Origin of the sequence: Spirillospora sp. NPDC049024, assembly GCF_040649235.1 — a bacterium.
GTDB lineage: Bacteria > Actinomycetota > Actinomycetes > Streptosporangiales > Streptosporangiaceae > Spirillospora.
Window position 1 is genome coordinate 115,344 of the sequence record NZ_JBEZFD010000010.1, and the last position, 57,671, is coordinate 173,014.

Here is a 57,671-nt window from a genome sequence, read left to right on the forward strand (position 1 = left end):
TCGGACGCCCGCGACCGTAGCCGCCCCCGGGGGCCGCTGTCGACTCGATCTCTCCCGGTTCGGCGGCGGCGCCCCGGGTCAGGTGCGGCTCTCCCGGCTCAGAAACCGGTCTCCTCGTTCAGCGTGGACTCTCCCTCGTTCAACGCGAGGTGGTGGACGGGGCGGGGGTCGCGCCGGCCTTCGCCTTGGCGGCCTTGCGGCGGGCGATCTCCGGCGGCAGAGCGGGGGAGGGCGTGGTGGAAGGGGAGCCGCCGTCCCGCCCGCCGGGCTTCGGGTCACCGGGGTTCGGCCCGGACCGGTTCTGCTTCGCCGGGTCGGCGTCGACCCAGTTCGCGGCCACGCCGGAGAACGCGGGCTCGGGGAACGGCAGGGCCGGCAGGTCGCGGGCGGCCTTGTCCATGAAGGACCGCCAGATCGTCGCCGGCAGGTTCTCCCCGGCGACCGTCCCGGCGAAGCCGGGCAGATCCCGCAGCGGGGCGGCCTTGGCGTTGCCGATCACCACGGCCGTCGAGACCTGGGGGACGAAGCCGACGAACCAGGCGGCGCGGTTGTGCTCGGTGGTGCCCGTCTTCCCGGCGGCCTCACGATCCGGCAGCGCCGCGCGCGTACCCGTCCCGCTCCTGACGGTGGCCCGCAGCGCGTAGGTGGCCTGCGCCGCCTGCTCGGAGTCCAGCACCCGGCGCCCCGGCCGGTCCCAGGGCAGCGGGACCCGCCGGCCGTGCGCGTCGACGACCCTGGTGACGAGGTGGGGCACGACGGCCGTCCCGCCGTTGGCGAACGCCGCGTACCCGGCGGCCTGGGTGACGGCCGCGACGTCGGGGGTGCCGAGCGCGACCCCGGCCTGCCCCTTGAACGGTGCGAGCGCCGAGGAGGGCACCCCGAGCAGCCGCGCGGTCTCCAGGACGTCCGGGATGCCCGTCTTCAGCGCGGCCTTCACGTATCCGGTGTTGACCGACAGGGCCGTCGCCTTGACCAGGTCCATCGCGCCGAGCGAGCCGATCTCCTCGTCGTTCTCGACCTTGTAGCCCGGCGCGGTCATCGGCGTGACGTCGCCGTTCGGCGCGAACTTCTGCGGGGAGCGGCCGCTCACCCTCGTCCGGACGCTGAGCCCCTTGCGCAGCGCGGCGGCCAGCACGTACGGCTTGAACGTGGAGCCCGCCTGCGCGACCGGCGCGAACACCGAGTCGATCTGGCTGCGCTTCGGGTCGCCGCCGTAGAGCGCCCTGACCGCGCCGGTCCGGGAGTCGACGGCGACGAGGCCGGCGTGCACGGTCCCGGGCCACCGCGGCTCGTCCGCCGCGCGCATGGCCTGCTCGGCGTGCCGCATCCAGCGCTGGTCGAGCCCGGTGTAGATCTTCAGGCGGCCGTTGACGACGCTGTCCATCGGGATGCCGACGCTCGCGAGCTCCTCCTCGACCCGGTGCCGGACGAGGAGGTCCTGGCCGGACAGGCCGACGCCGGTCCACTCGTCCTGCGTCCGCGGGAAGCGCTGCCGGTCGGCCTCGGCCCGGCTGAGCCTGCCCATCGAGACCATCCCGTCCAGGACGTACTTCCAGCGGGCGCGCAGCGCGCGGGCCGCGGGGCCGTCGCCCTGCGTCCGGAAGTACGCCGGCCGCTGGATCATCGCGCCGAGCAGGGCGCACTCGGCGGTGTCGAGCTGCCAGACGTCCTTGTCGAAGTAGGCGCGGGCCGCCGCCTGCACCCCGGACGTCTGCCGGCCGAAGTAGATCGTGTTGAGGTAGAGGTCGAGGATCTCGTCCTTGCCGCGGTTCCGGTCGAGCTTCATCGCGATGAAGATCTCCTTGACCTTGCGGTGCATCGTCCGGTCGCGGCTGAGCCCCTTGAAGTAGTTGCGGGCGAGCTGCTGGGTGATGGTCGAGCCGCCCTGCGTGTCGCCGCCGGACGCGTTGTTCCACAGGGCGCGGAACGTCCCAGTGGGGGAGACGCCGTGGCCGCCGTAGAAGCCGCGGTCCTCGGCGGAGAGCACCGCCCAGCGCAGCCGGTCGGGGATCTGGTCGTGCCGGACGTTCTCCCGGTTGGCGCCGAGGCGGAACAGCGGCGTGCGGCCGTCGGCGTAGTAGACCGCGGAGCCCTCGTCGGTGACGCCGTCCTGCGGCTGCGTCGGCACCGGCGTCCGGATGTAGGCGACGACGACGGTGGCGGCGGCCAGGACCACCGTTGTGATGATCATCACGATCAGCGTGCGGCCCGGCCGCAGCCGGGTGCGGACGGCGCGGGGCAGGCGGGTGAGGGCGGGCCGGAGACGGCGCGCCCTGGGCAGGGAGTGCATGGGACCTCGTTCGACGTGGAGTACGGAGTCGGCCGTCGTCCGGGCCAGGGAGCACAGGGGCGGGCATGCGTGGGCATGCGCCCAGGCAGGGGGCGCATGCGGGTCGTGGAGCATCCCGCGCGGACGACGCTGCTGAGTTGTTGCAGCCGAATCTGTAGAGCCACGTCTGTGGCCGGTGGTCCCGCGGGACACGGCCCCATCGGGACCGCTCCCACGGCTCTGTCACCACCGTGGTAACAGCTTAATCACGATGGACCCCTGGATCGCAGGTGTTTGCGGATCTTCAGCGGGGTCCATCGCGACGAACCTGGCGGCCGGGCCGGATCGGGACGGCCGGGCCGGAGGCGGGCGGGCCCTCCGCCGCGGCGGCGGGGACGGCTCAGCCGGGCAGCGGGTGGCCGAGGCGGCGCAGCGCCATCCCGGCCGCGCCGACGGCCCCGTCGCCGGCGCTGCGCGGCGGCTCGGCGAAGCGGGCGCGCAGTCCGGAGCGGACGGCCTCGGCGACGGGGCCTTCACGGAGCACCGAGCCGTGCATGACGACCGGTGCGCGGGGATCGGACAGGGCCGGGCGCACCGCGTCGACGTCGGCCAGCAGCCACTGCGCGGCCTCGTCGGTGATGCGCCTGGCCACGGGATCGCCGGCGGCCGCGGCGGCGGCCACCACCGGGCCGAGCCGGCCCAGCGCCGCCGGCGGGCGGCCGTAGACCTCCTTGATGATCGCTTGGGCGAGCCGGGGATTGGGCGGGGTCCCGGGCGTCTCCGGATGGCAGGGCGCCCCGCCTCCCGGGGCGGTATAGCGGGCGGACGGCGGATAGGCGGACTCGGGCGACAGGACGGCGGTGCCCGAGGCGCGCCCGCCGGAGGAGCCTCCTCCGGCGGAGAGCGCCGCGGCCTGCGGCACCACGGAGCCCGGTGACGGCGAAGGGGCGCCGGCCATGGCCAGCGCCCTTGGGTGGCGGGGTCTTCGCCGTTCCGAGTCGATCTCCGCGACCACGGTGGCGCCGAGCAGCGCCCGGGGGACCGAGTCGGTGAGCAGCGTCGGGGAGCCGCGGCCGTCGTAGGCGGCGAGCGCGGCCCGGACGGCCTCCTTCCCGAGCCACACCGCCGAACCCTCGTCCCCGACGAGCCAGCCGTAGCCGTCCGCGCGCTGCACGATCGCGCCGTCGTTGATGACCGCCGCGCCGGCGCCCGTGCCGGAGAACACCACGATGCCCTTGGGCTCGCTGGTTCCGGCGGCGAACGCCACCGCGATGTCGGTCACCACCGCGGGCGAGCCGCGCAGCCCGACGGACTGCCAGGCCCGCCGGGCCGCCGCGACGGCGGCGGGCCGGCCGGCCGAGCCGGCGCCGGCGATGCCGAACACGCCGGTGAGGATGTGGGTACGGTCGAGGTCTCCGAGCGCCTCCCGCAGGGCGGTGGTCAGCGCCCCCGCGGTGTCGCCTCCTGAGTTGGGGTTGGCCCCTGGGCCGGTGCCGGAACCGGCCAGGGCTCCCCCGAGCGTCAGCACGACGCAGCGGGTCTTCGTGCCACCCGCGTCGATACCGACCACGTAAGGACCGGCCAAATGGGTCAACACATGGCGACCGTAGCCTTTCCTAACGTTGACGTGACATCCTGCGCGTAAGAAAATTTCCTCCATGAGGAAACCCATCGGCCCCGGTCGGGGCCCCGAGCGGGGGATCACGGGGGAGCCCGCTGCGCCACGGGACGACGCGGCGGGCAAGGACAAGGACGCCACGCCGCTGAGCACCGTGGTGCGGGTCCGTTCGCTGCTTCCCTCGCTGCCCCCCGCCGAGCGAAGAGTCGCTCAACGCGTCATCGACGACCCCGAAGGGGTCGCCAACTCGACCATCACCGAGCTCGCCCAGAACTGCGGCACCTCCGAGACGACCGTCATCAGGTTCTGCAGGGCGATCGGGTTCCATGGTTACCCAGAGCTGCGGCTGACCCTCGCCACCGAGGCGGGACGGGCCCAGAGCGCCACCGGCGGCCGGGTCATCGGCAGCGACATCAGCCCCGACGACTCGCTAGAGCAGATCGTGGAGAAGGTCACCTTCGCCGACGCGCGGGCCGTCGAGGAGACCGCCGCCCAGCTCGACATCAAGATGCTGGAGCAGGTCGTGGACGCGGTCGTCGCCGCCGACCGGGTCGACGTCTACGGCGTCGGCGCGAGCGCGTTCGTCGCGGCCGACTTCCAGCAGAAACTGCACCGCATCGGCCGGGTCTGCTCCGCCTGGGCGGACGCCCACATCATGCTGACCAGCGCCGCCGTGCTGAACGCCGGCGACGTGGCGATCGGCATCTCGCACACAGGCGCCACCGTGGAGACCATCGACGCGCTGGAGGTCGCCAAGACCAGGGGCGCCAAGACCGTCGCGCTCACCAACTTCCCGAAATCCCCCATCGCGGAGGTCGCGGACCTGATCCTGACGACCGCCGCGCGGGAGACGACGTTCCGCTCGGGCGCCACCGCCAGCCGGCTGGCGCAGCTCACGGTGGTGGACTGTCTCTTCGTCGGAGTTGCGCAGCGCACCTACGGGTCTACCCGCAAGGCCCTCGAAGCCACGTACGAGGCGGTCCGCGGACGGACCGTGCGACCCGACCGGAGGCGTCGGTGATCGATTGCGAGCTCCCCACGGAGGGACGGAACCCCCGGACCCTCGACGTCGACACGCTGCCGACCATGGAGGTGCTACGCCTGATCAACTCTGAGGACGCGACCGTGCCGAGGGTCGTCGCCTCCGTCCTGCCCGAGGTCGCCCGGCTGGTCGACCTCGCCGTGGAGTCGCTGCGCGCGGGCGGCCGCGTGCACTACTTCGGCGCCGGCACGTCCGGCCGGCTCGCGGTGCTCGACGCCGCCGAACTCCCCCCGACGTTCGGCATCTGGGGCCGGGTCGTGGCGCACCACGCCGGCGGCCCCGGCGCGCTGTCGCAGGCCGTCTCCGACGTGGAGGACGACGTCGAGCTCGGCCGCCGGGACGCCCGCGACGTCGCGCCGGGCGACGTCGCGATCGGCATCGCGGCGAGCGGCCGCACCCCGTACGTGGTGGGGGCGCTGCGCGCCGCCGCCGCGGTCGGGGCGCGCACCGCGCTGATCAGCTGCAACCCGCACACGCCGTACGGGGCCGAGGTGGAGGTGCACATCGGGCTCGCCACCGGACCCGAGGTGATCAGCGGGTCCACCCGGATGAAGGCGGGCACCGCGACCAAGCTGGTGCTCAACTCCTTCTCCACCACCCTGATGATCAGGATGGGGCGCACCTACTCCAACCTGATGGTCAGCGTGAACGCGCTGAACGCCAAGCTGCGGGCCCGGCTGGTGCGCATCCTCACCGAGGCGACCGGGATGGACGCCCGCACCTGCGAGAACGCGCTGTCCGAAGCGGGCGGCAACACCCGCGTCGCGCTGGTCTCCCTGCTCGGCGAGGTCCCCGCGTCCCGCGCCACGATGGTCCTGGAGGAAACAGACGGAGGCGTCAGAGAAGCCCTTCAACGCCTGAGATCTGCCTGAAGGAGGTGGGGGCTGCTGGGTCAGGGCTCGTAGCGGCGTAGTTCCTGGCGGGCCACGGTGCGGACGTGGACCTCGTCGGGGCCGTCGAAGATGCGCATGGCGCGGACCCAGGAGTACATCGAGGCCAGCGGGGTGTCGTCGGAGACGCCGGCGGCGCCGTGCACCTGGATCGCCCGGTCGAGCACCTCGTGCGTGATGCGGGGCACGACCACCTTGATCGCGGCGATCTCCGTCCGGGCGCCCTTGGCGCCGTGCCTGTCGATCAGCCAGGCGGTCTTGAGGGTCAGCAGCCGGGCCTGCTCGATCGCCATCCGCGACTCGGCGATCTGCTCCCGGACGACGCCCTGCCTGGCCAGCGGCCCGCCGAACGCCTCGCGGGAGAGGGCGCGGCGGCACATGAGCTCCAGCGCCCGCTCCGCCATGCCGAGCGCCCGCATGCAGTGGTGGATGCGGCCGGGCCCGAGCCGGGCCTGCGCGATCATGAATCCGTCGCCCTCGGCCGCGAGGATGTTGGACGCCGGCACCCGGACGTCCTCGAAGAGGATCTCCGAGTGGCCGTGCTGGTCCTGGTAGCCGAACACGGGCAGGTGCCGGACGACCGTCACGCCCGGGGTGTCGCGCGGCACGAGCACCTGCGACTGCCGCCGGTGCGCCGGCCCGTCCGGATCGGTCTTGCCCATCACGATGAAGATCTTGCAGCGCTCGTCGGCGGCGCCGGTGATGAACCACTTGCGGCCGTTGACCACGTACTCGTCGCCGTCCCGGACGATCGAGGTGGTGATGTTGGTGGCGTCGGAGGAGGCGACCTCCGGCTCGGTCATCGCGAACGCGCTGCGGATCTCCCCGTCCAGCAGCGGCCTGAGCCAGCGCTCCTTCTGCTCGTCCGTCCCGAACATGTGCAGGACTTCCATGTTCCCCGTGTCGGGCGCCGCGCAGTTGACCGCCTCCGGGGCGAGGTCCGGCGAGCGCCCGGTCAGCTCGGCGAGCGTCGCGTACTCCAGGTTCGACAGCCCGGACACGTCCGGCAGGAACAGGTTCCACAGGCCGCGCCGGCGCGCCTCGGCCTTCAGCTCCTCGACGACCGGCGGCAGCGCGTGCGGGTCGTTCTCCGCCCGCCAGGCGGCGTAGACGGGCTCGGCCGGGTACACGTGCGCGTCCATGAACTCCTGGAGGCGGTCCCGGTAGTCGCGTGCCTTCGGGCTGAGTTCGAAGTCCATGGGCGGCATTCTGACAGAACGTGATTCGGTCGATTCGCCGAGGATCGCCTACCATCGGCGCGTGAGCGTCAAAGCTGTGATCACCGACTGGGGCGGCGTCCTCACCTCCCCCCTGGCCGACGCCATCCAGGTCTGGCTCGCCGCCGACCGCATCGACGTCGAGCGCTACAAGACCGTGATGCGCGCCTGGGTGAAGCAGGCCTACGACGGCGCCGGGACGAACCCCGTCCACGGCCTGGAGGACGGCTCGCTGCCCACCGCCGAGTTCGAGCGGCTCCTCGCGGCCGAGCTGCTCACCGTCGACGGCGACCCCGTGGAGGCCGCCGGGCTCATCACCCGCATGTTCGGCGCGTTCGCCCCGGTCGAGCCGATGTACGACGCGCTGCGCGAGGTCCGCGCCACCGGCGCCCGCACCGCCCTGCTGTCGAACTCCTGGGGCAACGAGTACCCCCGCGACCTGTTCGCCGAGCTCTTCGACGCGGTCGTCATCTCCTGCGAGGTCGGGATGCGCAAGCCCGACGAGCGGATCTTCCGGCACGCCCTGGACCTGCTCGGCCTGGCCGCCGCCGAGTGCGTCTTCATCGACGACATCGAGCACAACGTCCGCGCCGCCGAGTCGCTCGGCATCCGCGGCATCCTGCACACCGCCCCCGACACCACGATCGCCGAACTGCGCGGAATGGACCTGCTGCCCTGACCGTCTGGCAGACTTGCTGACCGTCATGCGCGTCTACCTGCCGTCCACGCTCACGCTGCTCGCCGGCGTCCACACCGCCCGGGAGATCGGCCCCGCGCCGCTCGCCGCCCACGCGGTCACGCCCGCGCTGCGGGAGTGGTACGCCGACGGCGACCTTGAGGAGCTGGAGTACGCGGCGATGTCCGCCGCCGCCCGCGCCTCGCTGCGCCTGCTCGCCGCCCACCCGTCCGCCCCGCGCCGCCGCGTCGTGCTCGCCGCGGAGGTCCCGGACGACCAGGTCGCCTGGGCGCGCGGCGACGCGGCCCTCGGCAACGGGGAGCGGGCCCTCGTCGAGCTCGCCGCCCCCGTCCCGTGGAAGCGGATCGCCTCCGGCCACGTGGACGACCCGGACGCCGTCCCCGACATCGCCGCCGCCGTGCAGGCCCTCGCGGCCGCCGACGCAGGCGACGACGACGCCCGCTTCACCGTGGACGGCGCCGAGGGCCACGAGCTCCTCTGGTACGCCACCCAGGAACTCGCCCACCTCCTCGACTAGCGGCCCTGGCGCGGGGTAGGTCCCCCGGCACGTCGGACTATGCCGTGACCATGCCGCCGGATCGCAGGGAGACGTCAGATGGACGCCGTCACCACCGTGCCGGTTCCGATGAACGAACCGGTCAGGACGTACGCGCCGGGAAGCCCCGAGCGGGCCGCGCTGGAAGCCAGGATCAAGGAACTGGGCGGCGCGCAGACCGAGCTGACCATGGCGATCGGGGACGAGCGGCGGATGGGGGCGGGCACCCCCGTCGACGTCGTGGAGCCGCACGACCACGGGCACGTCCTCGGCCGGATGGGCGAGGCCACCGAGGCGGACGTGACCGAGGCCATCGCCGCCGCGCGGGAGGCGGCGCCCGCCTGGCGGGCCATGTCCTTCGACGACCGCGCCGCGATCTTCCTGCGCGCCGCCGAGCTGCTCGCCGGGCCGTGGCGGGCCACGCTGAACGCCGCGACGATCCTCGGCCAGTCCAAGTCGGTGCAGCAGGCCGAGATCGACGCCGCCTGCGAGCTGATCGACTTCTGGCGGTTCAACGTCCGGTACGCCCAGCAGATCCACGAGCAGCAGCCGCTGTCGTCGCCGGGGGTGTGGAACAGGCTGGAGTACCGGCCGCTGGAGGGCTTCGTCCTCGCGATCACCCCGTTCAACTTCACGGCGATCGCCGGGAACCTGCCGACCGCGCCCGCCATCATGGGCAACGTCGTGGTGTGGAAGCCGTCCCCGACGCAGCAGCTCGCCGCCCACCACACGATGCGCCTGCTGGAGGCCGCCGGCCTCCCGCCCGGCGTGATCAACATGGTCACCGGGAACGGCCGCGCCGTCTCCGCGGTGGCGCTGCGCCATCCCGAGCTCGCCGGCCTGCACTTCACCGGCTCGGTCGCCACCTTCCAGCAGCTGTGGCGGACGATCGGCGAGAACATCGCCGGCTACCGCGGCTACCCCCGGATCGTCGGCGAGACCGGCGGCAAGGACTTCGTCGTCGCGCACCCGTCCGCCGACCCCGCCGTGCTGAAGACGGCGCTCGTCCGCGGCGCCTTCGAGTACCAGGGCCAGAAGTGCTCCGCCGCGTCCCGCGCCTACATCCCGCGCTCCATCTGGGACGGCATGCGCGACGACTTCTGCGCCGAGGTCGACGCCCTCACCATGGGCGACGTCGCCGACGACCTGTCCGCCTTCATGGGCGCCGTGATCGACGACCGCGCCTTCGCCAAGCTCCGCCGCGCCATCGAGCGCGCCCGCGGGATCGACAGCGCAACAGTGCTCGCCGGCGGCGAGATGGACGACTCGCGCGGCTACTTCGTGCGCCCCACCGTCCTGGAGTCGTCCGACCCCACCGACGAGATCTTCACCACCGAGTACTTCGGCCCGATCCTCGGCGTCCACGTCTACGACGACGTCGACTACGACAGCGTCCTCACCCAGATGGAGGGCGTCTCGGACTACGCCCTGACCGGCGCCGTCATCGCCGACGACCGCGCCGCCGTCGCCGAGGCCACCGAGCGCCTCCGCTTCGCCGCCGGGAACTTCTACGTCAACGACAAGCCGACCGGCTCGATCGTCGGGCAGCAGCCGTTCGGCGGCGCCCGCGCGTCCGGCACCAACGACAAGGCCGGGTCGATCTTCAACCTCACCCGCTGGACGAGCGCCCGCTCCATCAAGGAGACCTTCGTCCCGCCCACCGACCACCGCTACCCCCACATGGGCTGAGCTCCCCGCCCCCTTCACGACCGGTCGAAGCGGTGAGAGGCTTGACGATAGGCTCGCCTCGCCGTCCGAGGGGCGGCGTCTGTGCACACCCCCTGGAGCCGTCATGGGAACGGGATGTCGACGCTGAACCGTCTCGTGCTGTGGAACATCGACCACACCCTGGTCGACGTCGGACGGATCACCCGGGACGCCTATGCCGAGGCGTTCCAGCGGATCATCGGGCGGCCGCTGCTGCGCCTGGCGCCCACGCCGGGCCGCACCGAATCCGAGATCATCTTCGAGACCCTCGCGTTCAACGACGTCGTCACCACCGACGACCACCTCCCCGCCTTCTTCGACGCGCTGGCCGAGGCGTTCGCGAGCCGCCGCGCCGACCTGCGCGCCCACGGCCGCGTCCTCGCCGGCGCCCGCGAGGCCGTCGAGGCGCTCGCGCACGTGCCCGGCGTCGTCCAGTCGGTGCTGACCGGATCGCTCCAGCCGAACGCCGTGCTCAAGGTGACCGAGCTGGGCCTCGCAGGCCGCCTCGACCTCGAGGCCGGCGGCTACGAGAACGGCGTCTACAGCAAGGCCGCCCTCCTGGAGCTCGCCCGCACCCGCGCCGGGGAGCGGCACGGCGCCCGCTACCCCGAGTCCGCGACCGTCTACATCGCCGACTCGCCGCGCGACGTCCAGGCCGCGCACATCGCCCGCTCGCCGGTCATCGCCGTCGCCACCGGCAGCGCCACCGAGGCCGAGCTGCGCTCCGCCGGCGCGGACCGGGTCCTGGCGACGCTCGCCGACACGAACGCGGTGGTGAGCGCGGTCGCCGAGCTGACCCGGATGTGAGGCGCCGCGAGAAGACCCCCGGACGGGACGAAGATGTCACCTCGGGAGGGCAGCACGACGGGCGCGCCGTCGATAACTTCGGGTAATCACTTGACAACGAGGAGTGATTATCGTGACATGTCGTGCGCTCGCCGTGTCCACCGTCCTCGCCGCGGTCCTCGGCGCCTCCGCGCTCATCCTGACCACGCCCCCGGCCGACCCCGTCCGGGCCGGCGCCGAACGCGCCGGAGAGATCTCCGTGTGCGAGCAGGTGGAGCCGCGGATCCCCCAGGTCCAGGGACGGAACTGCGACCCCGGCCAGTGGGGTCCGGTCTCGGACGTCACCATCGTCGACCGCCGCAACAACGACACCTACCGCTGCCCGACCGGCGCGGCCGAGGGGGCCCTGTGGGTCAGCGGCGAGAACTGCCGCTTCCTGCGGGGCTGATCCCCTCCCTGTGAATGGGCACTGCGAGGGCGTCCATCCCGCGGTCCTACATATCGCCGTGCACGGCGGTGTGCACCGTTCGACCTGCCGGTTCTCGGGGTGTGTGGGAGCGGAGGATGTGCGGGGCGTTTTCTGTGTGGGAGCGCGGGGTTGCCCGAAGATGCGTTTTGACCTGCGATAGGAGGGGTTGCCGGGCTTGACGGCGGGCACGGCGGGCAAGTTGCACGGTGTGCCGGGCGGGGCCGATATTGGGACGGTCGCGCAGCGTGGCGCGGCGGGGAGGGAGAGGTATGGCCCGGGAGGTATCCGAGGGTTCGGCGCTGTGGGAGCCGTCGGAGGAGGTGGTCGCGAACGCGCGGGTGACGCGGTTCGCCCACTGGCTGGGGGACCGGGGCGTCCTCGCGGAGTCCTACGACGAGCTCTGGCGCTGGTCGGTCACGGAGGTCGACGCGTTCTGGGACGCGATCTGGTCGTACTTCCAGGTCGTCGGCGAGCGCGGCGACGGCCCCGTCCGCACGGGCGGCCCCATGCCGGTCGACGGGCTGAAGTGGTTTCCCGGCGCGACCCTCAACTACGCGGCGAACGCCCTGCGCCGGGCCGAGGGTTCTCCCGACGAGACGGCGGTCGTCTTCCGCTCGGAGGCGGGCGGGCACCGGGTGCTGTCGTACCGCGAGCTGGCGCTGCACGTCGCGGAGGTGCGCGCGGGCCTGGCCGGGCTGGGCGTGGGCAAGGGCGACCGGGTCGCCGCCTACATCCCGAACATCCCCGAGGCGCTGATCTGCTTCCTGGCCACGGCGTCGCTCGGGGCGGTCTGGTCGTCGTGCTCGCCCGACTTCGGGTCCTCCTCGGTGATCGACCGGTTCGCGCAGATCGAGCCCAAGGTCCTGATCGCCGTGGACGGCTACGCCTACAACGGCAAGCGGTTCGACCGGCGGGAGGTCGTCGGCGAGATCGAGGCCGCGCTGCCGAGCCTGGCCGCCACCGTCCTCGTCCCGTACCTGGACCCGGCCGCCACCCCCGAGGGCCTGCGCGTGGGCATGCACTACGGCGACCTGCCCCGGGCGGGCCACGACACCCTGGAGTTCGAGGACGTCCCGTTCGACCATCCGCTGTGGGTCGTCTACTCCTCCGGGACGACCGGGCTGCCGAAGCCGATCGTCCACGGCCACGGCGGCGTGGTCCTGGAGCACCTCAAGGCGCTGTCCTTCCACCAGGACCTCGGCCCCGAGGACGTGTTCTTCTGGTACACCACCACCGGCTGGATGATGTGGAACTACCTCATCGGCGGCCTGCTGGTGGGGTCCACCGTCGTCATGTACGACGGCGCCCCCCTCGACCTCTGGACGCTCGCCGCGGACACCGGCGTCACCTACATGGGGGTCGGCGCGCCCTACATCACGGCGTCGGCGAAGGAGGGCCGCCGCCCCGGCGAGGAGCTCGACCTGTCCCGGCTGCGCGGCATCGGCTCCACCGGGTCGCCGCTCCCGCCCGAGGGCTTCGCCTGGGTGTACGAGGCGGTCGGCAGCGACCTGCTGCTCGGTTCCTTCTCCGGCGGAACCGACCTGTGCACCGGCTTCGTCGGCCCGTCGCCGCTCCTGCCGCTGCGCGCCGGCGTCATCCAGTGCCGCGGCCTCGGCGCGAAGGTGGAGGCCTACACCGAGGACGGCAAGCCGGTGGTCGACGAGGTGGGCGAGCTGGTCATCACCGAGCCCATGCCGTCCATGCCCGTCTTCTTCTGGAACGACGAGGACGGCGAGCGCTACCGCGGCTCCTACTTCGACATGTTCCCGGGCGTGTGGCGGCACGGCGACTGGATCAAGGTCCTGCCGGACGGCGGCTGCGTGATCTACGGGCGGTCCGACTCCACGCTCAACCGCGGCGGCGTCCGCATGGGCACGTCCGACTTCTACCGCGTCGTCGAGGCGTTCGACGAGATCACCGACAGCCTCGTGATCGACACCGGGCGCCTCGGCCAGGAGGGCCGGCTGCTGCTGTACGTCCAGCTCGCGGAGGGCGCCTCGCTCACCGACGAGCTGGTGGCGGAGCTGCGCAAGCGGATCAGGTCCGCGCTGTCGCCCCGGCACGTCCCGGACGAGATCACCGCCGTGCCCGGCATCCCGCGCACGCTGTCCGGCAAGAAGCTGGAGGTCCCCGTCCGCAAGATCCTCCAGGGGACCCCGGTCGACAAGGCCGCCAACCGCGACTCCATGGCGAACCCCGAGGTCCTGACCCACTTCACCCCGTAGCCCGGCTTCACCCCGCAGCCCGGCTTTACCCCGCAGCCCGGCTTCACCCCTGGCTCGGCTTCACCCCTTGGCCGCGGCGTAGGCGAGGACGTCGCGCCGCCGGTAGAGCCGGCGGACGCGGCCCCCTCCCAGCGGCTCCACTCTGGCGGGCTCCGGCCAGCCGGCGGGCGGGCGCCTGGCGTAGACGGTGACGCTCGTCTGCGCCAGGCCGAGGATGCGGGCGGCCTCGGCCAAGGTGACGAGGTCGTCGGGCCCCTCCTCGGCCGGGCGCTCGGCGAGGGCGCGGTACCAGGCGGTCCAGGCGGCCTCGTCCCAGTACAGGGCCTTGCCGGCGCGGTGCGCCGGTTCGGGGTGGCCGTTGGACGCGCGGTCCGCCCAGAGCTGCTTGAGGCGGTGGCGGCTGAGGCCGTGGCGCGCCGCCAGCTCGTCGCGGGTGGCGAGGCCGGCCGGGACGTCCCGGGAGCGGTGCGCCTCGTACCAGCGGGCCCACTCGTCGGCGTCCCAAGCGAGCTGGGAGCCGACCGTCCCCACCGCCTCGGGGTGGCCGTTTGAGGCGCGCTCGCGGTACCACTTCTCCAGGGTGCTGCGGCCGAGCCCGTGCTCGTCCATGAATTCGGCGCGCGTGCGGACGCGGCGGCCGTCGAGTGTCGCCATGTGCCCAGTGTCCCGCGCGTGGCGCCGTTTACGCCGTGCGCCTCCGCCGCCGGTGCGACACTGCTCTGTAACGACACCGCTCCGGAGTGACACTTCCTTCAGGAGAGACGCTGCTATCGATAGTGACGCTGCTTTCTGTAGTGGCACGAGCTTCCGCAGTGACACGACGTCTGTAGTCCCCCGGCTACCCATGGTGAATCGGGCTTCCGGAGTGACATCTGGCGCGTCCTGGGCACAGGTGGATGTGACGCCATTAGGGTGGTAGCCGACCCAAAGCTGGCCACCGGGGGCGATGGACCAGTTCGCTCCGAATGGTCGCGGGATCGGGTGAACTTGCCTCGTGTCTCGCGCGTCACACAGTCGGAGGGGTGATCCGGGTCGGGGCTCGCTCGATCCGTCGATCAAGGAGAGGGACGGTTCCACGCATGGAGGTTGGGGCGCTGCGGTCCGGAGACCCGGACCGGCTGGGGACGTACGCCCTGATCGGCCGAGTGGGCGAGGGCGGCCAGGGCACGGTGTTCCTCGGCGTGGCCGAGGACGGCCGGCAGGTCGCGATCAAACTGCTGCACGCCGAACTGACGTCCGACGACAAGGCGCTCGCCCGGTTCCTGCGCGAGCTGGAGGTCGCCAAGCAGGTGGCGCCGTTCTGCACGGCGCAGGTGATCGACGCCGACGCGACCGGTGACCGCCCCTACATCGTCAGCGAGTACGTGCCGGGCCCGTCGCTGAACCAGCAGGTCCTGGCGGACGGCCCGCTCCACGGCGCCGCGCTCGACCGGCTCGCCGTCGGCACCGCGACCGCACTCGCCGCGATCCACCAGGCGAACATCGTCCACCGCGACTTCAAGCCGCACAACGTGCTGATCGGCCCGGACGGCCCGCGCGTCATCGACTTCGGCGTCGCCCGCGCGCTCAGTGGCGGCACCACCCTCACCAGCCGGGTGATCGGCACCCCGTCCTACATGGCGCCCGAGCAGATCAGCGGCGACGAGGTCGGGACGCCCGCGGACGTGTTCTGCTGGGCGGCCACGCTGGCCTTCGCCGCCACCGGGGCGCCGCCGTTCGGCCAGGACACCATCCCCGCCGTGATCAACCGGATCCTGCACGAGGAGCCCGAGCTCGGCGGCCTGGACGGGCCGCTGCGCGACCTGGTGCTCGACTGCCTGGAGAAGGACCCGTCCCGGCGCCCGGGCGCCCGGCAGGTGCTGATGCGGCTGCTCGGGCACGAGGAGGCGGCGCGTCCCGCCGCCCGCCCCTCCGGCGACACCGACGAGACCGCGATGCTGGCCGCCGGGTCCGTCCTGGCGGCGGAGGGCGGCGACGAGGACGAGGTGTTCGAGCCCGACCCCGTGTTCGCCGACACCCCGGTGTTCGACGACGACCCGGTGTTCGACCGGACCCCGGACTTCGACGACTCCTTCGACGACGCTTTCGACGCGCCGGCCTCCGACCGCGACGCGGCGCGGGAGGCCGAGCCGCTGCTCGCGCCGGCCGCGTGGGCCGCCGACGAGACAATGCCCGGCGACGCCGCCGGCGGGGAGGGCGGCGGGCTGCGGCGCTCGCTCACCGGTTCGGGGCGCTCCGCGGCGCTCGCCGGGGCCGCCGCGCTGCTCGTCGCGGTCATCGTCATCTCCTCCGTCCTGCTGCTCGGCTCCGACGGCGGCGGCAAGGCGGGCCGCAAGGTCAGCGACCCGAGCGGGCCGCCCACGTCGAGCGACGTCGTGCCGACCACCGAGGCGCCCACCAGCCGGCAGCCCGTGCGGGAGGGGCCGCCGACGTCCTACGACCCGACCCCCACCGGCGACCCCACCCCGACCGGCAGCCCGACCCAGAGCGGCACCCCGACCCCGTCCGACTCGCCGACCACGACGCCGCCGAGCGACACGCCCACCGACCCGACCGACCCGTCCACCGGCCCCACCGACACGCCGACCGACACCCCCACCGACCCCGGAGGCGGCGGCACCGACCCCGGGGGCGGCGGCACCGGCACCGGCAGCGGCGCGGGCACCACCGGCCAGGCCGCGGGCTGACGCTCCCTCCGGCACCGAATCACATGATCGGCCCGAGTCGCTTCGGGCACCCTGACAGGGTGGGATAGGCCACGTCGGCCATGCACGGGACCAGGTCGGCTTTGCGGCGATTCCTGGCTACGCTCGTGCAGTGAGCGGCGCCACAACGAGGTGGCGATGGGTCTCAAGGGGAGATTGTCGATGAGCGGCATGCTCGATCAAGCGAAGGACGACCTGCTCCGGCGGGCCGCCGAGACGTGCGCGAGGCGTCCGGAGGCGCGCGGGGACGTGGAGGAGGCCTTCGCCTTCCTCCGCCTCTACTACCGCCAGGTCGCCCGCGAGGACCTGCTGGAGCGGGATCCGGCCGACATCTGCGGGCCCGCGATGGCGCACCGCGCGCTCGGCGAGGAGCGGCCGCAGGGGCGCGCGAAGGTGCGCGTCTTCACGCCGACCCTCCAGGAGGACGGCTGGGACCCGGGCCGCACCGTCGTCCAGGTCGTCACCGACGACATGCCGTTCCTCGTCGACTCGGTCACGATGGAGCTGACCCGCCACCACCTGGCGACCTACATGATCGTCCACCCGCTGCTGGGCGTGGACCGCGACGTCGCGGGCCACCTCAGGGCCTTCCGCGGCAACCACGACAGCGACGCCGACGTCGACGAGTCGTGGATGCACATCGAGGTCGACCGCACCACCGACCAGGTCGTCCTGGACACCCTGGAGAAGGACCTGATCCGCGTCCTGCAGGACGTCCGGGTCGCCGTCGAGGACGAGCCCAAGATGCGCGCCCGCGCCCACGAGATCGCGACCGCGGTCCAGGAGGTGCCGCCGCCGCTGCCGGCCAAGGAGCTCGCCGAAGGCGTCGAGCTGCTCGACTGGCTGGCCGACGGCCACTTCACGTTCCTCGGGTACCGCGACTACACGCTCACCGGCGACGGGACGGCGCTGCGCCCCGAGCCGGGCACCGGCCTCGGGATCCTGCGCAACGACAAGCGCGAGTCCGACAGCTTCGCCGCGCTGCCGCCGGAGGTCCGCGAGAAGGCGACGGAGAAGCGCCTGCTCGTCCTCACCAAGGCGAACTCCCGCTCCACCGTCCACCGCCCCCTGTACCTGGACTACATCGGGGTGAAGAAGTTCGACGAGTCCGGCGAGGTGATCGGGGAGCGCCGGTTCCTCGGGCTGTTCAGCCACGTCGCCTACAGCGAGTCGATCGCGCACGTCCCGGTGCTGCGGCCCAAGCTCGACGAGGTGCTGGAGCGCGCCGGGTTCGCCCCCGACAGCTACGACGGCCAGGACCTCATCGAGATACTGGAGAGCTACCCGCGCGACGAGCTCTTCCAGATCTCGGTCGACGACCTGCTGAAGATCTCCCTCGGCGTGCTGCGGCTGCGCGAGCGCCGCCAGCTGAAGCTGTTCCTGCGCAAGGACCTGTACGGCCGCTTCATGTCCTGCATGGTCTACCTGCCGCGCGACCGCTACACCACCAAGATCCGGCTGCGCATCCAGGACCTGCTCAGGGAGGCGTTCGACGGCGTCAGCGTCGACTACAGCGCGAACGTCACCGAGTCGATCCTGGCCCGGCTGCACGTCGTGGTCCGCGGCGAGCGCGGCCGCCCGCTGCCGGACGTCGACGTCTCGGAGCTGGAGGAGCGGCTCGCCCAGGCCACCCGCTCGTGGGAGGACGACCTCGCCGACGCGATCGCCGAGCAGTCCGGAGAGGAACGTTCCGGAACGCTCGGCCGCACCTTCGGCGAGGCGTTCCCCGAGGGCTACAAGGCCGACTTCCCGGCCCGCACCGCCGTCGCCGACCTGCGCCGCCTCGCCGCGCTCGACGAGAGCACCGACACCTCGATCGACCTGTACGCGCCGGACGGCGCCGGGCCCGGCGAGCGGCGGCTGAAGATCTACCGGCTGGGCGAGCCCATCTCGCTGTCGCGGGTGCTGCCGCTGCTGCAGAACATGGGCGTCGAGGTGATCGACGAGCGGCCGTACGAGATCAACCCCTCCGACGGCCGCCGGTTCTGGATCTACGACCTCGGGCTGCGGTACGTGCCGCCCGCGGACGTCCCGGCGGAGGCCGTCAAGGACCTGTTCCAGGACGCCTTCACGATGCTGTGGCGCGGCGGCATCGAGAACGACGGCTTCAACGCGCTCGTCCTGCACGTCGGGCTGACCTGGTGGCAGGCGATGATCCTGCGCGCCTACGCCCTGTACCTGCGGCAGGCGGGCACGACGTTCTCCAAGCGCTACATCGAGCAGGTGCTGCTGCGCAACGCCTCGATCACCCGGCTGATCATCCGGCTGTGGGAGAGCCGGCTCGACCCCTCGCTGCGGGGCGGCGAGGAGGAGCGCAGCGCCGGCATCACCGAGGAGATCCGCGGCAAGCTGGACGACGTCGCGAGCCTCGACGAGGACCGGATCCTGCGCGCCTACCTGGCGCTCGTCCAGGCGACCCTGCGCACGAACCACTACCAGAACAAGCCGTACCTGGCGATGAAGTTCGACCCGGAGGGCATCCCGGACCTGCCGCAGCCCCGCCCCATGTACGAGATCTTCGTGTACTCGCCGAAGGTCGAGGGCGTGCACCTGCGGTTCGGGTCGGTCGCCCGCGGCGGGCTGCGCTGGTCGGACCGGCGCGAGGACTTCCGCACCGAGATCCTCGGCCTGGCCAAGGCGCAGGCGGTGAAGAACACCGTCATCGTCCCGGCGGGCGCCAAGGGCGGCTTCGTCGGCAAGCAGCTGCCCGACCCGTCCGTCGACCGGGAGGCGTGGCAGAAGGCCGGCATCGCCTGCTACAAGGACTTCATCTCCGGCCTGCTCGACCTGACCGACAACCTCGTGGACGGCAAGGTCGTGCCGCCGCCGAACGTCGTCCGCCACGACGGCGACGACACCTACATGGTCGTCGCCGCCGACAAGGGCACCGCGACGTTCTCCGACATCGCCAACGGCGTCGCCGCCGAGTACGGCTACTGGCTCGGCGACGCGTTCGCTTCCGGCGGCTCGGTCGGCTACGACCACAAGGGCATGGGCATCACCGCCCGCGGCGCCTGGGAGTCGGTGAAGTACCACTTCCGGGCCCTCGGCAAGGACATCCAGAGCGAGGACTTCACCGTCGTCGGCATCGGCGACATGTCCGGGGACGTGTTCGGCAACGGGATGCTGCTGTCGGAGCACATCCGGCTCGTCGCCGCGTTCGACCACCGGCACATCTTCCTCGACCCCGCCCCGGACGCCGCCGCCTCGTTCGCCGAGCGCCGCCGGCTGTTCGAGCTGCCGCGCAGCAGCTGGGGCGACTACGACACCTCGCTGATCTCCAAGGGCGGCGGGGTGTACCCCCGCAGCGTGAAGTCGATCCAGATCACCCCGCAGGTGCGGGCGGCGCTCGGGCTCGGCGACGGGGTGAAGACCCTGCCGCCCTTCGAGCTGATCCGGGCCATCCTGCGGGCGCCGGTCGACCTGCTGTGGAACGGCGGCATCGGCACCTACGTCAAGTCGTCGCTGGAGAGCAACGCCGACGTCGGCGACAAGGCCAACGACCCCGTCCGCGTGGACGGCGCCGAGCTGCACTGCAAGGTCGTCGGCGAGGGCGGCAACCTCGGCGTCACGCAGCTCGGCCGGATCGAGTTCGCCCGCGGCGGCGGCCTGATCAACACCGACTTCATCGACAACTCCGCGGGCGTCGACACCTCCGACCACGAGGTCAACATCAAGATCCTGCTCGACCAGGCGGTGCGGGACGGGGAGCTGGAAGGCAAGCAGCGCGACGGCCTGCTTTACGAGATGACCGACGAGGTGGGGCGGCTCGTCCTGCGCGACAACTACGCGCAGAACGTGGTGCTCGCCGCGTCCCGCGCGCAGGCGTCGGCGATGCTGCACGTCCACGCCCGGTACATGCGCAAGCTGGAGCGCGACGGCCGCCTCAAACGGCGCCTGGAGGCTCTGCCCGACGACAAGGCCCTCGCCGAGCGGCGCCATTCCGGGCACGGCCTGACCAGCCCCGAGTTCTCGGTGCTGGTCGCCTACGCCAAGCTCGCGCTGGACGCCGACCTCGTCGCCTCCGACCTCGCCGACGACCCCTACCTGGAGTCGTGGCTGGTCGACTACTTCCCGACGCCGCTGCGCGAGCGGTTCCGGCCCTTCATGGACCGGCACCCGCTGCGCCGCGAGATCATCACCACCGCCGTGGTGAACGACGTGGTCAACGCGAGCGGCTCCACGTTCGTCTTCCGGATGAACGAGGAGACGGGCGCGTCCTCCTCCGACATCGCCCGCGCCTACCTCGTCGCCCGCGACGTGTTCCAGATGCCGCGCTTCTGGAAGTCGGTGGAGAACCTGTCGCACCAGGTCGAGGAGTCGACGCAGATCGCGATGCTGCTGGAGGCGCGCAAGCTGACCGAGCGCGGCGCCCGCTGGCTGCTGCACAACCGGCGGCCCCCGTTCGACATCCAGGAGACGATCGACTTCTTCACCGGCGGCGCGGCCACCCTGAGCGCGCACCTGTCGAAGCTCCTGGTCGGGCTGGACCTCGCCGCGTTCGAGCAGCGCCGCGACGGCTTCGCCGAGCTGGGCGTCCCGGACGAGCTGGCCGAGCAGTGCGCCACGTTCGTCCCCGCCTACTCCACCTTCGACGTGGTCGGCATCGCGCACGACACGGGACGTCCGGTGGAGGAGGTCGCCGAGATCTACTTCGACCTCGCGGACCGGCTCCAGCTGTCCCGCCTGCGCGAGCGCATCATCGCCCTGCCGCGCGACGACAAGTGGCGCTCGATGGCCCGCTCCGCCCTCCGCGACGACCTGTACGCCGCGCACTCCGCCCTCACCCGGGACGTCCTCATCACCAGCGAGCCGGGCGGCAACCCCGAGGAGCGGATGATCCACTGGGCGGAGAAGAACAGGCCCGCCGTCCAGCGCGCCCAGCAGACCCTCAGCGAGATCTGGGAGAGCGACAGCTTCGACCTGGCCACCCTCTCAGTGGCCCTAGGCGCCATCCGCACCTTGGTCACCTCCAGCTCCCTCCCTGCTGAATAGCTTTTTCTCCTCCTTCGGGCCTGGCGGCCCTCCATCGTCGAAAAAGCGGGCGATCGCTGGCATCGCTCCGTCTCGCCTTGGCGGCTCGCTGCGCGATCAGGTTCTTGCTTCGCTCGAACCTGCCTTCGGACGCGATCGCAACCATGGAGGTTGTCGCGTGGTTGCGGTACGGGCTGGGGTCGCCGCGATGGGGTTTCCTCCCCAGAGCGTTAGTTCCCGAAGGAGGAGATGAAAGCAATAAGTACCGTCGAGTGCCGACCGGGGCCCGCCGCAGCGGTCAGGAGGGGCGGGACCGGCCGGCACCCGACGGAGTTCAGGAGCCCTGGGCGGTGATGGCCTTGCGGTACATGCCGCTGATCGTGGCGCGGCCCTTGGGCGGAACGCTGGCCAGGTACTGCACGAGGACGATCGTGTCCAGGCGCGTCCGGGCGCTGGCGGGCGGGGCGAGGCCGACGAGGTCTCCGCTGACGGTCATGCGGCCCCGCCGGGCCGCCGAGTACGCCTCGTTCTGCTTCAGGACGTACCAGACGACGGCCCCGCGGTCCTTGGTGCGCAGCCCGTAGACCTTGTACTGCGAGGGGGAGAAGCGGGACGAGAGCGTGACCCCGCGTGCGGCGAGGCTCTTCTCGCCCTCCTTGAGCGCCTTGTAGGTCTCGGTGGTCCTGGCCCCTTCCGCGAGGAGGGCCGCCCCGGGGGCGCCGGGCCCGTCCGTGAGGAGCGCGGCGTGCGCCTGGGCGAGTTTCGCGGGCTGGACGGCGAGGTCCTTGACGTCCGGGGCCACCGGGGTGGCGTAGCCCTGCGGGTCGAGCGCGACGTGGCCGAGGGCGAGTTCGGACGGGTAGGGGTCGGCGGTCAGCAGCCACGGCGCGCCCTGCCCGGCCTGCGTGAACAGCAGCGCGTGGCGCAGCGCCCGCTTGCCCTGCCCGGTGACGGCGTCGGCCGCGAACCAGTGCGGGTAGCCGGTCAGCCGCGGGATGTAGAACGTCGGGTGGGCGAAGGCCACCTTCGGCGGACGCTGCCGGACGGCGCGCCGGAGCTTGAGCGCGGCGACGTCCATGGAGAGCTGCGGGTCGGCCTCGACCGTGCGCAGCGTCCGGCCGCTGAACCTGTGCCCCGCCCTGTTCATCCCGGCGGTGAAGGACGCGAGGACCTGCTGCGCCTGCTCCTTGGTGAGCGCGGGCGCCCCCTGCGGCTTCCCCGGGGCCGCGGAGGAGGAGGTGCTGCCGGAGCAGCCGGTGCTCACGGCGGCGGCCAGCAGGCCGGGTATGAGCATGGAGACGAAAGTGCGTGCGGCCATGAGGCCCCCCCGAATGGCGACATTGATCGAACCACCCGGCATCCTCGCAGAGTGACCGCACAGTCACTCTATGAACACGAAAGTCGGCCGAAAAAGGTGCCGCCGCTCGCGGGGCGGGCCTGGGGTCAGGCGATCTCCTGCTGGCGCAGCCAGCGGATCTCGGCCTCGATGAACTCGTCGATGTCGCCGTCCAGGACCGCGGTGGGGTTGCCGACCTCGACGCCGGTGCGCAGGTCCTTCACGATCTGGTACGGGTGCAGGACGTAGTTGCGGATCTGCGTGCCCCAGCTCGTGGTGCCCTCGCCGCGCAGCTCGGAGAGCTTCTCCGCCTCCTCGTGGCGCTTGCGCTCCAGCAGCTTGGCCTGCAGGACGTTCATGGCCGTGGCCTTGTTCTGCAGCTGGCTTCGCTCGTTCTGGCAGGAGACGACGATGCCGGTCGGGATGTGGGTGATCCGCACGGCCGAGTCGGTGGTGTTGACGCCCTGGCCGCCGGGCCCCGACGACCGGTACACGTCGATCCGCAGCTCGGTCTCGTCGATGTCGACGTGGTCGCTCTGCTCCACCACGGGGACGACGTCCAGGCCCGCGAACGACGTCTGCCGCCGGCCCTGGTTGTCGAAGGGGGAGATCCGGACGAGCCGGTGGGTGCCGTGCTCGCCGCGCAGCGTCCCGTAGGCGTAGGGGGCCTTCACGGTGAACGTGGTCGACTTGATCCCGGCCTCTTCGGCGTAGGACGTCTCGTAGACCTCCGTCGGGTAGCCGTGCCGCTCGGCCCAGCGCAGGTACATCCGCTGGAGCTGCTCGGCCCAGTCGGCCGCGTCCACCCCGCCGGCCTGCGCGTTGATGGTGACCAGCGCCTCGCGGGCGTCGTACTCGCCCGACATGAGGGTGCGCACTTCGAGCTGCTGGACGGCCTTGTTCAGGGCGGCCAGCTCCTCGTCGGCCTCCGTGCGCGTGTCGGCGTCGTCCATCTCCCGGGCCATCTCGTACAGCGTGGCGGTGTCGTCGAGCCGCTGCCTCAGGCCCTCGACGCGGTTCAGCTCGCTCTCCAGGTACGACAGGCGGCGCGTCACCGACTGGGCGCGCTCCTGGTCGCTCCACAGGTCGGGGTCGGCCGACTGCTCGCGCAGCTCCGCGATGTCGCGGCGCATGCCGTCGAGGTCCAGCACCTGCTCGATGCTGGACAGGGTCGAGCCGAGCTCCTTGAGCTGCTCTTCGGGTTCGATGCCTGCCACGGTCCGAGCTTATCGCCGTCCCGGCATGCTTATCGCCCCATGGCGGACGACCGGAGGTCCCTCCAATATCATGCGGATGGCAGAATCACGGGCCGAGGAGGTCGGCCGAGGGCGGCCGGCCCTGGAATCTCGGTCCGGGGGACGGGTCTTTGCACAGCTTCCTGCGGGTGGTCGCGGCCGGGGTGCTGCTCGCCCTGCTCACCGCCGCGGGCTGCGCCGAGGGCAAGACGGAGGCGCGGCCCACCGTCACCATGCCGAAGACGTCCCCGCCCGCGCCGGTGGCGCTGACCCCGCAGGTCGCGGAGCAGGCGTTCCGGTCCTACGTCACCGACGAGGACGTGGCCAGGGCCGCCGGCGATGAGCGCCTCGCCCTGACGTGGACGTCGGACGGCCAGTCCCAGCTCACCGCGGCCGAGTTCCGCAAGGCCGCCTACGACGGCGACCCGGTGCCGCGCTTCGGCTACGGCAAGCCCAGGCTGTACGTGCCGAAGCTGAAGGACGCCGCCTACCCGCAGTGGTTCGTGGTGTCGGTCGACCGCTCCGTCATGGACCGGCCCAAGAGCAAGCGCAGGGTGCTGATGGGCTTCATCCTGCGCGGGCCGTCCGACCACTGGAAGCTCACGGTCGCGACCGTCCTGCAGGAGAAGGCCAAGGAGCCGAAGGTGGCGATCGACGCCGCCGGCTACGCGACGGCCCTCAGCGCGGGCGACGCGTCCCTGCTGATCCGCCCCCGCGACGTCGGCGGGATCCAGGCGACGATCGCCGCCGAGGGGCCGCGCAGCGTCGCCGCGAAGGTGATGAAGTCCAACCCCGTCACCACCGGCTTCTACCAGGACGCCAAGCGCGCCAGGAAGAAGGCCAAGAAGGACGACATCACCTACACGGTCGTCTACACGGCGACGCCGTTCCCCTACTTCGGGCTGCGGACCGAGCACGGCGGCGGGCTGGTCATCTACTCGCTGTTCCGCAACACCTCGCTGGTCGCCAAGGACCCGCGCACACCGAAGCCGGAGATCCCGCAGGAGGCCGAGCACCTCCTCGACGGGGCGGTCGAGGGCAACGAGGTCGACACCACGGCGACGCTGCACTTCGCCGCGTTCGATCCGCCGAAGGCCAAGAAGCGCGCCGCACAGGTGAAGGCGCACATGCTCGCCGACGACGGCGCGGTGACCAAGGCGGCCACGCCGCCGATCAAGAAGCCCTAGGCCGATCAAGAAGCCCTAGGGCCGGTCAAGAAGCCGTAGGGCGCCGCGTCAGCCGTAGACGCGCTGGAGGACGAGCGCCGCGAACAGCAGCGCGACGAGGATCGCCAGGACCACGGCGGGCGGCACGGACGGGCCGTGGTCGTGCAGCTCCGAGCGGGCCTCCCGGCAGGTGGGGCAGCGGCCCTCCACCACCGGGTTCGAGCACCGAGCACAGATGAGATGTTCGCAGCTCATGTCGTGGGCCCCAATCTCCGACAACGGCACGTGGTCCGTGCGGGAAGCGTCGGCCTGTCTGGTCGTTCGTCCATCTATTAGGTATCTTTCGCCATCATCCAGCGTAGCCGGACTGTATGGTCGTTCCGGCAAGTCCGGGGGCAAAGCCGGTATGAAACGACCGGACGTCGGGAGACGGTTCACATGGCACTGATCGGACGTCACGCACAGATCGGACGCGGTGCCGGCCCTGGGCGCCCGTACCGCTCCGAGTGGGACGAGGCGGTCGCCTCTCCCCTCTACACTGCTCGAAGGCTCCGCGTCCCACCTGGCCGTGAAGCCGGGCGGCGCAGGCAAGGGGTCACGGACTCTTCCGTGGCCGCGGGCCGGCCCGCTCCCCAACCCCTACAGCGAACCGCCGTGATGCAGCCGTGATCCACTTCGACAACGTCACCAAGGTCTACCCGAGCCAGAACCGGCCCGCCCTCCAGCATGTGAACGTCGCCATCGAGAAGGGCGAGTTCCTGTTCCTGGTGGGTCCGTCCGGCTCCGGGAAGTCGACCTTCCTGCGCCTCATCCTGAAGGAGGAGCGTCCTTCCCAGGGTCACGTGCACGTGGCGGGCAAGGACCTGAGCAGGCTGAGCAACTGGAAGGTGCCGCACCTGCGCCGCAGGATCGGCTGCGTCTTCCAGGACTTCCGCCTCCTGCCCAACAAGAACGTCTTCGAGAACGTCGCGTTCGCCCTCGAGGTGATCGGCAAGCCGCGGCGGTTCATCGGCAAGGTCGTCCCCGAGGTCATCGACCTGGTCGGCCTGGAGGGCAAGGCCCACCGGATGCCGGACGAGCTGTCCGGCGGCGAGCAGCAGCGCGTCGCCATCGCGCGCGCGTTCGTCAACCGCCCGATGATCCTGCTGGCCGACGAGCCGACCGGGAACATCGACCCCGCCACCTCGATCGGCATCATGAAGGTGCTGGACCGCATCAACCGGACCGGCACCACCGTCGTCATGGCCACCCACGACGCCGCCATCGTCGACGCGTTCCGCAAGCGCGTCGTCGAGCTGGAGGACGGCCGCGTCGTCCGCGACCAGTCGCGCGGCGTGTACGGGCAGGCGTACTGACACATGCGCGCCGGAACGGGCGCAGCGAAATCTGAACCATCGATTCCCGCCGGGTCGTAGGACACCCTGAGGGTGCCCGAGAGGCGGCCGCCGGCGCCGCGTCCCGCGGCCGCCCCGGCTCCCGGCCCGGCAACGGCGATCAAGGACAGCGAGGCATGCGCGTACAGTTCGTTCTCCAGGAGATCTGGATCGGTCTCCGCAGGAACATGACGATGACGATCTCCCTCGTCATCACCGTCGCCATCGCCATGGCGCTCTTCGGCACCGGGCTGCTCCTGCGGCAGCAGGTCTCCGCGTCCAAGAGCTACTGGTACGACAAGATCGAGGTGTCGATCTTCCTGTGCGCGAAGACGAGCTCGAACCCGGTCTGCCAGAAGCAGGACGTCACCGACCAGCAGCGGCAGACGCTCAAGGCGCAGCTCGAGAAGATGCCGCAGGTCTCGCAGGTCCAGTACGAGAACAAGCAGCAGGCCTACGCCCGCTTCAAGGACCGCTTCGCGGGCTCGCCCGGCTTCGTGGAGAGCACCCGCGAGGGCGACATCCCCGACTCGTTCCGGGTGAAGCTGAAGAACCCGGAGGAGTACAAGGCGGTCGCGCAGGCGATGCTCAACCAGCCCGGCGTCGACTCGGTGATCAACGAGCAGGAGATCCTGAAACGGTTCTTCCGCATCCTGAACGGCCTGCAGGTCGCGGCGCTGACGATCGCGCTGATCCAGGTGATCGCCGCGGTGATGCTGGTGGGCAACACCGTGCGGCTGTCGGCGTTCAACCGGCGCCGGGAGACCGGCATCATGCGGCTGGTCGGCGCGTCGAACACCTATATCCAGATGCCCTTCATCCTGGAGGGCGCGATAGCCGGGCTGATCGGCGGTTTGTTCGCCTCCGTACTGCTGATCTTCAGTAAGAAACTCCTGGTCGACAGACTCGCGGGGGACGTCCAGCTCGTCAGCCAGCTCGGCTGGAGCGTGGTGATCCTCGTCATCATCGTGTCGATCTGCTTCGGCGTCCTGCTGTGCGCCGTCTCCTCGTTCCTGACCCTGCGCAGATACCTGAAGATCTGACGCCGCGACCGGATCCGGCGCAACCGCCGGATCCGGGCCGCGGTGCCGCCCTACACTTGGCCGCATGACCCCCTCCGCGCCCCCGTCGAGCCCGTGTCCCCGCTGAACAGGCGGCCGGGCGGCGTGCTGCGCGGAGCCGCGATGGCGGCGGCGCTCGTCTGCGCCTACGGCGCCGGGGTCGTGAGCGGCTCGGGTTCCGAGCGGCACGCGGCCGTCGCCGGGGGCGGCTCCGTCCTTGACGACGCGGCGACGAAGATCGGCGGCCGGGCCGCGCGGCCCGTCGACCGCGGCGAACTCGACCGCGCCGCCATCGAGGGCATGCTGCGCGGGCTCGGCGACAAGTGGGCGCACTACTACTCGGCCCGCGAGTACGACGACGTCGAAGGGCGCCTCACCGGCCGCTACAGCGGCGTCGGGCTGTGGCTCGGCAGCGAGGACGGCGACGACCGCGTGCTGGTGGCGAGCGTCCAGCCCGGCACCCCCGCCGCCCGCGCCGGCGTCCGGGCGGGCGACGTCGTCACCCGCGTCGGGCAGGCCTCCGTGGCCGGCTGGGACATCTCGCGCGTGGCCGAGGCGCTGCGCGGACGTCCGGACGAGACGGTCGAACTCACCGTGGAGCGCGAGCGTCGAACCAGGAGGTTCCACCTCGCCCGCACGAAGGTCTCCGGAGGGGACGTCACCGTGACCGAACTCCCCGAGCACGCGCGGATGATCCGCGTCGGCGCCTTCACCCGCGGCACGGGCGGGCAGGTCCGGGCCGCCGTGACCGGGCGGTCACCGGCGGGCCGGCCGGGCGGCGGCGTCCTGCTCGACCTGCGCGGCAACCCCGGCGGGCTGGTGGACGAGGCGGTCGAGACGGCGTCGGCCTTCCTGCCCGGCGGCCCGGTCGTGACCTACGAGCCGCGCGGCAGGCCCGTCCAGCGGCGCACCGTCACGACCCCGGGCGACGCGCGGACACCGCTCGTGGTGCTCGTCGACGCGGGCACCGCCAGCGCCGCGGAGATCGTCGCGGGCTCCCTGCGCGACCGCGACCGCGCGGTGATCGTAGGATCGCGTACGTACGGGAAGGGCTCGGTGCAGGAACCCCTCCGGCTCGCCGACGGGTCGGTCATCGAGCTGACCGTCGGTCGCTACCGCACGCCGAGCGGCCGTAACCTCGACGGGGTCGGCATCGAACCCGACGTGGAGGTCTCCGCCGACCGCCCCGCGAAGGCGGCCGAGCGGCGCGCCCGGACGGTGCTGCGCGGCCTCGACGCGGCGATGCCCGGGTAGAGGCCACAAGCTGACAAGACGACGATGCCTGACAAGACGACGATGCCGGACTGAGACGACGAACGCCGGACAAGGACTGAGGACGTGGCACGGGACACCGGGCGCAAGAAGGACACCGGGCACAAGCTCATCGCCCAGAACAAGCGGGCCCGCTACGACTACCACATCGACGACACGTGGGAAGCGGGCATGGTGCTCATGGGCACCGAGGTGAAGGCCCTGCGCGCCGGCCGCGCCTCCCTCGCCGACGGCTTCGCGCACGTGCGGGACGGCGAGGTGTGGCTGGAGAACGTCCACATCCCCGAGTACACCCAGGGGACCTGGACCAACCACGCCCCGCGCCGGCGCCGCAAGCTGCTGCTGCACCGCCGCGAGATCCAGAAGATCATCGCGAGGTCGGAGGAGCCGGGCTGGACGCTGATCCCGCTCTCGCTGTACTTCAAGGACGGGAAGGCCAAGGTCGAGATCGGCCTGGCCCGTGGTAAGAAGACCTACGACAAGCGCCAGGCCATCGCCAAGCGGGAAGCCGAGCGGGAGATGCAGAAGGCGGCGGCGGCCCGGTTCAGGAGACGGTGAAGGGTGTCGATGACGAACCGAGGCCGGAGGCGGGCCGGGGCCCGGACGCCGCTCCTTTCGCCGCTGCGGCGCCGTTCGGTCGCGCTGGCGGCCTGCGGCGCCCTGGTCGGGACGATGACGACCGGATGCTGGGCCGAGCCCTCCGCGATGCCCGCCGTCCGCGACTTCCTCATCGCCTGGCAGGTCGGCAACTACGAGGCCGCGGCCGGGCGGACGGTCGGCGCCGACCGCAGGCAGGTCGAGGACGCCCTCGGCCGCGTCCGGCAGCAGCTCGACGCCGCGTCCCTGCGGCTGTCCCTCGGCACCGAGGTGGAGGGCTCCGACGTCGACCAGATCGTCAAGAAGGGCGACGAGGCCGACGCCCGCTTCACCGTGAAGATCGACCTGGGTGAGAACGGGCAGCCCTGGCAGTACCCCGGCCTCATGCACCTGCGCCGCGTCGGCGGCAAGTGGAAGGTCGTCTGGGACCCGTCCATCATCAACACCAAGCTGAAGCCGGGGCAGCGCCTCGCCGTGGTGACGGAGGTCCCGAAGCGCGCCCCCATCACCGACGCCCAGGGCCGCTCCGCGCTGCGCGAGACCGGCGCCTACCAGTTCGGGGTGTTCCCGGGGCAGCTCGCCGACCCGCAGAAGACCATCGACCAGCTCGTCAAGGAGACCAAGATCGACGGCGGTCGGCGGCTGGACGGCGAGCGCCTCCTCGGCCGCGTCCGGTCCGCGCCGCCGCAGACGTTCCTGCCGCTGCTGACCCTGCAGGCCCCCGACCACAACGCGGTGAGCCAGCGGCTCGCCCAGATTCCGGGGGTGCGGTTCCAGGGCGTCCACGCGCCGATCGCGCCCGCGTACGCGCCCGAGCTGATCGGCAACCTCGGCCCCGCCACCGCCGACCGGCTCCAGCAGGTCGGCGCCCCCTACCAGCCGGGCGACACGATCGGCGTCAGCGGCATCCAGCTGCTCCAGCAGCGCCGCCTCGCCGGGACGCCGACCGTCAGCGTCGTCGCGCAGGACGAGACCGGCAAGACCACCGAGCGGCTGCGCTCCTGGCCCGGCCTGGAGCCGCAGGCGGTCCAGACGACCCTCGACCCCGGGTACCAGCAGCACGCCGACGACGCGCTGGCCGGCCTGCCGTACCAGGCCTCCATGACGGTCGTGCGGCCGAGCACCGGCGAGGTGCTCGCCGTGGCCAACCACGGCACGGGCGGCAGGAACCTGGCGTTCGAGGGCCAGTACCCGCCCGGCCTGACGTTCGGGATCGTGTCCGCGCTGGCGCTGTTCTCCCAGGCCGGCATGAAGCATTCCACCGAGACCACCTGCCCCGGCACCGTCACCGTCGGCGGCAAGACGTTCACCAACAAGGCCCGCCCCGACAGCACCTTCGCCAACCACTTCGCCGCGTCCTGCAAGACGACCCTCGCGCAGCTCAGCACCAAGGTGGACGCCCAGACCCTCCTCCGCGAGGCGTCCCAGCTCGGAATCGGCAAGAACTGGGGCCTCGGCGTCCCCGCCTTCACCGGCTCCGTCCCGGCGCCTGCGAACGACGGCGAAAAGGCCGCGACCATGGTCGGCGAAGGCGCCGTCCAGGTCAGCCCCTTGGCGATGGCCCTGGTGGCCGCCGCCGCCTACACCGGCACCTGGAAGCCGCCCTACGTCTTCAAGGACCCGTCCACGACGGCCCAGGCACCGCAGGCCCAGAGTCCGCCGTCCGAATCCATCTCGAACCTCAAGAGGGTCCTGAACCGCACCGCGTCCCGGGGCAACGCCCGCGGCGCCCGCGTCTCCGGCGACGTCGTCGGCGTCGCCGCCCTCGCCACCTACAACGAGGGTGGTCGGCCCAAGACCGTCTCCTGGTTCATCGGCTCCAGCGGGGACCGCGCCTTCGCCATCGCCGTCGAGGGCGAGGTCAACACCCCGAAGCTCGCCGCGAAGTTCCTGGGCGGTTAGGCGCGGTCAGGCACTTTGTCAGCTCTTTACCGGCGGCGCGCAACCAACCCGGCCCCCGGGTGCGTCTTTACGGGTGACTGAGCCACCGCTTGGGGGGTTGCGGGACTCAGTCGCCGTGATGAGACCAGAGCCTCGTCTCGGGGGAGGCTCTGCCGTCCGGACCGGCCCGACCCTGCCGGTCGACCCCGGTGGACGCGACACCGCTCGCGTCCACCGGGGTTCACGTGTGCCCGGAGGGAATCACTTTGCCCCGGCACGCGTTATCCTTGTAGCGTCATCGTGCGGAAGCCCCGCCGCCAGCCGGCGGGACGGACGTTTTGACAACTCAACATGGGGGTGACCGGCTTCGACTTCGGTCGTTCGAGCCAGGGGAAGCGGGTCGAGGGTTGCTGTCGTGACCTCGTAAATCCTGTGACAGCAAACCAATAACTGCCAACAAGAAGCAGTCCGAGTTCGCCCTCGCCGCCTGAGCGAGGAGCGAACTCTGTCAGCCCGGTAGCGTCTCCGAACCGGGGTCTGGCATCGTAAGGAGACTCCACCTGCCGATTCGGTCGCGGGACCGGTAGGGACAGCGAACAGCGACTGAGCCCGTCGGCGACACGCCTGCGTGAGCGCCGGGGCTGAGAAAGCGTCAAGCAGGCTGCACCCGGAGAAGCCCTGACTCATCACCGAAGGACGCGGGTTCGATTCCCGCCACCTCCACGACACGAGAAGCCGCTGATCAGACACGTTCTGGTCGGCGGCTTCTCGCATGTGCGCCCGCTTTCCGCCCGGGTCAGGAGGCCTCTGCGCCGGGCGAGGCCGCGCAGCGGCTGCTGGGGGCCGTCAGGGCAAAAGAACATTCTTGTGTGAGTGTTCGGAGCGTCGGTAGGTTCGGCGTGTGACGACTGCACCGGAGGCGGCCCCCGGGCGGCTGGTCGGCGGGCGGTACCGGCTGGTCGAGACGCTGGGGCGAGGCGGGTTCGGCCTGGTCTGGAGGGCCCACGACACCGCCCTCGGGCTCGACGTGGCGGTGAAGGAGATGCGGCCGCCCGCCGCCGAGCTGGCCGAGCGGGTCGCGCGCGCCACCCGCGAGGCGCACAACGCCGCGCGGCTGCGCGAGCATCCGAACATCGTCAGCGTCCACGACGTCGTCGTCGAGGACGGCCTCCCCTGGATCGTCATGCAGCTCGTCGACGGGCACTCGCTGCACGACCGGATCGCGCGATCCGGCCCCCTGCCGGCCGACGGCGCCGCACGTGTCGCCGCCGGGCTGCTGAACGCGCTGGAGACGGCGCATGGGGCCGGGATCGTCCATCGGGACGTGAAGCCGGCCAACGTGCTGCTCACCGGCGCCGGCGACGCCGTCCTCACCGACTTCGGCATCGCGGTGCACCACGCCGACACGACGCTCACCGCGACCGGAGCGTTCATCGGGTCACTGGAGTACATGGCCCCGGAACGCATCGACGGGAACGACGAACCCGCCTCCGACCTGTTCTCCCTCGGCGCGACGCTCTACCACGCGGTGGAGGGCGTCTCCCCGTTCCGCCGCGACACCACCTCCGCCACGCTCAAGGCCGTCATCACCGACCCTCCGGCCCAACCGAGGCGCGCGGGAGGGCTCACCGAGCTCATCACCCGCCTCCTGGCCAAGGACCCGGCCGAGCGTCCGACGATCTCCGAGGCGCGCGCCCTGCTCGCCCGCGCCTCCGGACCGGAGGACCGGCGCCTGCGGGACGCGGACCCGACCGGGCGTGCGACGGCCACCGAGATCTCCAGACCGCCCGCAGAGTCGAACGACGGCCGCACGCGGATCGTCGACGGGGCGTCGTGGTGGAGCCGGGCATCGATCGTCCAGCGGACGGTCGCGGCGGCCGTGGTGGCCGCGGCCCTGCTCGGCCTGGCCATGTTCCTCGGCCGCCAGGTCTACGGGCAGCCGGCCGCCGAAGCCGGAATCGGGGACTGCGTGTACCACGCCGGCGACTCCGACTTCGGGTTCGGCACGAAGCAGGGGGACTGGTACCAGACGCCGTGTCACCTGAGGTTGGCCAATGGCACGGCCTACGAGATCGTCGGCCAGACCGCGGATGACCCGGACGACCCCGATCGCCAGGATCCGACCCACGGCTGCAAGTACTACCAGGGCTGGAATGACAGCTCGATGGTCAAGACCTTCCTCGGCGTGGACCCGCGGGGCCTGGCGAAGAACCTCTGTCTCTCGCCGATCGGCTGACCGGGCCGTCCGGCCGGTCGGGTGGTCACAGGCGCAGGATGACCAGGGCGGTGTCGTCGGTGATGCCGCCGGACGGCAGCAGTTCCGCCAGCAGGGCGTCGGCGAGGGCCTCGGGTTCGGCGTGCCGGTTCCGGACGAGGGAGCCGGCCAGCCGCGACAGGCTGGCGTCGATGTCCTCCCGGCGACGTTCGATGAGCCCGTCCGTGTACAGGACCAGAACCGATCCGTCGGTGAAGGCGCAGTCGGTCTGCCGGCGGACGGCATGCTCGAAGCTGGCCGCCAGCGGGGGGTCGGTGGCCTGGTCGAGGAACGAGACGGTGCCGTCGCCGTGCAGCAGGGCGGGCGGAAGGTGCCCCGCGCAGCTGTAGGTGAGGGTGCGGGTCGTCCAGTCGATGAAGACGCTGACCGCGGTGGCGGCCTCGGCGCCGTCCACGGAGCGGGCGTACAGGCCGAGGGCTTCCAGGGCATGGGCCGGGCCGTCGGCGACGCGGGCGGTGGAGCTCAGCGCCGCGCGCAGCTGGCCCATCACCTTGGCCGCGGTCAGACCGTGGCCGACGACGTCGCCGACGGCGACCGTGATCCGGTCGCCGTCCAGTTCGACCAGGTCGTACCAGTCGCCGCACACGTTCAGCGAGCCGATCGCGGGCCGGTAGCGTACGGCGGCGCGGTGACGGCCGATCGCCGGGGCAGCGGGGAGCATCGCCTCCTGCAAGGCCACGGCGACCTCGCGCTCGCGGGCATGCGCCCGCCGCAGCCGCTCGTTGACCTCCTGCAGTTCCCGGGCCCGGGTGTACAGGTCGGCCTCCAGCACCTCTGCCCGGTCCTCGCCGCGGCGGGCGCCGCGGGCGCGGATGAGTTCGGTGACCTCCTCCACCCGGTGCAGCAGCAGCGCGACCTCCCCATCGGGGCCTGGGATGGGGGTGTTGACCGGACTCCAGTACCGCTCCTGCCACACCCCGGGACGCTCGGAATCCTCCACGTCGTAGCGCTGCAGCGCCATGGCGTCGCGTTCCCCGGTGGCCGCCACCCGCCGCAGCGACGCCTCCAGGTTGCGCATCCCGGTGGCGGTGGGGTCGTTGGGGTTGTCGGGGAAGACGTCGAAAAGGTAACGGCCTACCAACTGCTCGCGGGTGCGGCCCGCGATCTGCAGGAACGCCTCGTTGACGTCGACGTACACCAGATCCGGGCGGAGGAGCGCCACCGCACTCGGCAGTGCCTGGAACACCGCCCCGTAATCGATCTCGACCCCGCTCACAAGCGCCCCCGAATACCCCCAGAACCGTTGTCTTGCTCCTTCCCACAGTAAGCACAGCCCGGGGGCGGACCAGGACCGCTAGTGGCGGACCTTGTACTTCAGGTGCAGTACTCGGTCGCCCTGGATGACCACGTGGGGGTCCTCCAGCAGGTGCTGGCGGTCGATGCCGCCGAAGAAGCGCTTGCCCGATCCGAAGACCACCGGCACCACGTCCATCGCCACCTCGTCCACGAGACCGGCCGCGAGGATCTGGCCGCCCACGTCGCCGGCGTTCACCGCGACGGTCCGCTCCCCGGCGAGCTCCTGGGCCTTGGCGACCGCGGCCGCGACGTCGCCGACGAAGTGGCAGGACGCCTCCGGGTGCCAGCCCTCGGGCTTGGGCCGGTGGGAGACCACGACCACGTGGTCACCCGCGGGCGGCCGGCCCTCCCAGCCGTTCACCAGGTCGAACAGGGCGCGGCCCATGATGATCGCGCCGATCGACTCCCACATCGAGCGGACGTACCCCGCCGAGGCCTTCGAGACCCTGAAGCGGCTTCCGGCGCCGGAATGGTCGTACTGCTCGCCGACGTCTCCGGTGATCGGGGTGTCGCCGTTGAAGTACCAGTCATGGAGCGGCCCGACGTCGTCCTTCTCGTCGGCGATGAAGCCGTCCACCGACGCCGCGCTGTGCATGATCACTGTGCCCACGGGTCCTCCTCGGTCCCTTGCCTGCTCCTCTCCGATCTTGTCGTCTCCGGGTGCGGAGGGCTTGTAAGAAATCACTCGGCGGGCATCGGACCGCTGTCCGGCGGGAACCCAGGGTCGGCGGGGAACCGGCGCCGCAGGGCGAGGTACTCGGTCGGGGTGTGGCCGGTGAAGTCCTTGAACTCCCTGCTGAAGTGGGCCCGGTCGAAGTAGCCCGCCGCGTGGGCGAGATCCGACCAGTCGACCGGGCGCAGGGCGTCCACGGACAGGATCAGCCGCGCGAAGCGGTAGATCCGCGCCACCCGCTTCGGGGTGACCCCGACATGCGACTTGAACTGCGCGGCCAGGTGGTTGCCGCTCACCCCCGCGGCATCGGCCAGCGCGCCGACCGCGACCGCGCCGTGGGACGTCTCCAGACGTCCGCCGGCATGCCGGACCAGGCCGAGACCGCGCGCGGGGGCCTCGGCGAGTCGCGCTCGCAGCTCCTCCTCCACCACCCGCAGCGCCTCGGCGGCCGATGCGGCGTCGCCGACCCGGTTGCGGATCCGTTCCAGGGACCGCTGCCAGACGTCGTCGACCGGCACCCATCGGTTCCGCAGCTCGCTCACCGGCATGTCGACGAACGGCGAAAGCCCCCAGGGCTTGAAGTGCACCCCGACGAGCCGGACCCGGGCGGGGTACTCGACGACGAAGCGCCGGGTCCATACGCCCATGAACCACCCGTCGGCTAGCAGCGCCGACGGCACCGAGGGGTCGGAGTCCCACAGGCGGGCGGGTTCGCCCAGGTTGAGGAACAGGTGCGCCGACGGCATCGGCGGCACGTTCATCCGGCGGTGGCGCGGTACCCCGGTCAGGCAGTAGACGTCGTCGACGAACCGGTCGAGCGGCGGAGCGGGCACCCGGCCGACGTATTCCATGGACTCAGTCTGACCGGTGTGGTCCAGTTCATGAAGCAGAACGCGTCCCCGGGCGTCGCGCACAGCCCGGCCGCCACCGGCCACCGTTCGGTGCTTCGGCCGGTCCCTGCGAGGAGAGGAGAACACTCATGGACGTCATGATCGTGGGAGCCGGGATCGGCGGGCTGTTCACCGCGTTACGCCTGCACGCCGACGGAGTCCGCTGCGTGGTCTACGAGCGCAACGAGCGGATCCGCGAGCTCGGCGTGGGCATCAACGTGCTGCCGTTCGCGGCGCGGGAGCTGGCGGAGCTGGGTCTGCTCGACCGGCTGGCCGAGACCGGGGTGCCCACAGGCGAGCTGGTCTACGCCCACCGGCTGGGGCAGGAGATCATGCGCCGCCCCTGCGGCCTGGCCGCCGGGTTCGCGCATCCGCAGTTCAGCGTGCATCGCGGCCGGCTGCAAGGGCTGCTCCACCGCGCGGTGGTGGAGCGGCTGGGCGCGGACGCGGTGCGCACCGGCCACCGCCTGGTGGGCTTCGAACAGGACGCCGGGGCCGTGACCGCCCGGTTCGCCGACGGCTCGCGGGCACGCGCGGACGTCCTCGTGGGCGCCGACGGCATCCACTCGCGGGTCCGGTCGATCCTGTTCCCGGACGAGGGCCCGCCGCGCTGGAGCGGCATGATGCTGTGGCGCGGCGCCACCGAGTGGCCCGAGTACGGCACCGGCCGGACCATGGTGATCTCCGGCGGCAACACCGCCAAACTGGTCGTCTACCCGATCGCGCCGGCCACGTCCCGGGGGACCAGGCTGACCAACTGGGCCATCGGCGTCATGACCGGCCGTCCCGGCGATCCGCCGCCCGGCGAGCAGGACTGGACGCGTCCGGCCGACCTCGCGGACCTCGCCGAGCACATCGGGCTCTTCACCTCCGGCCACGTCGACCACGCCGCCATGATCGAGTCCAGCCGGGACCGCTTCGAGTTCCCCATGTGCGACCGCGACCCCCTCCCGTACTGGACGCGGGGCCGCGTCACCCTTCTCGGCGACGCCGCCCACCCCATGTACCCGATGGGCTCCAACGGCGCCGGCCAGGCCGTCCTCGACGCGGTGAACCTGAGCGCCAACCTGGCGGCCTTCAACGACCCGGCCGACGCCCTGCTCGCCTACGAGCAGGACCGCCTTCCCGCCACCGCCCAGGTCGTCCTCCGCAACCGCCTGGGCGGTCCCGAACAGGTCATCGAGGAGGTCGAGCGCCGGGCTCCGGAAGGCTTCGAGCGGATCGAGGACGTGATCGACCCCGCCGAACTGGAGGCCATGGTGGCCGGCTACGCCCGGCTCTCCGGCGGAGTCCGCGACCGCCCGCCCCGTCCGAACGCCTGACCCCGCGATCTGCCCGGCCTAGGACGCCTGCTTCCCGGCCCGCCACTCGGGGGCGAGGACCGACCAGATCTCCGTGTCCTGGCGCTGCCCGCGGTAGAGGTAGAGCTCCCGGAGCGTGCCCTCCTTGGTCATCCCTAGGCGCTTGGCCACGGCGATGCTGGCCTCGTTGGCGGACGAGACGTGCCACTCCACCCGGTGGATGCCGCGCTCCTCGATCGCCCAGTCGATGATGACGCGTACCGCTCTGGTCACCAGGCCCCTGCCGGCCGCGGACGGTTCGAGCCAGCAGCCGGCCTCGGCGGTGCCCTGCTCGACGTCCATCGTCACGAAGAGCACCCCGCCCACCAGCCGACCGCCGGACCAGATGCCGTAGATGCGTCCTTTGTCGGCCGCGGCCTTGTCGGCGTACGCCTGGAGGTGCGCACGGCTGGACTCCACGTCCACGACGCGGTCCGGAAGCCCGACGTGCTGCCCTATGAACTCGCGCCCCCGGTCGATGTGGGCGAGGAACTCCTCAGCCTGCCATGGTTCGAGCGGCCGCAACTCCGCGCCGTCGTCACCAAGGGACACCGCGTACATCCTCGCCTCCACGGTCATAACCTGCACGAACTGCGAGTGGATCTTCTCACGGACCCGGCGCCCCCGGCCCCTGCGCGGGCGACGTTCAGCGAGCCGGACATGCCTTGCGCCCAGCTGATCGTTTGTGCATGCTCATTCCGATCAGGGATGGCGGCCGAGGCTTCGGCGCCCGAGGAAAGAGGTGCCGTGGACGGCATGCTTCGCCGTGCGGCCTGGACCGGGGTGGGCGCCGCGGCCGTCGCGGCCGGGGCTCTGGTGGTCGTGCTGATCGCCACTGATCCGGCGCCGTCGATCCTCGGGGACGACTCCCCGCGGTACGAGCCCGCACCGAGTTCCGTCGCCCTGCCCGCCAACACTCCCGAGCAACTCGCCCTCGTCCGGGCGTGCATGGTCGGCGACCCCCAGATCTCGATGCCGGATTACTACGATCCGAGGATCGAGGTGACGGTGACCGGGCCGGGAACGCGGGTCTCCGACTTCCGGGTGTTGACCGCTTCCGCGCCCGACTCGCGCGGGCGCACGGTGTGGCTGGGCAGCAGGGCCGCCCATCGGCTCTGCGTGCTCGACCGCTCCGGCAAGCCGAGCGAGAGCGACCGGAGCTTTCATCAGGCCGCCCACGTTTGGGGGGTGTCTCTGGCGGCCGTCCTCAAGAACGTGGTCTATGACGACACGGGCGGGGGTTCTGTGGACCCCGGCGCCGAGGGGAGTTGGGAGACGCACGTCGCCGGTCGGGTCCCGCTCTCGGGCGGTACTCGCGTCACGTTCACGGCCGCGGACGGCAGATCCGCCGAAGCGCCGGTGACCGATCGGTTCTTCGTCCTGAGGAGATCCGGTGTCCGTGGTCAGGGCTCCGGGCTCGGTCGCATCGAATCCGTGACCGTCAGGCTCTACAAGGGCTCCCGCGTCCTGAAGGTCTTCTCCACGCAGGTGGAGGGCGCCGTCCTGCGCTAGTCGCGCCAGGGCATGTGCTGGAGGGTCCAGGTGTTGCCGTCCGGGTCGGAGAAGTAGGCGTAGAAGACGCCGCCCATGTCCTCGACAGGGGCGACGTCCGCGCCGCGCTCGACGAGGTCGGACCTGGCCTGCTCGATGTCGCTCACGACCAGGTGCAGCCCGCGCTGCGAACCGGCTGGCATGTCCATGCCGGGCAGGCCCTCCGTCAACGCGATCGAGCAGGCCGAGCCGGGCGGGGTGAGCTGGACGATCCGGACGCCGTCCGCCGGCCGCACGTCGACGTCGGCGTTGAAGCCGAGCGCGGTGTAGAAGTCCTTGGCGCGGTCTATGTCGCTGACGGGCACTGGAACGAGTTCGAGCAGGAGCATCCCCGGGCGTACGGGTATTACCGGGTTGTCGGCGGGCTGGGACTCGGTCATGGGTGGCGTCCTTTCGATAGCAGGGCGTCGAGCCGGTCGTAGGCCTCGCCCGCGCCGCGTCGCATGGGGCCGCGGAGCACGCTGTCGCGTATCTCGCGCGTGGGGTACCGAACGGTGATGTTCACGGCGGTGCGGCCGTCCCGCTCGTCGAAGGCGGTGGTGACCAGGGCCTCGCCGGCCTCCCAGCCGTCGTGGATCTCGCTCTGCACCAGCCTCGCCGGTGCGTCCACCTCGAAGAAGACGCCGCCGTAGCCCATCTCGGCGCCGCCCGGACCGTGGGAGACGAAGCGCCAGGCGCCGCCGGGACGCAGGTCGACCTCGCAGACGACGAGCCGCCAGCCCCGGGCGCCGTGCCACTGCTTCAGCAGGTCGGGCCGCGTGAACGCGTCGAACACCCGGCGCCGGGGCGCGTCGAACGTCCGGCTGAGCAGGATCTCGGTGTCGGACGGCGCGCTGACGACGAGGCCCGCGCCGCGAGGCGGCCAGGTCGTCACGGGTCGTCCTGCTCGTCCTGCTCGTCTTGCTCCCCGAGCCTTGCGAGCAGGTCGTCGAGCCGCTGGTAGCTCTCCTCCCAGTACTCGCGGAAGTCCGCGAGCCAGGCCAGGGCGTCCCGGAGCGGGCGGGCCTCGAGCCGGCACGGCCGCCGCTGCGCGTCCCGGCCGCGCGAGACGAGGCCGGCGCGCTCCAGCACGCGCAGGTGCTTGGACACGGCGGGCTGGCTCATGTCGAACGGCGCGGCCAGCTCGCCCACCGACGCCTCGCCCCGGGTCAGCCGGGCCAGGATGGCCCGCCTGGTCGGGTCGGCGAGCGCGGCGAACGTCGCGTCCAGGGTGCTGGTGTCCACTGATCAAACCTTCCGGTTCTATAACCAGTTGGTTTTGTATCGGGAACGGCACGGCCTGTCAAGCGGCCGGGCCCGCGCGCCGGCCCGGCGTCACCGCATGTCAGGAGGTGGTGAGGGTGGCCATGGCGCGGTCGGGCTCCCAGTGGGCGCGCAGGGAGGTGATCTTGCCCGCGTCGTCCACCGTGTAGACGAGGACGCAGTCGATGGTCATCGTGGCGCCGTCCGGCGTCGTGGTCGTGATCGTCGCGACGTTGGCGCAGCAGGGGCCGTTGGCGAACGAGTCGGCGACGCGGAAGCGGAAGCCGGCGATCGTGGAGATGAAGGAGTCCCAGAAGTTCTCGATGCCGTCCGGGCCCCGGTGGCCGGCGCCCGCCGGGTCGAGGAAGGACGGGCCGACCGGGTCCTCGATGAGGGCGTCCGGGGCGAAGAGGGCCAGCCAGTCGTCCTTGCGGCCCTCGGCGACGGCGGTCATGGAGGCGCGGGCGGCGCGGCGGGCCGGGTGGTCCGCGTCGGGGGCGTCCCAACTGATGGCGTCCACTGTAACGTGTTCTCGTTTCGGGGTCAGGAGGCCGTCTTGGCGATGACGGTCTCGGCGAACCGTTCGAGGTGCTCGATCTTCTTGTCCAGCGGCTCGGTGTCGGGGCCCTTGGCGTAGGGCATCCGGAAGCCGACGATCACGTCGGTGACGCCCTTGTCCTCCAGCCGCTTCACCCCGTCGGGCGTGTAGGCGTCCATCGAGATGACGTGCACCTCGAAGGGGTCGCCGGCCTTGCCCTCCGCCTCGCGGATGCGGCCCAGCCTGGCGAGCAGGTCGTCGAGGTCGTCGCCGCCCGCGTGCATCCAGCCGTCCCCGCGCACCACGGCGCGGCGCAGCGCGGCCTCGCTGTGCCCGCCGACCAGGATCGGGAAGGGCTGCGCCGGGCAGATCTTGAGCGCCGGGACGTCGAAGTGCTCGCCGTGGTACTCGAAGTACTCGCCGCCGCTCAGTCCCCGGACGATGTCGATGGCCTCGTCCATCCGCCTGCCCCGCCGCTCCCACGGGACGCCCATGACCTCGAAGTCCTCGCGCCACGGGCTGAGCCCGACGCCGAGGCCGAGCCGCCCGCCGGTCAGGCACGCCACCGAGGTGGCCTGCTTCGCCACCAGCACGGGCGGACGTACCGGCAGCTTGAGGACGAACGGCGTGAACCTCAGCCGTTCGGTCACCGCCCCCATGGCCGCGATCAGCGTGAACGTCTCGATGAACGGCTTGTCCTCCAGGAACCCCCGGTCGCCGTCGGGGGTGTACGGGTACACCGAGTCCGACTCCTTCGGGTACACCAGCGAGTCGGCGACCGACATGCTCGTGTACCCGGCCGCCTCGGCGGCCCTGGCCAGCGGCAGGTAGTACGACGGATCGGTCATGGCCTCGGCGTAGGTGAACCTCATGGCCGAAATAGTAGAACGTGTTCCACTTCGGTGCCAGGGGCGCCGGCGGGGAGCATCATGGGACGGTGGGCATCTGGGAGTCGCTCGTCGCGGCCGGCGCGGAGCGGCGGTTCGCCGCGGGCGACGTCCTGCTCCGCCAGGGCGACCCCGCGAGGCACGTCCTGCTCCTGACGCGGGGCCGGATCAAGGCGCTGCTGACCCTTCCGGACGGCGAGGTGCTCCTCCTCGCCGTCCGGGGGCCGGGCGAGATCCTCGGGGAGATCGCCGTGCTCGGCGGCGACGACCGCTCCGCGACGGTCGTCGCGATGGACCCGTGCGTCACGCGCGTCCTGCCCGCGGACCGCTTCCGTTCCCTGCTGCGCTCGGCCGGGGCGGAGGAGGAGATGCTGCGGCGTGCGATGCGGCGCCTGCGCGAGGGGGAGGCGTGGCGCGCGGAGACGGCGGCCCTGTCCGCCGGTCCCCGTGTCATGCGGGCCCTCCTGCGCCTCGCCGTGCCGGCCGGGGACGGGCCGCCCGGTGTGGGGCTCGGCCAACTGGAGATCGGCCAGGCGGTGGGGCTCTCCCGCAGCGTCGTCGCGGCCGAGCTGGCGCGGCTGCGCGACCTCGGCGTCGTCTCCACCGAGCGCGGCCGCACCGTCATCACCGATCTGCCCCGCCTCCGCGAGCTGGCCGCATCGGGCCGCGGTTCTGTCTGAATTCCGACAGTTCTTCCGGCGCTTCGGCTCCACAGTGGTTGCCGTCCGCATGAGTGGAGGGGGCCTTATGGAGCAATACCGTGCTGTTCTCGTCGTGGACGCCGAGAAGTTCAGCGCGCATCGCGACGCCGATCTGCCGGACGTCCACCTGGAGATCCGGCGCGTGCTGGCCGCGGCCTGCGCCGAGAGCGGGCTCGGCCAGGCCTGGGACGACGTCCGGTTCATGGAGAGCACGGGGGACGGGATCCTCGCCGTCCTGCCGCACGAGGCGGTGCCCGCGCTCATCGATCCGTTCCCCCGGCGCCTCCAGGACGCCCTGGCCGAGTGCGCCCCGAGGCTGCGCGCGCGGGGGATGCGGCTCCGGCTGCGCGCCGCCCTGCACGTCGGGCTCGTGGACGACGAGCGCCCCGACGCGCCCGGCATCTCCACCGCCGTCATCGACGCCTGCCGCCTGCTGGACGGTAAGCCGCTGCGGGCCGCGCTCGACGACAGCGACCCCGAGGTGACCTTCGCGGCGTTCCTGCTCTCGGCGGAGCTGTTCACCCCCTACGTCGCGGGCGGGCGGAGCGGCCTGCGCGAGAGCCAGTTCACCGAGGTCAGGGTCCAGGTGAAGCAGTTCGACCGGACCGCCTACCTCTACGTGCCCGTCCCGTCCGAGGGGCGGCGGCCCGACCGGCGCGAGCAGCCGCCGCCGGAGGCCGCCCTCTCCGCGCCCCCGGCCCCGTCCGGCGGGACGTCCGTCAACGGCGTCACGATCAACGGGGACGGCGCCCAGAACGCGATCGGGAACACCGTCGGCGGCGACTTCCGGCAGGAGCGCCGATGACGACCATGGAGGACTTCACGATCAGCGGCGACGCGGCCCAGAACGTGATCGGCAACACGGTGTCCCGCGACCTGATCGTCCAGCAGCTCGTCGAGGTGCACAAGCGCCGGTCGATGATGCTGGGTGAGGCCGACGTGGACGAGCGCGTCGCCGGGTACGTGCGCGCCCGCAACCACGACCAGATCGTGACCGTCCTCGGGCGTCACCATGCGATCGGGCTGGCCGGCCCCCCGGGAGCCGGGGTGTCGACCACGGCGATCGCCGCGCTGCGGGAGCTCCGCCCGGGGATGCCCGTCCACCTGTTCTCTCCCGAGGAGGACGACGTGGAGGAGGGCCCGAGCGCGCAGCTCGGGTACCTGGTGCGGGGGACCGACGACGACGAGAAGCGGCTGTGGTCCTGCAAGGAGAGGATCGAGAGGGCCGGGGGCTTCCTGCTCGTCGTCGGGAACGAGACCGAGTTGCGCCGGTTCGCCGACTTCCTGCCGATCGTCCAGGTGGAGCCGCCGCCCGCGGACCTCGTCTACCGGACCCGGCTGCACCGGGCGGGCCTCGGCGGGACGCGCTGGCCCGCCTGGTCGCGCACCGCCGAACTGCTGCGGGGCGCCTTACCGGGGGACGCCCGCCGGCTCGCCGACCTCGTCATCGAGATCGGCGAGGAGGGGGAGGTCGAGCGGGCCTACCGGGGCTGGAAGGACCAGCTGTGCGGCTGGTTCGCCGAGCACCCCGGGCTGCGGGACCAGACCCTGCTGATCGCGGCCGCGGCGATCAGCCCGGCCGACGAGACCAGCGTGTACGGCGCCGCGATGTCGCTGGCGCGGCACCTCGAGATCAACGTCGAGGGCGGCGGGCTCGCCTGGTGCCCCTCCACCGGGCTGAGCGAGCTGCTCGGCGCCGACCGCGCGGACGACCGGATCGTGTTCCGCCGGCACGGCTACGCCTCCTCGGTCCTGCGGCACGTCTGCGACGACTACCCGCTGGTGCGGATGGACCTGCTGGAGTGGCTGTCGGCCCTGCCGAGCGACACCGTGCTGGCGCTCGACCCGGGACGCCGCCAGAAGCTCGTCGAGGTGTTCGCCGACCTCGCCGCCGAGAGCGGGGCGGCGGCGAAGATCGTCCAGGTGGCCGGGGGCTGGGCCTCCGACGGGAAGGCCGACCTCGCCTACGTCGCCCTGGCGCGGACCTGCCTGGACCCGCTGGTCGGGGGCCGGGTGCGCAGGGGCCTCTACGAATGGGCCAACAACCGGAACGCCCCGCAGACGTTGAAGCTGACGGTGGCGCGGGTGTGCCAGGTGGTCGGCGAGTCCTACGTCACGGTCGCCCTGACCCGCCTGAAGCATCTCGCGACCTACGGCAACGAGCAGGTGCGGGACGAGGTCCTGGACGTGGTGCGGACCCTGGCGGAGGCGAACCGGCGGGAGGTCGTCCGCGCGGCCGCCGCGTGGTGCGGGTCGTCGGTGCCGCTGAGGGTGGAGGCCGACGCCGAGCGGCGCGCCAAGACGGGCCTGCGGGTCCTGCTCGACCTCCTGCCGGACGCGCCGGCGCGCGACACGTGGCTGTGGAACATCACGCTGGGCGCCATCGACCGTCTGGCGCGCCAGGGGGGCGAGCGGCTCCGGGCGGCGGCGCTGGACGCCGCGCGCGAGCTGGCGGCGCACGACCGCCGCGCGATGCTCGACCTGACGCTCGCCTGGGCGCGCAACGCCGACGGCAGCCCGCCCCGGGAGGCCGAGGTCCGCGCGCAGCTGGCGACGGCGCTGTTCCTGGATCTGGCGGCCGAACGCGACACCGCCGGCCTCGCCGCCGTGCTGACGGCGTCGGCGGCCGTCCCGGCCCAGGCGTGCGTGCCGCCGTGGTCGGTCGCCATGGCCGCCGAGCTGAGGAACGGGACCGGGTTCGGCTGCTTTCCCGAGGTGGCCATGCTGTGGCTGGAGACGGCGGCGGCGCGTCCCGCCCTGCGGCCGGGGATCGTCTCCCTGTTCGCCATGGTGGCGGGCGGCGACCCGGCGCGGCGGACCCTCCTCACGGACCTCGTCCGCAGCTGGGCGGGCACCCGGCGGGCGCGCCGGGCCACCAAGGAGGACCTCCTGGTGCACCTGCTGCAGCCGGAGTGGCAGCGGCTCCTCTACAAGCTCTGGGTGAAGGCCCGGCGGGCGGTCGCGGGGGGCGGCTGAGCGGCGGCGTATCTCCGGGGCGCCGGGCCGTTAGCTCCGGGGCGCCGGGCCGTTATCTCCGGGACGCCGCGCCGTTACCGTCCGGAGGCGCCGTGCCGTTTGCCGGGGGTTGCGGCGGGTGGTTCGGTGGAGGGATGGAGCGCAAGATCGCGATTGTCACCGGGGGGACGTCCGGGATCGGGAAGGAGATCGCGCGGGGCCTGGCTCGGGCGGGGCTCCTGGTGGGGATCGTCTGCCGGAACGAGCTGCGCGCCGCCGCGGCGGTGGAGGAGCTGACGAAGGACGTCCCGGACGCGCGGATCGAGACGTTCCTGGGGGACCTGTCGGTGCAGATGGACGTCCGGCGGGTCGCGGCGTCGCTGGAGGAGCGGTTCGACCGGCTGCACGTCCTGGTCGACAACGCGGGCGTGTACCTGCTGCGGGCCAAGGTCAGCGCGGACGGGTACGACCGTGTGGTCGCGACCAACCATCTGGGGCCCTTCCTGCTGACGAACCTGCTGCTGGGGCTGCTGGAGAAGGGCGCACCGTCGCGGGTGGTGGTCGTGGCGTCCGAGGCGCACCGGTTCGCGGACCGGCTCGACGTCGAGCGGATGGCCGAGCCCCGGTCGTACGGCCCGGCCGGGGCGCTGCGGGTGTACGGCCGCTCCAAGCTCCTCAACATCATGTTCGCGCAGGAGCTGGCCAGGCGGATGGAGGGCAGCGGCGTCACGGCGAACGCGGTCTGCCCGGGGCTCACCGCGACGAGCCTGGGCAGGGACGTCCGCGGGACCGAGCGCGTCATGGGGCTGTTCTCGCGCACCCCGGTGCTGCGGACGCCGGAGCAGGGGGCCCGGATGGCGCTGCGGCTCGCGCTGGACGAGGAGTTCGAGGGCCGCAGCGGCGGCTACTACAGCTCGACGCCGGGCGCCGGGATGCTGCCGACGGTGGGGGCGTTGAAGGATCCGCAACTCAGACGTGCGGTTTGGGACCGTTCGGCCCGCCTTGTGGGGCTGCCTGCCCTATAGGGTCAGGCTGCGTGAGCCAACCGCACGGACCGCCGGACCGGCCCGGCGCATGGAACGGTCCCCAGCCGACCCCGCCACCGCGGCCGGTCCCGCCGCAGCAGCCCGGCCGGCCGCCGGCCCCGCAGCCCGGGACCCCGCAGCCCGGGGCCGCGCGGCCGGGAGGCCCGCAGCCGGACCCGCACTCGCCCGAGCCCCGGCAGAGGCCGCGCCCGTCCGCGTTCAAGGACCTGTTCAACGGCGTGGGGTACCTGCTGCGCGGCATCGGATGGGCGGCGCGGCACCCGGCCCAGTGGCTGTTCGGGCTGATCCCCGCGCTGATCGTCCTGGCGGTGTACGTCGCGGCGCTGGTCTTCCTGGCGTACCGGCTCGACGACCTGGCCGGATGGGTGACGGGGTTCGCCGACGGCTGGCCGGACGCGGCGCGGACGTCGGCGCGGGTCGTCGCCGGGCTCGCCCTGTACGGGTCGGCGCTGTTCCTCGCGGTCATCACGTTCACGGCGGTGACGCTGCTGGTGGGCGACCCGTTCTACGAGGCCATCGCGGTCCGGGTGGAGGAGTCGCAGGGCGGCGCGCCGCCGGACCCGGGTGTCCCGCTGCTGGTCCAGATCGGGCGGGCGGTCAAGGACACGCTGATCCTCGGCGCCGTGGCGCTGGTGTTCGCGGTCGTGTTCTTCGCCTGCGGGTTCCTGCCGGTGGTCGGGCAGACGGTCGTGCCGGTGGTCGCGGCGCTGGTGTCGGGCTACTTCCTCGCGGGCGAGCTCACGTCGATCGCGCTGGAGCGGCGCGGGCTGCGGCGCCGGGAGCGGTTCGCGCGGCTGAAGGCGGACCGCCCGCTCGTCGTCGGGTTCGGCGCGGCGACCTTTGTGGTGTTTCTCATTCCGCTGGGCGCGGTGCTGGCGATGCCGGGCGCGGTGGCGGGCGCGACGCTGCTGGCCCGGGAGCGGCTCGCCGACGAGCCGCCGGCCGAGGCGGCCCTGACCAGCGTGCACTGAGGCCCCTGCCGTCCTCGCCACCAATGGCCCTGCGTCCGAATGGCCCGCACCGAGGCGGCGCGAAACCAACACTGAGGCGATAAGAAGATGTGTCCTGAGCGTGATTACCGGCCGGAACGCCATGGGTGATCTTCGCGTAACGTGTGCCGCATGTCCGATCAGGGGGAGCGCAACGTGCGCTGGACCGAAATGAGCGAGGGCGAGCCGCGGGACGGCGCGGACGGCGCGACCGGGCCGCAGGCGGCCTTCTCCGAGCCGAAGGTGCCGGAGGTGCCGGTGCCCCCGCCGACGGGGCGCACCGAGTTCTCCGCGCCCGGCGAGGGCGTCGGCTCGCACGACGTCTGGGGCAAGGTCGAGACCGGACGGCCGGAGGCGCCGGCCGAGGAGTCCGCGCCCGCAGAGCAGGTCGTGCCGGCCGAGCAGGTCACGCCCGCCGAGCAGGTCGTGCCGGCCGAGCAGGCGGCGCCCGGCGACGAGGCCGACTCCGCGGACGTGAAGGTCGCCCCCGTGGCCGAGGAGGCGCCCCAGTGGGAGGGCTCGCTCTTCGACGAGGGCGCCGGTGACGACGGCGAGGGCGACGACCGGTACGTGCCGGCCGTCCCGACCGGGTCCGGGCAGCCGGCGAAGCCCGGCAAGCCGAGCAGCGGCAACTGGCAGATGCCCGACTGGATGGCGGACGAGAGCGCGGCCGACGCCAAGCTCGGCGGCTCGCCGAAGCCGCGGCGCGACGCCCTCGACGAGGGCGGCGGCCGCTCCCGGCTCGTGCTGTTCGGCGGGATCGGGCTGCTGGTGGTCGCGCTGCTCGCGGCCGGCGGCGTGTACTTCATGAAGAACGGCGACGACGAGCCGGCCGACACGTCCGAGACGTCCGGCAACGCCGACCGGCGGGCCGCGGCGGAGCAGTCCGAGGCCGCGCAGGTGGAGATGCCGCCGGACAAGCCGCTCGCGACGTTCCGCGGCAAGCCGAGCCGCATGCTCGGGCGGGTCAACGACGTCCACTCCGGGCTGTCGTACCCGCGGCTGGCCGCCCCCTGGCAGGTGCCCACCAAGAAGAACAAGCTGGGCACGCCGGGCTGGTCGGGGCAGCAGGTCCTGGTCACGGAGCGGCAGGCGGAACGGCTCTGGTACGGGCAGTTCCTCACCGGCACGCTGATCCCCACCCTGCAGAGCGCCTACCAGGGGCCCGACAGCGTGAAGAACGTGGCCGGGCTGGCCGCCAAGGGGTACGAGGCGCAGTACTACGCGTTCCCCCACAAGTCGTCGCCCCTGGCGTCGCAGGCCCTGAACGTGGACGGGCACAAGGGCTGGCTGGTCGCCTCCTACCTCACCTACAAGCGGGCCGGAGTGCGCGCGACCGGCGAGATCGTCGCCATGGCGGTGGTCGACACCGGCCGCAAGTCGCCCGCGGTCGTGTTCGCGTCGATGCCGAACACGCACCGCCAGCGGTGGCCCGACATCAACGAGTTCCTCGGCCAGCTCAAGATCGCCTCCTGACCCGGCCCTCCCGGCCCGGGCTCGTTCCTGACAACCGAATGCCGTTCTAATAGGCTGTGGCCACCTCCGAGAAAGGTGTGGTCATGGGCATCGGGCTGACCGAGGAACACGAGGCGCTCGCGGCGTCGGTGCGCGGCTTCGCCGAGCGTGCCGTCACGCGGCAGGCCGTCCGGGACGCGGACGCGGGGTTCTGGCCCGCGCTCGCCGAGCAGGGGCTCCTCGGCCTGCACCTGCCCGAGGACGCCGGCGGCGACGGATTCGGGATCCTGGAGCAGGCCGTCGTGCTGGAGGAGCTGGGCCGGGCGCTCGCCCCCGGCCTCTACACCCCCACCGTGCTGGCGTCGGCGATCATGCACGCGGCCGGGGCCGAGGCGTGCGGGCTCGTCACGGGGGACCGGAAGGCGGCGGTCGGGCTTTCGGGCGGCCTCGACATCGACGGCTCCACCGTCTCCGGGACGGTGCAGACGGTGCTGGGCGCGCCCCTGGCCGACCTCTTCGTGCTCCCGGCCGGTGACCGCTGGGTCGTCCTGCGGCGGGACGACGTCACCGTCGAGCCGCTGGAGTCCCTCGACATCACCCGCCCGGTCGGATCGGTCACGGTCACGGACGTGTCCCTACCGGACGAGAGCGTCATGAGCGGCGTGGACGTGCACGCCCTCGCCGTCGTCCTCCTTGGGGCCGAGGCATGCGGGGTCGCAGGGCGGGCCCTGGACGACGCCGTCGCGTACGCGAAGCTGCGCGAGCAGTTCGGCCGTCCGATCGGCCAGTTCCAGGGCGTCAAGCACAAGTGCGCGCGCATGCTCATCGCCGTGGAGCGCGCCAGGGCGGCCGTATGGGACGCCGCGCGCGCTCTGGACGAGCCAGAAGAACAGCGCGACTACGCCATCGCAGTAGCCGCCGCCCTAGCAGCGGACGCCGCCGTGACCTGCGCCGAAGGCAACATCCAGGTCCATGGAGGCATCGGCTACACCTATGAGCACGATGCCCACCTCCTCTACCGGCGGGCCCTGACTCTCCGCGCGCTCCTAGGACGGACGAGCAAGCACCATGCGACCCTCGCCGCGCTGGCGGTCAAGGGCGTCCGGCGTCCGATGAGCATCGAGCTGGCCGAGGACGCGGCGCCGGTCCGCGAGGAGATCCGGGCCCGCGTCGCCGAGCTGGCCGCGATGGAGCCGCTCGAACAGCGCGCCGCGATGGCGGAGGGCGGCTGGGTGACGCCGCACCTGCCGAAGCCGTGGGGGCGCGGCGCCGGGCCGCTCGAACAGATCGTGATCCAGCAGGAGCTCAAGGCGGCGAAGGTGCGCCCGGTGCCCCTGATGATCGCGGCGTGGGTCGTCCCGTCGCTGGTCCAGTACGGCACCCCCGAGCAGCAGGAGCGGTTCCTGCCGCCGACGCTGCGCGGCGAGATCATCTGGTGCCAGCTGTTCTCCGAGCCGGGCGCGGGCTCCGACCTCGCCGGGCTGCGGACGCGCGCCGAGCGCGTCGAGGGCGGCTGGAAGATCACCGGGCAGAAGATCTGGACGTCGCTGGCCCGCGAGGCGCAGTGGGGGATCTGCGTCGCCCGCACCGATCCGGACCGTCCCAAGCACGACGGGATCACCTACTTCCTCGTCGACATGTCCTCGCCCGGCATCGAGGTCCGCCCGCTGCGCGAGTGCACCGGCGACGCCGTGTTCAACGAGGTGTTCCTGGACGGCGTGTTCGTGCCGGACGACCTCGTGGTGGGCCCGGTCAACGAGGGCTGGCGCGTCGCCCGGACGACGCTGGCGAACGAGCGGGTCGGCCTGACGAGCAGCTTCCAGCTCGGCGGCGACCTGCCCAAGCTGCTCGACCTCGCGGCCGAGCTCGGCCTGGACGGGGACCCGGTCGTCCGCGACGCCGTCGGCCGGCTGGCCTGCGACGAGCACGCGTTCAACCTGCTCGGGCTGCGCGCCACGCTCAAGCGGCTGTCGGGCACGGACCCGGGCGCGACGGCGAACGTCCGCAAGCTGGTGGCGATGGAGCACGGCCAGCAGGTCACCGAGTTCGGGTTCACGCTGCTCGGCGAGGAGGGCGCCCTGACCGGCGGGCGGCGCGACCCCCTGCGCGCCCGCTGGACCCGCTACCTGCTCGCGTCCCGGGCGATGACGATCGGCGGCGGCACCACCGAGGTCAACCTGAACGTGATCGGCGAGCGGATCCTCGGCCTGCCCCGGGACCCCGAGCCGGTCGGGTAGCGTCCAGGCTCACATGCGGGAGCGGACTGCTTGACCGACCGGACGCGGCACCTGGTGGCCGCCCTCACCGGCCTCGGGCTCGGGCTCGCGGCACTGGGGCCGGGGCTCGCGCCCGGCTTCGTGCTGTCCTACGACATGGTGTTCGTGCCCGATCCGGCGTTCACCCGCATGACGTTCGGGCTGACGGGGGTCGTGCCCCGGCACGTGCCGAGCGACGCGTTCGTCACCGCGCTCTCCACCGTCTTCCCGGCGGACGCGGTGCAGAAGCTCGTCCTGCTCGCGGTCTTCGTGATGGCGTGCACGTCGGCGGCCTCGCTGGTCCCGTCGCCCCGGCTGCCGCCGCGCCTGGCCGCCGGCGTCTGCTACGCCTGGAACCCGTTCGTCGCCGAGCGGCTGCTGCTGGGGCAGTGGGCGCTCCTCCTCGGTTACGCGGCCCTGCCCTGGGTGGTCGCGGCCGCCGCGCGGACGGAGGAGCCCGGCGGCGGCCGCCGCCTCGTCCGGACCCTGCTCCCCGCCGCGATCGGCGGTTTCGCGGCCTTGACGGTCTCGGCCCTGACGGCCCTGGCCGTCGCCCTCGTGAGCTCGGCAAGGGGCCGGCGCCTCCGCGCCGGCCCGCGGGTCGTGGCCGCCGCGGGCGTGCTGAGCCTGCCGTGGCTGATACCGGGGGCACTGCGTCCGGCCGGTGTGCCAGGGGACGGGACGGCCGTCGACCTGTTCGCGGCCAGGGCGGACACACCGTTCGGGACGCTCGGGAGCCTGCTCCTGCTCGGCGGGGTCTGGAACGGCGAGACGGTGCCGCGCGGCTACGGGGCGCCGGTCACCGCGACGCTCTGGCTGCTCGTGGTGGTCATCGCGCTGGCCGCCTACTGGCGATGGTGCCGCGAGCCCGTCTGGTGGAGGGGCGCGGCCGTGGCGGCGGTGATCGGGTTCGTCGTGGCGGCTCTCGGCGCGGTGGCGGCCCCGGTCCTCCAAGTCCTCATCGACCTCTGGCCGGGGTTCGCCGTCCTCCGCGACGGGCAGCAGTACGCGGCCCCGCTCGCCGTCGTGGTCGCCGTGGGGCTCGGTGCGGCCGCCGACCGGGCGGCCGAGGCCCGGTGGCCGGGAGTGGCCGCCGCCGCGGCGGCCGTTCCGGTGCTCCTGCTGCCGACGCTGGCGTGGGGCGCGGCGGGGGACTTGCGGTCCGTCCGATATCCCGGCGACTGGGCGCGCGCACGGCAGATCATCGACGGCGACCCGGCGTCCGGGGACGTGCTGGTCCTGCCGTGGGCGTCCTACCGGAGCTACCCGTGGAACCGCGGCCGCCGGGTACTCGACCCGTTGCCCCGCTACCTGCACCGCCGCGTCATCGTGGACGACGCCGTCACCGTGGGCGGGACGACCGTCGCGCCGGAGGACCCCAGGGCGGTCAGGCTCGCGCCCGCCGCGCGGACCGGAACGCCGCCGGCGGCGACGCTGCGTGACGAGGGCGTACGGTACGTCGTCGTGGACGCGGAGCCGGGCGCCAACCGTCCCTCCGGCGCCGCCACCGAGGTCCTGCGCGGCCCTGACCTGGTCGTCTACCGAATCGAGGGGGCCGCCGGCGGGGTGCGGGACGCGGTCCCGGCCGCGCCCGCGGCGGCCGCGTGGGCGGTGACGAGTCTGGCCGTTTTCTGGTCAATCCTGCCCTCAGGGACTACTCTGAGCTTCCCGTTACTCGGCGGTATCACGCGCCGCAGATCCGACCCCCGACGAAGGACCCCCTGATGCGCATCGCCATCGCCGCAATCGTCGGCGTCCTGCTGGCCGCCGGAGCGTCGTTCGGCGCCGTCCAGCTCGCGAACGCCTCCCAGAAGGACCCCGTCATCAAGCCGCTGTACAACTACGGCTCCCGGTGACGTGTAGGCCCTGATGGGGACCTGGCGTGACCGGCCGGCGCTCCTGGAGATCGTCGTCCCCGCCCACAACGAGGCCGACCGGCTTCCGGCGGGGCTCGATCTGCTGTGCGCCAAGCTCGCCGCGCTGCCGGTGCGGGCGGCGGTCATCGTCGTCGACAACGCCAGCACCGACGGGACGGCCGGGATCGTCGAGGCCTGGGAGGGGCCGGTCCCCGTCCGGCTGGTGCGCTGCGAACGCCGGGGAAAGGGAGCGGCGGTCCGGGCCGGACTGCTCGAAACACGGGCCCCTTACGTGGGGTTCATGGACGCCGATATGGCAACAGACCTCGCCGCGCTGGACGAAGCCATCGTCCTGCTGCGCGAGGGCCGCCCGGTCGTGGTCGGGTCAAGGCGCCACGGTCGGTCGGTCGTCCAGGGGTACGCGCTGCCCCTCAGGCGCCTCGGCGCCATCACGTTCAACCGGATCGTCCGCGACCTCGTGGGCGGCATCCCCGACACCCAGTGCGGGTTCAAGTTCTTCTACGGCCCGCTGGGGCGGGCCGCGGCGGCGGACCTGCGCACGGTCGGCTTCTCGTTCGACGTCGAGCTCCTCGCCCACTGCGTCCGGCGGGGGGCGTCGGTCACGGACATCCCCGTGATCTGGCGCGACCGTCCGGGGTCGACGTTCTCGGTTCGGCGGCACTCGCTGCAATGCCTGCTCGACCTGATCCGGATCCGGGCGCGCGCCGGATTCCGGCTGCCCTTCGTGCCGGTGGTGTCGAACATCCCGATCGTCCCGCTCAGGGCGGCCCTGGGGGAGCCGGTCCCGGTGCCTGTCGCCCTGGCGGAGCCCCTGGCCCTGGCGAACTCGACCACCCTGGCGAACCCGGCCGCTCTCTCGAAGCCGGGCGCCCTGCCGGAGAACGCCTCCACGTCGCGCGCGAAGACGGGATGAGCGAGAAACTGCGGCTGGCGGTCGTCAACTGGCGGGATCCCAGGCATCCCGCCGCCGGCGGCGCCGAGCGCTACGCCTGGGAACTGGCGCGCAGGTTCGCCGGTGAAGGAGCCCGCGTCCACTACGTGACGAGCAGGGCGCCGGGGCAGAGGCGCAGGGAACGGGTCGAGGACGTGGAGTTCGTGCGTCTCGGCGGCCGTTTCACCGTCTACCCCCTCGTGCTGCTGTGGATGCTGGGGTTCCGCCTGGGGCGGGGACGCTTCGACGCGGTCATCGACTGCCAGAACGGCATCCCGTTCTTCACGCCGTGGGTTCTGCCACGGCGCGTACCGGTGTTCTGCGTCATCCACCATGTGCACGACGCCCAGTTCGGTTTGTACTTCCCCCGATGGCTCGCATGGATCGGCCAGATCCTGGAGGGCCCGGTGAGCTGCTGGACGTACCGGCGGCATGCGTTCGTGGTCGTCTCGCCGTCCACGCAGCGCGCCGTCAGGGAGCGACTGGGCTGGACGGGGCCGACCCACGTCGTCCATAACGGAACGGTGGTCGCCGAACCCGATGGCGTAGTCGCAGAGGCCGCCGGGGATCCTGACCTCGTCTGCGTGACCCGGCTCGTCCCGCACAAGCGCCTCTCCTTGCTCCTCGACCTCGCCGCGGACCTCGCAGAGACCCATCCAGGGCTGAGGCTCCACATCGTCGGGGACGGCCCTGAAGCGGGCGCGCTCGCGGCCGGGATCAAAGACCGCGGCCTGGAGAAGATCGTCGTCGCCCACGGCTACGTCCCCGAGAACGTGAAGGCGGCCCTGGTCGCCCGCGCCGACCTGCACCTCAGCACGTCCCAGGGCGAGGGCTGGGGACTCAGCATCATCGAGGCCGCGGCGCTCGGCGTCCCGACCGTCGCGCACGACGTGGACGGCCTGCGCGACGCCGTCCGCGACGGGGCCACCGGATGGCTCGTCCGAGCGGGCGACGACCAGGCCGACGTCGTCCGGCGCGCCCTCAAGGACCTGGCCGACCGCACGGAGCGCGATCGGGTCGCCACGGAATGTCAGAGGTGGGCGGCAGAGTTCGACTGGGCGCACACCGCAGCCCGGATGCGGGGCCTCATCGACTCCGCGGTCCGGGGCGATCCGGGCGGCGCGCGGGGCGACCGAAGGTACGGTGACGAGCACCCTGGCTGACGTCCGGGGCAGCACCCGGGGAGCAGGGCCCCGGGGACCACAGGAGAGGGGCAGAGGGCGAGCATGGCCGTGGGAGAGGCGAATCCGCCCCGCGCCGGCGCGTCCCGCCGACCCGCGCCGGACGGCCCGGACATCGCGGGCCGCGTGCGGGAGCGGCTGCGCGTCCTCGCGTGCTGCCTCGCGCTGACCGCGCTCGCGTTCGGCACCCGGCCCGGCGCGATCCTCGCCGACACCAAGATCGACATGGCGGTGAACCCGCTCGGGTTCCTCGGCCGCGCCCTGCACCTGTGGGACCCGGAGCAGTTCGGCCAGCTGCAGAACCAGGCCGTCGGCTACCTCTTCCCGATGGGGCCGTTCTTCGCGCTCGGCGACGTGGCCGGGATGCCCGCCTGGATCACCCAGCGGTTCTGGCTGGCGCTGCTGATGTGCCTGGCGTTCCTCGGCACCTGGCGGCTCGCGGGGCGGCTCGGCATCGGCGGCGCCGGCGGCGTCGGCGGTCCCTCGACCGCGGGCGGGCCCGGGCAGGGCGCCCGCCTGTTCGCGGCGATGGCCTACGCGCTGGCCCCCAACGGGCTGGCCACGCTCGGGCAGATCTCCTCGGAGTACCTGCCGGTCGCGATGCTGCCCTGGATCGTCCTGCCGCTGGTCGGCGCGGCGACCGGGGAGACCGGGCGGCTCAGGGCCGCGGCCGCGTCGGGGCTCGCGATCGCCTGCTGCGGCGGCATCAACGCGACCGCGACCGTCGCCGTGCTGGTCGTCCCGGTCGTCTACGTGGTGACGCGGCCGCGCGGGTCGTTCCGGGCGCGGATGCTCGCGTGGTGGTCGCTGGGCGCGGGCGCGGCCACGGCCTGGTGGCTCGTCCCGCTCCTGCTCACCGGGACGTACGGGTTCTCCTGGCTGACCTACACCGAGAAGGCCGAGACGACGGCGGGGCCGACCGGCCTGGTCAACGTGCTGCGCGGCGCGGAGCGCTGGGTCAACTACCTGGTCGTGGACGGGCAGGTCTGGGCGCCGGTCGGGCACGGCCTGTCGCTCGGCCCGGCGGCGATCGTCTGCACGGGCCTCGCCGCCGCGCTCGGCCTCGCCGGGCTGCTGAGCCGGCTGCTGCCCGAGCGCACGTTCCTGCTGCTCACGCTGCTCGCCGGGCTGGCGATCCTGTCGACGGGCCACATCAGCGACGTGCCGAGCCCGTTCGCCGGGCAGCTCCGCGACCTGCTGGACGGCCCGCTCGCCCCGGTGCGCAACCTCCACAAGTTCGACGCGGTCGTCCGGCTGCCGCTCGCGCTCGGCCTCGCCCATCTGATCGTCGCGGCGGCCCGCCGCGCGCACCCGGCCGACGGCACGCGCAGCCCGGGCGCCGAGGCCGCGCCCGCGTTCGGTTTCCGGCCCGCCTCGCTGCTCAGCCTGCCGGTGGCCGCCGCCGTCGCGCTCGGCGGCATCGGCCTCACGGCCGCCTCGAACGGCCTGACCGGGTCGGGCGAGTTCAACGAGGTGCCCCGCTACTGGCGGGACGCGGCGACCTGGATCAACGCGCGGGCCGGGCGGCAGGGCGTGCTGGCCGTCCCGGGCGCGCCGTTCGGCGAGTACCTGTGGGGCCGCCCGATGGACGACATCGTCCAGCCGCTGCTGTCGGCGCGGTGGGGCGTCCGGCAACTCGTCCCGGCCGGGTCGCCCGGATACACGCGCGCGCTGGACGCGATCGACCAGCAGGTCAGGTCCGGGCAGGGGTCGCCCGGCCTGAGCGCCTTCCTCGGCCGGATGGGCGTCCGGTACGTCCTGGTGCGCAACGACCTGCGGCGCGAGACGCTGCGCGGCGCCTGGCCCGCCCGCCTCCACCAGGCGCTCGCCGACTCGCCGGGGATGCGCAGGGTCGCCGCGTTCGGCGCGCCCGTCGGGGGAGCCGCCGACGACGCGGTGAGCGCCGTGGACCAGAAGTACCCGGCGCTGGAGGTCTACGAGGTCGGCGGCGCCGCCGGCGTCGCGAACCTCGCCGACGCCGCGAGCCCCGTCCGCGTGTACGGAGGGCCGGAGTCGCTGCTCGCCATGGCCGACGGCGGCGTGCTCCCCGACGGGCCCGTCCTGCTCGACGACGACGCGGCCGACCTCGGCGGCGCCCCGGTCGTGACCGACTCGCCCCGCCTGCTGCGCCGCAACTTCGGGGAGCTGCACCAGACGTCCCCGACGCTCCCCGCCGCCCGCAAGGGCGAGGCCGCCGACGTCCTGGACGAGGGCTGGAAGCGCTACACGACCCACGCGACCTACGGCGGCGGCGTCCGCGACGTCACCGCGTCCACGTCGGCCGCGGGCGACGACGCGGTCCCGCAGGCGCGCAAACCCGAGGCGACCCCGTTCGCCGCGCTCGACGGCGACCAGTTCACCGCCTGGCGGACGGGCGGCTGGAACGGACCGGTCGGGCAGTGGCTCCGCGTCGACTTCGACAAGCCCCGCGAGGTCCCGAGCCTCACCGCCACGTTCCTCCAGGACGCGTCCCTCGGCCCCGCCGTCGCGCGCGTCGCCGTCGAGACCGAGAACGGTTCGGTGCGGCAGGACGT

General features: G+C 72.5%; 46 protein-coding genes, 1 other RNA gene and 1 pseudogene (1 of these 48 only partly in view). 32 read left to right on the plus strand and 16 right to left on the minus strand.

Features of this window, described 5'->3' with window-relative positions:
* Positions 1-139: 139 nt before the first annotated feature.
* Together AB0C21_RS20085 and AB0C21_RS20090 are read right to left on the minus strand one after the other, a co-directional pair.
* Positions 140-2,290: a transglycosylase domain-containing protein gene (locus tag AB0C21_RS20085; RefSeq protein ID WP_500205915.1), complete on the minus strand. Its 2,151-nt coding sequence runs from the start codon at positions 2,288-2,290 to the stop codon at positions 140-142.
* Between the two features lie 379 nt (positions 2,291-2,669).
* A complete protein-coding gene (locus AB0C21_RS20090; RefSeq protein WP_500206183.1) occupies positions 2,670-3,839 on the minus strand; it encodes an N-acetylglucosamine kinase in 1,170 nt (389 codons plus the stop codon).
* An 88-nt stretch (positions 3,840-3,927) separates the two neighbouring features.
* Between AB0C21_RS20090 and AB0C21_RS20095 the strand changes: the two genes are divergently transcribed.
* Positions 3,928-4,908 (plus strand): MurR/RpiR family transcriptional regulator, encoded by a 981-nt coding sequence (locus AB0C21_RS20095; RefSeq protein WP_235036767.1) that lies wholly within the window; start codon positions 3,928-3,930, stop codon positions 4,906-4,908.
* Entirely contained in the window at positions 4,905-5,801 is an 897-nt protein-coding gene (locus AB0C21_RS20100; RefSeq protein WP_149259193.1) for an N-acetylmuramic acid 6-phosphate etherase, read from the plus strand. The genes AB0C21_RS20095 and AB0C21_RS20100 overlap by 4 nt, the downstream gene beginning before the upstream one ends.
* Positions 5,802-5,821: 20 nt before the next feature.
* Here AB0C21_RS20100 and AB0C21_RS20105 read toward each other — a convergent pair whose 3' ends face one another.
* Entirely contained in the window at positions 5,822-7,018 is a 1,197-nt protein-coding gene (locus AB0C21_RS20105) for an acyl-CoA dehydrogenase family protein (protein WP_500205918.1), read from the minus strand.
* A gap of 61 nt (positions 7,019-7,079) precedes the next feature.
* On the opposite strand from AB0C21_RS20105, the gene AB0C21_RS20110 reads away from it, so the two are divergent.
* From AB0C21_RS20110 to AB0C21_RS20135, 6 genes are all read left to right on the plus strand, one after another.
* Positions 7,080-7,715 (plus strand): HAD family hydrolase, encoded by a 636-nt coding sequence (locus AB0C21_RS20110; RefSeq protein ID WP_500205919.1) that lies wholly within the window; start codon positions 7,080-7,082, stop codon positions 7,713-7,715.
* A gap of 25 nt (positions 7,716-7,740) precedes the next feature.
* Positions 7,741-8,250 carry a DUF6912 family protein gene (locus AB0C21_RS20115; protein ID WP_500206185.1) on the plus strand — a complete coding sequence of 170 codons (510 nt, stop codon included), beginning with the start codon at positions 7,741-7,743 and terminating at the stop codon, positions 8,248-8,250.
* Positions 8,251-8,328: 78 nt separating this feature from the next.
* Positions 8,329-9,957: an L-glutamate gamma-semialdehyde dehydrogenase gene (gene pruA / locus AB0C21_RS20120; RefSeq protein WP_500205921.1), complete on the plus strand. Its 1,629-nt coding sequence runs from the start codon at positions 8,329-8,331 to the stop codon at positions 9,955-9,957.
* Positions 9,958-10,071: 114 nt separating this feature from the next.
* A complete protein-coding gene (locus tag AB0C21_RS20125) occupies positions 10,072-10,782 on the plus strand; it encodes an HAD family hydrolase (RefSeq protein WP_149259197.1) in 711 nt (236 codons plus the stop codon).
* A 112-nt stretch (positions 10,783-10,894) separates the two neighbouring features.
* The gene (locus AB0C21_RS20130; protein ID WP_500205923.1) at positions 10,895-11,209 is read left to right on the plus strand and encodes a hypothetical protein; all 315 of its coding nucleotides are present in this window, start codon (positions 10,895-10,897) and stop codon (positions 11,207-11,209) included.
* 290 nt (positions 11,210-11,499) lie between these two features.
* The gene (locus AB0C21_RS20135) at positions 11,500-13,455 is read left to right on the plus strand and encodes an acetoacetate--CoA ligase (protein WP_500205924.1); all 1,956 of its coding nucleotides are present in this window, start codon (positions 11,500-11,502) and stop codon (positions 13,453-13,455) included.
* A gap of 60 nt (positions 13,456-13,515) precedes the next feature.
* Here AB0C21_RS20135 and AB0C21_RS20140 read toward each other — a convergent pair whose 3' ends face one another.
* Positions 13,516-14,109, minus strand: coding sequence for a hypothetical protein (locus AB0C21_RS20140; protein WP_500205926.1), 594 nt, complete (start codon positions 14,107-14,109; stop codon positions 13,516-13,518).
* A gap of 425 nt (positions 14,110-14,534) precedes the next feature.
* On the opposite strand from AB0C21_RS20140, the gene AB0C21_RS20145 reads away from it, so the two are divergent.
* Together AB0C21_RS20145 and AB0C21_RS20150 are read left to right on the plus strand one after the other, a co-directional pair.
* Positions 14,535-16,142, plus strand: a complete 1,608-nt coding sequence (locus tag AB0C21_RS20145; protein WP_500205927.1) for a serine/threonine-protein kinase — start codon at positions 14,535-14,537, stop codon at positions 16,140-16,142.
* 180 nt (positions 16,143-16,322) lie between these two features.
* Positions 16,323-21,155: an NAD-glutamate dehydrogenase gene (locus AB0C21_RS20150; RefSeq protein ID WP_500205928.1), complete on the plus strand. Its 4,833-nt coding sequence runs from the start codon at positions 16,323-16,325 to the stop codon at positions 21,153-21,155.
* A 313-nt stretch (positions 21,156-21,468) separates the two neighbouring features.
* On the opposite strand, the gene AB0C21_RS20155 is transcribed toward AB0C21_RS20150, so the two are convergent.
* The gene (locus AB0C21_RS20155) at positions 21,469-22,452 is read right to left on the minus strand and encodes a DUF8094 domain-containing protein (RefSeq protein ID WP_500205929.1); all 984 of its coding nucleotides are present in this window, start codon (positions 22,450-22,452) and stop codon (positions 21,469-21,471) included.
* A gap of 125 nt (positions 22,453-22,577) precedes the next feature.
* Positions 22,578-23,687, minus strand: coding sequence for a peptide chain release factor 2 (prfB, locus tag AB0C21_RS20160; RefSeq protein WP_149259204.1), 1,110 nt, complete (start codon positions 23,685-23,687; stop codon positions 22,578-22,580).
* Positions 23,688-23,836: 149 nt separating this feature from the next.
* Here prfB and AB0C21_RS20165 point away from each other — a divergent pair, with 149 nt between their 5' ends.
* Positions 23,837-24,892, plus strand: a complete 1,056-nt coding sequence (locus AB0C21_RS20165) for a DUF8094 domain-containing protein (RefSeq protein WP_500205930.1) — start codon at positions 23,837-23,839, stop codon at positions 24,890-24,892.
* Positions 24,893-24,940: 48 nt separating this feature from the next.
* On the opposite strand, the gene AB0C21_RS20170 is transcribed toward AB0C21_RS20165, so the two are convergent.
* Positions 24,941-25,126, minus strand: a complete 186-nt coding sequence (locus AB0C21_RS20170; protein ID WP_149259206.1) for a hypothetical protein — start codon at positions 25,124-25,126, stop codon at positions 24,941-24,943.
* A 410-nt stretch (positions 25,127-25,536) separates the two neighbouring features.
* Between AB0C21_RS20170 and ftsE the strand changes: the two genes are divergently transcribed.
* The 7 genes from ftsE (at position 25,537) to AB0C21_RS20205 (ending at position 33,291) form a co-directional block, all read left to right on the plus strand.
* A complete protein-coding gene (gene ftsE / locus AB0C21_RS20175; RefSeq protein ID WP_021597771.1) occupies positions 25,537-26,226 on the plus strand; it encodes a cell division ATP-binding protein FtsE in 690 nt (229 codons plus the stop codon).
* Between the two features lie 155 nt (positions 26,227-26,381).
* Positions 26,382-27,287 carry a permease-like cell division protein FtsX gene (gene ftsX / locus AB0C21_RS20180; protein ID WP_149259207.1) on the plus strand — a complete coding sequence of 302 codons (906 nt, stop codon included), beginning with the start codon at positions 26,382-26,384 and terminating at the stop codon, positions 27,285-27,287.
* A 93-nt stretch (positions 27,288-27,380) separates the two neighbouring features.
* Entirely contained in the window at positions 27,381-28,559 is a 1,179-nt protein-coding gene (locus AB0C21_RS20185) for a S41 family peptidase (protein WP_500205933.1), read from the plus strand.
* A gap of 84 nt (positions 28,560-28,643) precedes the next feature.
* On the plus strand, positions 28,644-29,135 hold the full coding sequence (gene smpB, locus AB0C21_RS20190; protein WP_149259208.1) for an SsrA-binding protein SmpB: 492 nt from the start codon (positions 28,644-28,646) through the stop codon (positions 29,133-29,135).
* Positions 29,136-29,144: 9 nt separating this feature from the next.
* Entirely contained in the window at positions 29,145-31,076 is a 1,932-nt protein-coding gene (locus AB0C21_RS20195; RefSeq protein ID WP_500205934.1) for a penicillin-binding transpeptidase domain-containing protein, read from the plus strand.
* 332 nt (positions 31,077-31,408) lie between these two features.
* Positions 31,409-31,781, plus strand: a transfer-messenger RNA (tmRNA) gene (gene ssrA, locus AB0C21_RS20200).
* Between the two features lie 175 nt (positions 31,782-31,956).
* The gene (locus AB0C21_RS20205) at positions 31,957-33,291 is read left to right on the plus strand and encodes a serine/threonine-protein kinase (protein WP_500205936.1); all 1,335 of its coding nucleotides are present in this window, start codon (positions 31,957-31,959) and stop codon (positions 33,289-33,291) included.
* A 25-nt stretch (positions 33,292-33,316) separates the two neighbouring features.
* Here the strand turns inward: AB0C21_RS20205 and AB0C21_RS20210 are convergent, their stop codons facing one another.
* From AB0C21_RS20210 to AB0C21_RS20220, 3 genes are all read right to left on the minus strand, one after another.
* Positions 33,317-34,546: a PP2C family protein-serine/threonine phosphatase gene (locus AB0C21_RS20210; RefSeq protein ID WP_500205937.1), complete on the minus strand. Its 1,230-nt coding sequence runs from the start codon at positions 34,544-34,546 to the stop codon at positions 33,317-33,319.
* Between the two features lie 78 nt (positions 34,547-34,624).
* Entirely contained in the window at positions 34,625-35,236 is a 612-nt protein-coding gene (locus AB0C21_RS20215; RefSeq protein ID WP_500205939.1) for a dihydrofolate reductase family protein, read from the minus strand.
* A 71-nt stretch (positions 35,237-35,307) separates the two neighbouring features.
* Entirely contained in the window at positions 35,308-36,150 is an 843-nt protein-coding gene (locus tag AB0C21_RS20220) for a helix-turn-helix domain-containing protein (protein ID WP_500205940.1), read from the minus strand.
* Positions 36,151-36,278: 128 nt separating this feature from the next.
* Here AB0C21_RS20220 and AB0C21_RS20225 point away from each other — a divergent pair, with 128 nt between their 5' ends.
* The gene (locus tag AB0C21_RS20225) at positions 36,279-37,511 is read left to right on the plus strand and encodes a flavin-dependent oxidoreductase (RefSeq protein WP_500205942.1); all 1,233 of its coding nucleotides are present in this window, start codon (positions 36,279-36,281) and stop codon (positions 37,509-37,511) included.
* 18 nt (positions 37,512-37,529) lie between these two features.
* Here AB0C21_RS20225 and AB0C21_RS20230 read toward each other — a convergent pair whose 3' ends face one another.
* Complete coding sequence (locus tag AB0C21_RS20230) at positions 37,530-38,090, minus strand: GNAT family N-acetyltransferase (protein ID WP_500206187.1); 561 nt, start codon at positions 38,088-38,090, stop codon at positions 37,530-37,532.
* Positions 38,091-38,276: 186 nt separating this feature from the next.
* On the opposite strand from AB0C21_RS20230, the gene AB0C21_RS20235 reads away from it, so the two are divergent.
* Entirely contained in the window at positions 38,277-39,041 is a 765-nt protein-coding gene (locus AB0C21_RS20235) for a hypothetical protein (RefSeq protein WP_500205944.1), read from the plus strand.
* Here AB0C21_RS20235 and AB0C21_RS20240 read toward each other — a convergent pair.
* The 5 genes from AB0C21_RS20240 to AB0C21_RS20260 form a co-directional block, all read right to left on the minus strand.
* On the minus strand, positions 39,038-39,385 hold the full coding sequence (locus AB0C21_RS20240) for a VOC family protein (RefSeq protein ID WP_500205945.1): 348 nt from the start codon (positions 39,383-39,385) through the stop codon (positions 39,038-39,040). The genes AB0C21_RS20235 and AB0C21_RS20240 overlap by 4 nt on opposite strands.
* A 71-nt stretch (positions 39,386-39,456) precedes the next feature.
* Complete coding sequence (locus tag AB0C21_RS20245; protein WP_500205947.1) at positions 39,457-39,954, minus strand: SRPBCC family protein; 498 nt, start codon at positions 39,952-39,954, stop codon at positions 39,457-39,459.
* Positions 39,951-40,304 carry an ArsR/SmtB family transcription factor gene (locus AB0C21_RS20250; protein WP_500205949.1) on the minus strand — a complete coding sequence of 118 codons (354 nt, stop codon included), beginning with the start codon at positions 40,302-40,304 and terminating at the stop codon, positions 39,951-39,953. The genes AB0C21_RS20245 and AB0C21_RS20250 overlap by 4 nt, the downstream gene beginning before the upstream one ends.
* A gap of 100 nt (positions 40,305-40,404) precedes the next feature.
* Positions 40,405-40,842, minus strand: coding sequence for a nuclear transport factor 2 family protein (locus tag AB0C21_RS20255; RefSeq protein WP_500205950.1), 438 nt, complete (start codon positions 40,840-40,842; stop codon positions 40,405-40,407).
* Between the two features lie 23 nt (positions 40,843-40,865).
* The gene (locus tag AB0C21_RS20260; RefSeq protein ID WP_500205952.1) at positions 40,866-41,732 is read right to left on the minus strand and encodes a TIGR03619 family F420-dependent LLM class oxidoreductase; all 867 of its coding nucleotides are present in this window, start codon (positions 41,730-41,732) and stop codon (positions 40,866-40,868) included.
* A gap of 65 nt (positions 41,733-41,797) precedes the next feature.
* Between AB0C21_RS20260 and AB0C21_RS20265 the strand changes: the two genes are divergently transcribed.
* The 12 genes and pseudogenes from AB0C21_RS20265 to AB0C21_RS20320 form a co-directional block, all read left to right on the plus strand.
* Positions 41,798-42,427, plus strand: coding sequence for a Crp/Fnr family transcriptional regulator (locus tag AB0C21_RS20265; protein ID WP_500205953.1), 630 nt, complete (start codon positions 41,798-41,800; stop codon positions 42,425-42,427).
* Positions 42,428-42,494: 67 nt separating this feature from the next.
* Positions 42,495-43,253, plus strand: a complete 759-nt coding sequence (locus tag AB0C21_RS20270; protein ID WP_500205955.1) for a hypothetical protein — start codon at positions 42,495-42,497, stop codon at positions 43,251-43,253.
* Positions 43,250-45,424 carry a hypothetical protein gene (locus AB0C21_RS20275; protein WP_500205957.1) on the plus strand — a complete coding sequence of 725 codons (2,175 nt, stop codon included), beginning with the start codon at positions 43,250-43,252 and terminating at the stop codon, positions 45,422-45,424. Before AB0C21_RS20270 ends, AB0C21_RS20275 begins: the two co-directional genes overlap by 4 nt.
* A gap of 134 nt (positions 45,425-45,558) precedes the next feature.
* Positions 45,559-46,428 carry an SDR family NAD(P)-dependent oxidoreductase gene (locus AB0C21_RS20280; protein ID WP_149259239.1) on the plus strand — a complete coding sequence of 290 codons (870 nt, stop codon included), beginning with the start codon at positions 45,559-45,561 and terminating at the stop codon, positions 46,426-46,428.
* 11 nt (positions 46,429-46,439) lie between these two features.
* The gene (locus AB0C21_RS20285; RefSeq protein ID WP_500205959.1) at positions 46,440-47,420 is read left to right on the plus strand and encodes an EI24 domain-containing protein; all 981 of its coding nucleotides are present in this window, start codon (positions 46,440-46,442) and stop codon (positions 47,418-47,420) included.
* Positions 47,421-47,570: 150 nt separating this feature from the next.
* Positions 47,571-48,914 (plus strand): hypothetical protein, encoded by a 1,344-nt coding sequence (locus tag AB0C21_RS20290; protein ID WP_500205961.1) that lies wholly within the window; start codon positions 47,571-47,573, stop codon positions 48,912-48,914.
* 83 nt (positions 48,915-48,997) lie between these two features.
* Positions 48,998-51,130 (plus strand): acyl-CoA dehydrogenase family protein, encoded by a 2,133-nt coding sequence (locus AB0C21_RS20295; RefSeq protein ID WP_500205962.1) that lies wholly within the window; start codon positions 48,998-49,000, stop codon positions 51,128-51,130.
* A gap of 30 nt (positions 51,131-51,160) precedes the next feature.
* Positions 51,161-52,873 (plus strand): MmpA family trehalose lipid delivery protein, encoded by a 1,713-nt coding sequence (locus tag AB0C21_RS20300; RefSeq protein ID WP_500205964.1) that lies wholly within the window; start codon positions 51,161-51,163, stop codon positions 52,871-52,873.
* Positions 52,873-53,004, plus strand: a complete 132-nt coding sequence (locus AB0C21_RS20305; protein ID WP_268843230.1) for a hypothetical protein — start codon at positions 52,873-52,875, stop codon at positions 53,002-53,004. The genes AB0C21_RS20300 and AB0C21_RS20305 overlap by 1 nt, the downstream gene beginning before the upstream one ends.
* Positions 53,005-53,017: 13 nt before the next feature.
* A complete protein-coding gene (locus AB0C21_RS20310) occupies positions 53,018-53,938 on the plus strand; it encodes a glycosyltransferase (protein ID WP_500205966.1) in 921 nt (306 codons plus the stop codon).
* Positions 53,935-55,119 carry a glycosyltransferase family 4 protein gene (locus AB0C21_RS20315; protein WP_500205968.1) on the plus strand — a complete coding sequence of 395 codons (1,185 nt, stop codon included), beginning with the start codon at positions 53,935-53,937 and terminating at the stop codon, positions 55,117-55,119. The genes AB0C21_RS20310 and AB0C21_RS20315 overlap by 4 nt, the downstream gene beginning before the upstream one ends.
* Positions 55,120-55,182: 63 nt before the next feature.
* Positions 55,183-57,671: pseudogene (locus tag AB0C21_RS20320) on the plus strand (alpha-(1->3)-arabinofuranosyltransferase domain-containing protein); its annotated part runs 715 nt beyond the window's last position; the annotation flags it as partial.

Excerpts from the sequence above, each read along its gene's own strand:
- AB0C21_RS20155 (WP_500205929.1), bottom strand. The coding sequence starts at position 22,452 with ATGGCCGCACGCACTTTCGTCTCCATGCTCATACCCGGCCTGCTGGCC.
- AB0C21_RS20230 (WP_500206187.1), bottom strand. The coding sequence starts at position 38,090 with ATGTACGCGGTGTCCCTTGGTGACGACGGCGCGGAGTTGCGGCCGCTC.
- pruA (WP_500205921.1), top strand. The coding sequence starts at position 8,329 with ATGGACGCCGTCACCACCGTGCCGGTTCCGATGAACGAACCGGTCAGG.
- AB0C21_RS20140 (WP_500205926.1), bottom strand. The coding sequence starts at position 14,109 with ATGGCGACACTCGACGGCCGCCGCGTCCGCACGCGCGCCGAATTCATG.
- AB0C21_RS20260 (WP_500205952.1), bottom strand. The coding sequence starts at position 41,732 with ATGAGGTTCACCTACGCCGAGGCCATGACCGATCCGTCGTACTACCTG.
- AB0C21_RS20315 (WP_500205968.1), top strand. The coding sequence starts at position 53,935 with ATGAGCGAGAAACTGCGGCTGGCGGTCGTCAACTGGCGGGATCCCAGG.
- AB0C21_RS20135 (WP_500205924.1), top strand. The coding sequence starts at position 11,500 with ATGGCCCGGGAGGTATCCGAGGGTTCGGCGCTGTGGGAGCCGTCGGAG.
- AB0C21_RS20280 (WP_149259239.1), top strand. The coding sequence starts at position 45,559 with ATGGAGCGCAAGATCGCGATTGTCACCGGGGGGACGTCCGGGATCGGG.
- AB0C21_RS20295 (WP_500205962.1), top strand. The coding sequence starts at position 48,998 with ATGGGCATCGGGCTGACCGAGGAACACGAGGCGCTCGCGGCGTCGGTG.
- AB0C21_RS20105 (WP_500205918.1), bottom strand. The coding sequence starts at position 7,018 with ATGGACTTCGAACTCAGCCCGAAGGCACGCGACTACCGGGACCGCCTC.
- AB0C21_RS20195 (WP_500205934.1), top strand. The coding sequence starts at position 29,145 with ATGACGAACCGAGGCCGGAGGCGGGCCGGGGCCCGGACGCCGCTCCTT.
- AB0C21_RS20290 (WP_500205961.1), top strand. The coding sequence starts at position 47,571 with ATGTCCGATCAGGGGGAGCGCAACGTGCGCTGGACCGAAATGAGCGAG.
- AB0C21_RS20310 (WP_500205966.1), top strand. The coding sequence starts at position 53,018 with ATGGGGACCTGGCGTGACCGGCCGGCGCTCCTGGAGATCGTCGTCCCC.
- AB0C21_RS20270 (WP_500205955.1), top strand. The coding sequence starts at position 42,495 with ATGGAGCAATACCGTGCTGTTCTCGTCGTGGACGCCGAGAAGTTCAGC.
- AB0C21_RS20115 (WP_500206185.1), top strand. The coding sequence starts at position 7,741 with ATGCGCGTCTACCTGCCGTCCACGCTCACGCTGCTCGCCGGCGTCCAC.
- ftsX (WP_149259207.1), top strand. The coding sequence starts at position 26,382 with ATGCGCGTACAGTTCGTTCTCCAGGAGATCTGGATCGGTCTCCGCAGG.
- AB0C21_RS20220 (WP_500205940.1), bottom strand. The coding sequence starts at position 36,150 with ATGGAATACGTCGGCCGGGTGCCCGCTCCGCCGCTCGACCGGTTCGTC.
- AB0C21_RS20275 (WP_500205957.1), top strand. The coding sequence starts at position 43,250 with ATGACGACCATGGAGGACTTCACGATCAGCGGCGACGCGGCCCAGAAC.
- AB0C21_RS20305 (WP_268843230.1), top strand. The coding sequence starts at position 52,873 with ATGCGCATCGCCATCGCCGCAATCGTCGGCGTCCTGCTGGCCGCCGGA.
- AB0C21_RS20150 (WP_500205928.1), top strand. The coding sequence starts at position 16,323 with ATGAGCGGCATGCTCGATCAAGCGAAGGACGACCTGCTCCGGCGGGCC.
- AB0C21_RS20170 (WP_149259206.1), bottom strand. The coding sequence starts at position 25,126 with ATGAGCTGCGAACATCTCATCTGTGCTCGGTGCTCGAACCCGGTGGTG.
- AB0C21_RS20095 (WP_235036767.1), top strand. The coding sequence starts at position 3,928 with ATGAGGAAACCCATCGGCCCCGGTCGGGGCCCCGAGCGGGGGATCACG.
- AB0C21_RS20125 (WP_149259197.1), top strand. The coding sequence starts at position 10,072 with ATGTCGACGCTGAACCGTCTCGTGCTGTGGAACATCGACCACACCCTG.
- AB0C21_RS20225 (WP_500205942.1), top strand. The coding sequence starts at position 36,279 with ATGGACGTCATGATCGTGGGAGCCGGGATCGGCGGGCTGTTCACCGCG.
- AB0C21_RS20085 (WP_500205915.1), bottom strand. The coding sequence starts at position 2,290 with ATGCACTCCCTGCCCAGGGCGCGCCGTCTCCGGCCCGCCCTCACCCGC.
- AB0C21_RS20145 (WP_500205927.1), top strand. The coding sequence starts at position 14,535 with ATGGAGGTTGGGGCGCTGCGGTCCGGAGACCCGGACCGGCTGGGGACG.